The sequence below is a fragment of the Oryzomicrobium sp. genome (genome assembly GCF_021287045.1).
Taxonomy (GTDB): Bacteria; Pseudomonadota; Gammaproteobacteria; order Burkholderiales; family Rhodocyclaceae; genus Oryzomicrobium.
In genome coordinates this window covers 1-56,608 of sequence record NZ_JAJTBG010000006.1, presented here as the reverse complement: position 1 = coordinate 56,608, position 56,608 = coordinate 1, and the positions used below count along the sequence as shown (strand labels likewise).

The following is a 56,608-nucleotide window of genomic DNA, read 5'->3' as shown; positions in this document are numbered from 1 at the left end:
GGAAAACACCGCCCGAGTGTTCATGATGCGGGAGTACCTGGGCTTCGATACGCGGGAAATCTGCGGCGAATTGTCGATTACAGCGGCCAACTGCTGGGTAGTTCTGCACCGGGCGCGCATGAGCCTGCGCCTCTGCCTACAGGAGCGCTGGTTTGCCGGCGAGGGGGGAATGTCATGCTGAACTGCAAGGAGGCGACCCGGCTGCTGTCCGATGCCCAGGAGCGGGAACTGGGCGTGCCCGCCCGGCTGGCCCTGCGCCTGCATCTGGCGATCTGCTCCGGCTGCCGCAACTTCGAACGCCAGATCGACGTCCTGCGTACCGCCACCCGGCGTCTGGGGGCGTGGCGGGACGAGGCGGGGCCGCGGGACGACGGCGAAACGTGAAACGTGGAGGGGCGACGGCGGGAGTGGCATGGCGCCGCCATGTTGCACCGTGGAAAGCCGCGCCAGTCCTCGATCCTGGCGAGGGTATGCCGAAGGTCCGCGCCAGTGGCGGTGTTTGTCCAAGGCTGCCCGGAAACGCCCGTCCTGCCTTGGGTTTGGGCGCGCGGCGTGAATGTCGCGCCCCCGGCGGCCGGCGCGAAACGGGCCCCGCGGGCGGGGCCGGGGTGAATCCCCCGGCGCTTTCCTCCATAATTCCCGCCTTTCGCACCAACCGGAAACCCGCAATGGCCCAATACGTGATGTCGATGCTCCGCGTGAGCAAGGTCGTGCCGCCCAAGCGGCAAATCATCAAGGACATTTCCCTGTCGTTCTTCCCCGGCGCCAAGATCGGCCTGCTCGGCCTGAACGGCGCGGGCAAATCCACGGTGCTGCGCATCATGGCCGGCGCCGACAAGGAATACGAAGGCGAGGTGCAGCACCTGGCTGGCGTGCGTATCGGCTACCTGCCCCAGGAACCTCAGCTCGACCCGGCCAAGACGGTCAAGGAAGAGGTCGAATCCGGCCTGGGCGAGCTGCTCGAAGCGCGCCAGAAGCTCGAAGAAATCTATGCCGCCTACGCCGAGCCCGACGCCGACTTCGACAAGCTGGCCGAGGAGCAGGCCCGCTACGAGGCGATCATCGCCACCGCCGGCAGCGACGTGGAAACCCAGATGGAGATCGCCGCCGACGCCCTGCGTCTGCCGCCCTGGGACGCCACCATCGAGCACCTGTCCGGCGGCGAGAAGCGCCGCGTCGCCCTGTGCAAGCTGCTGCTGTCCAAGCCCGACATGCTGCTGCTCGACGAACCGACCAACCACCTGGACGCCGAGTCGGTGGAATGGCTGGAACAGTTCCTCACCCGCTTCCCCGGCACCGTGGTGGCGGTGACCCACGACCGCTACTTCCTCGACAACGCCGCCGAGTGGATTCTGGAACTGGACCGGGGCCACGGCATCCCCTGGAAGGGCAACTACTCCAGCTGGCTGGAGCAGAAGGAAGCCCGCCTGGAGCAGGAGCAGAAGCAGGTGGACGCCCACATGAAGGCGATGAAGCAGGAGCTGGAGTGGGTACGCTCCAACCCCAAGGCCCGCCAGGCCAAGAGCAAGGCCCGCCTGTCGCGCTTCGAGGAACTGTCCTCGGTGGAGCACCAGAAGCGCAACGAGACCCAGGAAATCTTCATCCCCGTGGCCGAGCGCCTGGGCGACAAGGTGATCGAGTTCAACGGCGTCACCAAGGCTTTCGGCGACAAGCTGCTGATGGACAACCTGAGCTTCGCCATCCCGCCCGGGGCCATCGTCGGCATCATCGGCCCCAACGGCGCCGGTAAATCGACCCTGTTCAAGATGATCACCGGCCAGCAGCAGCCCGATTCCGGCGAAGTGGTGGTGGGCCCCACCGTGCAGATGGCCTACGTGGACCAGAGCCGGGATTGCCTGGACGGCAGCAAGACCGTCTTCGACGAGCTGGCCGAAGGCCGCGACATCCTGCAGATCGGCAAGTTCGAGATGCCCAGCCGGGCCTACATCGGCCGCTTCAACTTCAAGGGCGGCGACCAGCAGAAGCTGGTGGGCAACCTCTCCGGCGGCGAGCGGGGCCGACTGCACCTGGCCAAGACCCTGATGGCCGGCGGCAACGTGCTGCTGCTCGACGAACCCTCCAACGACCTGGACGTGGAAACCCTGCGCGCCTTGGAGGACGCCCTGCTCGAATTCGCCGGCTGCGCCCTGGTGATCTCCCACGACCGCTGGTTCCTCGACCGCATCTGCACCCATATCCTGGCCGCCGAGGGCGACTCGCAATGGACCTTCTTCCCGGGCAACTACCAGGAATACGAAGAGGACAAGCGCAAGCGCCTGGGCGAGGAAGGGGCCAAGCCGAAGCGCATCCGCTACAAGCCGATCAGCCGCTGATCGCGCCAGTACGCAGACGTTGCGACAAAAAACCCGCCAGTTGGCGGGTTTTTTTGTTTGAGTCGGAACAACAGCTACGGCCGGTAGCGGGCCAGCCGGTCGGCACAGGCACGCAGCGACAGCAGGCCGGCCACGCCGCCCAGGGCGATACCGGCCACCATGTCCACCGCCACGTGCTGCTTGGTCGCCAAGGTCGAATAGGCGATGCCTAGGCACCACAGCCAGTTGGCCTGGTTGAGCCAGGCCGGGGCCTCGATGCGGTGCAGCAGGGCTTGCAGCCAGCAGGCGGAAAACACGGCGGTGGCCACGTGCAGGGACGGGCAGGCGTTTCCTGCCGCGTCGATGCCTTTCATGAAGGCGAAGCCCGGGTACTGGCCCCAGTCGATGTTGGCCGGCGGTACGGCGGTGGGCCAGAAATAGAAGCAGGTCAGGCCGAACAGGCAGAGCAGGGCTGCGGCCAGGCCGAAGGCGGCCAGTTCGGCAAAGGTGAACAGCAGCAGGGTGGGCAGGGAAACATAGACCCACAGCGACAGGTACAGCGGCAGGGCCAGGGTCTGCACCCCCACGGCCTCATCCAGCCACAGTACCGGCATTTCGGTGACGACGCCGCTCGGGTTCTTGAGCAGGTGCACGTAGGCGACGAAGAACAGGGTGATGAACACCGTGGTGCCCGCGGCCTTCAGCCACCACAGGCGGAACATGGCCGCCAGCAGGGGGCGGCCGCGCAGGGAGCCGGAGGCGGCGAGAAGGCTGCTGGCGGCCATCACGCGCCCTGGCCGCTGCCCAGGGCGGCGCGCAGCCGGGCGGCGTAATCGTCCAGGGCGGCCCGGGGCGGGTCCTTGCGCGGCCAGCTGAGTTCGATGCCGTCGTCGGCGTGGCGGGGCAGGACGTGGATGTGGAAGTGGAACACGGTCTGGTTGCCTTCCACCCCGTTGGCCTGGAACAGGCTCAGGCCGGGCGGATCGAAGGCGGCTTGGATGGCGTGGGCGATGCGCTGGGCGGTGCGCATGGCGGCGGCCGCCTCGTCCGGGGTCAGGTCGAACAGGGTGGCGGCGTGGCGCTTGATCGCCACCAGCACGTGGCCGGGATTGACCTGGCCGATGTCGAGGAAAGCGATGGTCTGGTCGTCCTCATACACCGTGGAGGCGGGGATCTCGCCAGCCACCAGACGGCAGAAGATGCATTCGCCCGGGGGCGAGGTGTCGACGAACATCGGCATGGAAACTCTCCTGTGCGTAAGGTGGGCCGTGGGCCGAAGACGCGAGCATAAAGGAGAGTGACCACTTACGGCTATCGCCGCCCGCCATGCGGAGCGGCGGCCGAAAACGCCAAGGCCCGCTCCAGGAGGGGCGGGCCTTGGGCAGACGCGCCGCCTGGCTATCGAGGACGGCCAGGCGGCGGGAAGAGGGGTTGGCGCGGTTTAGTGTTCGGCCTTGAGGCTGGCGGCGAACAGGGCTTCGGAGCGCTCGGGGAACTGGAAGGCGGTGAAGGTGCGGTGGATTTCGGCTTCGTTCACGCCCTGGCCCTGGTCTTCGAAGCGGATGCCGATCTGACGGCCGTTGGAAGCAAGGGTGGTGAAAGCGTAGCGCCAGCGTTGGGCCTCGGCCAGCCGCTCGCGCAGCTCGCGTTCGTTGCTGATGACGACCCCGGCGCGCTTCAGGGAATCCAGAAAGTCGTCGAAGGATTCGTTGCTAAGGCTACCCATTGCTATCTCCGTTGGATGTGCGGTGATTGCTCACCATGGGGCGAATAACGCGGCACGAGCCGGGAAGTTGACGCGATATTTACGCGGAGCGTGAAATATTTCCGCCCCGGTGTGGGGGAGTTGCTGCTGCATTGCGGCAATTTCCCGGCGAAATCCCTGGATTTCGCCGCCAGTTGGCGGCATAATCCTGCGCCAAAACAATGTGTTGCAAAACGTAAAGAGAACTTCCGGGCCTTTCGGGGGGCGCCGGGAGGGCGCATCATTCGTCCTGACCGATCCACGGCGCCCCAGGCCCGGGATCGCGCCGCGCAAGCAACACGTCCGATTCCTCCGATTTTCTGAACCGAATCCCCGCCCTGCCGCACGCCGGCCGGGCCGTTGCCGTTTACGCCATGTCCGCCGTACCCGCCGTCATCCCCAGCCAACTGCCGGAAAGCGCCCCGCGCCGCGCCGAGCGGCGCATGCCCTTGATCGACGCCTTCAAGGCCATCGCCTCCCAGTTGATCGTGCTCCACCACCTCTCCAGCTACGGGCCCCTGTCCGAATCGGCCCGGGAGCTGGCCCCCCAGTTGCTCGACTGGATGTACGACTACGCCCGGGTGGCGGTCCAGGTCTTCCTCGTCATCGGCGGCTTCCTCGCCGCCAAGGGGCTGGCCCCCACCGGGGAGCCCACGGTGGAGCGCCCCCTGCTCCTGATCTGGAAGCGCTACCGGCGCCTGGTGCTGCCCTACCTGGCGGCCCTGGGGGTCGGCATCACCTGTGCCGCCCTGGCCCGGCTGTGGCTGTGGGACGGCTGGGTGCCCAACGCCCCGACCCTGCCCCAACTGGCCGCCCACGCCCTGCTGCTGAACGGCCTGCTTAACCAGGAGGCCCTGTCCGCCGGCGTCTGGTACGTGGCCATCGATTTCCAGCTGTTCGCCCTGATGGTTCTCACCCTGTGGCTGTCGCGCAAGGCCGGCGCCGTGGCCGGCCAGGTGCGCCGCCTGACCCCGGTGCTGGTGGGCGTGCTGGCGGTGGTGTCCCTGTTCCACTTCAACCGCAACGAGGTGTGGGACGAGTGGGCCATCTACTTCTTCGGCTCCTACGCCATGGGCGCCCTGGCCTACTGGGCCGCCGACGAACGGCGCTCCTATGTATGGCTGACGCTGCTGGCGGCCATCGTGGTGGCCGCCCTGGCGGTGGATTTCCGCCTGCGCATCGCCGTGGCCCTGGCGGTGGCCCTGGCCCTGGGCGTGGGCCGGCGTACCGGCGCCCTGGAAGCCTGGCTGGACGTGAAGCCCCTGGCCTACCTGGGCAAGATTTCCTACTCGGTGTTCCTCTTCCACTTTCCGGTGCTGATGGTGATGAACGCGGTGATTCCCCACCTGGCGCCGCGCAACCCCACCGCCAGCGCCATCGGCCTGATGCTCGCCTGGGCCATCAGCGTGGCCGTCGGCGCCTTCTTCTTCCGCCTGGTGGAAAGCCGAGTGCGCTGAGGCGCCGCCCCGCCGCCGGATTCCGGTGGCCGCGTGCGGCGCCCGCCCCAGGCTGGTACCCTGTCGGCCGGTCCCCTACGGACCGGCCGTTTCGTTTTTCAGGCGGTTGCCGTCCGCTTCTTTCCGCTTTCCATCCTTTCCACCGTCTCCCCCGCCCGGCCCCGGCCGGGCGTTGCCACGATGTCCGCCATGTCCGCTGCTTCCCCCGCCCCGGCCGCCCAGGCTGCCGCCCGCCCCCTCGAACTGCTCGCCCCGGCCAAGAACGCCGATTTCGGCATCGAGGCCATCAACCACGGGGCCGACGCGGTGTACATCGGCGGCCCGGCCTTCGGCGCCCGCTCCAACGCCGGCAACACGGTGGCCGACATCGCCCGGCTGTCCGCCCACGCCCACCGTTACAACGCCCGGGTGCTGGTGGCGCTCAACACCATCCTGCGCGACGACGAGGTGGAGCCGGCCCGACGCCTGGCCTGGCAGCTCTACGAGGCCGGCGCCGACGCCCTCATCCTCCAGGACATGGGGCTGCTGGAAGTGGACCTGCCGCCGATCCAGCTGCATGCCAGCACCCAGACCGACATCCGCGGGGTCGAGAAAGCCCGCTTCCTCCAGGACGTGGGCTTTTCCCAGATCGTCCTGGCCCGGGAGCTGACCCTCCAGCAGATCGGCAAGATCGCCGCCGGCACCGACGTGGCCCTGGAATTCTTCGTGCACGGCGCCCTGTGCGTCGCCTACAGCGGCCAGTGCTACATCAGCCACGCCCACACCGGCCGCTCCGCCAACCGGGGCGACTGCTCCCAGGCCTGCCGCCTGCCCTACGACCTGGAAGGGGCCGACGGCCAGTTGCTCGCCCAGGACAAGCACCTGCTGTCGATGAAGGACAACGACCAGTCGGCCAACCTGCGCGCCCTGGCCGATGCCGGCATCTCCTCGTTCAAGATCGAGGGGCGGCTCAAGGACCTGTCCTACGTCAAGAACATCACCGCCCACTACCGCACCCTGCTCGACGACATCCTGGCGGCGGCGCCGGACCGCTACCGGCGCGCCTCCGCCGGGCGCTGCACCTACACCTTCACCCCCCAGCCGGAAAAGACCTTCAACCGGGGCTCCACCGACTACTTCGTGAACGGCCGCCAGCACGACATCGGCGCCTTCGATACGCCCAAGTTCTCGGGCACCCGCATCGGCGCCGTCGGCGAGGTCGGCCTGGGCTGGTTCGAGGCCGAGATCGACGCCGGCATCGACCCCTTGCACAACGGCGACGGCCTGTCCTTCTTCGACAAGGAAGGCGAACTGGTGGGGCTGCGGATCAATCGCGCCGAGCCCCTGGCGGGCGGACAGCACGATTCCCGATCGTACCGGCTGTTCGTCAGCGAAGTGCCCGAGGCCCTGGAAGCGGGCCGGGAGCTTTACCGCAACCGGGACCAGGCCTTCGAGCGGGCTTTGGAGAAGAAATCCGCCGAGCGCCGGGTGGACGTGCGCCTGGCCTTTGCCGAGACTCCGGACGGTTTTTCCCTGACCCTGACCGACGAGGACGGGGTGAGCGCTTCGGCCGCCGTGGTCCATCCCCACGAGCCGGCCCAGAACGGCGAGCGGGCCCTGGCCACCATCCGCGAGAACCTGGGCAAGCTGGGGACGACCCTCTACGCCGCCGCCCCCGAGGCCATCGCGGTGGCCCTGTCCCAGCCCTGGTTTCTCCCCGCCGGGGTGCTCAACGGCCTGCGCCGCGAGGCGGTGGAGGCCCTGGACGCGGCCCGCGCCGCCGCCTACGCGCGCCCGCCCCGGGCCGTGCCGGTGGAGCCGCCGGTGCCCTATCCGGATGACGAGCTCACCTACCTGGGCAACGTGTACAACGACCAGGCCCGGGCCTTCTACGCCAAGCACGGGGTGCGGCTGATCGAATCGGCCTTTGAAGCCAACGAGGAAACCGGCGCGGTGTCGCTGATGATCACCAAGCACTGCCTGCGCCACGACTTCAACCTGTGCCCGAAGGAAGTGAAGGGCATCAAGGCCGACCCCCTGACCCTGGTGAACAACAACGAGCGCCTGACCCTGCGCTTCGACTGCGTCAAATGCGAGATGCACGTGGTCGGCAAGCTGCGCAAGAACCGGGTGATCTCCCTGGTCGCCCGCTGAGGGGCGCTGCGCCGGGGCGGCTGGGGCGGGGCTTCCCGCCGTGTGCCTTCTGACTGGCCGATCTGACCGATGCGGCCAATGCTGTGCAAGCCGGCCGGGAGCGCCGTGCTTTGGAACGGGCAAGGCCCGGACCGGGGCCAACAGCGCGTGGCTGAAGCCTTCGGTTTTTCCGAAGGCTTAGAGTGGGTGCATCGGCAAACTCAGCGACTGTCGCGGACTTTGGCGCTGGACGCTTGTTCAGCCTTCGGTTTTATTTGAGTGACGGTCGGGCCGGCGCACGGGGAAATGTGAAAATCCCGGCAAGGGAAAACCCCGGCAATACCGGGGCGGCGGCCGATGGCGGCAAGCGCTGCGCATGGTGCAGGGGGGGGCGGCTCCGCTGCGGCCGGCGGTCCGCCGCCGGCGCCATCAATAGTGGGGCGGAATCTCGTCGCGCAGGTTGCGCGCTTCGCCGGGGGAGGCGCTGTGCATCTGCTGGTGCAGTTCCCGCAGCTGGCGTTGCAGCTGCTCGATCTGCTCCTGCTGGCGGAACACCGTCAGGTTGAGGGTTTCCAGCAGGTCTTCGGCGTAGGCGAGCTTGATTTCCAGCTCGGTGAGGCGGGCGTCCATGGCGGCTCCGGGGCGGGGGAGGGGGCGATTGTAGCCGCGCCGCCGCCGGGCCGGTACGGGTGTGGCGGCAAAATTTGCCGCCCGCTCTCATCCAGGCCGGTCAGGCCAGGCCGGTGGCGACCCGGTAGTCGTTGGACAGGCTGGCGTTGAAGGCCTGGAGCTTGTCGTAGATCTGCGCCGCCGGGGTGCCCTTGGCCCGCTCGTTTTCGTACAGGGCGATGCGCTGCTGCTGGGCGGCGGAAATCTGGCTGTTCATGGACGACTGGTAGTTGCCGTCGGTCACCGGGGTGCCGTTGGCGTAGCGGCTGTTGGCCCAGTCATTCTGGTCGTTGCGCACCGACAGCCGGTCCGGCGTGTAGGCCATGGCGCGGGCCAGCTGCTCCGCCAGCTGCGGGTCGTTCTGGACGGCGTCGCGCAGTTCCTGCTGGGTCTTGTCCCGGGCGCTGGCGCTTTGCAGCGCGGCCTTGGCCTCGCTGCTGATGGTGATTTTCGCCGAAGAGGGCGTTTCGGCGCTGTCGCCGGAAGCTCCCACCGCCGAAGCGATGGAGGAGGCCACCGAGGCCACGGCGCGCACGCCGATACCGGCGAGGATGCTCGCGGTGCTGAACATGGGCGGTTCCTGAAAAAAGTCCGGAACGTTTCAGCAACCTTCATGCCAAAGTGCCTGCACTGCCGCGATCGATCATGCGATCGGCATTGTTTTGGCCCGTGCCGCTGCGTGAGGCGGCGCTGCCGCTGGCTCGCGGGGCCTGGTTCGGGAACGGAGTCCGGGGCCGCTGCTGCGGGGAGGCGACGGGATGCAGGGGAGGGGGCCGGCGGCCGGTGGCAAAAAATGCCGCCTGGGCGTCAGGGACGGTTCAGGACAATGAGATGCAATTTGCCGGGAAAAAAGTGAAGATGCACCGACAACAACAAGCGGCGGCGCCCAGCGCAGCCGCCGTACCAACCCGAGTCGCCCCGACATGCCGCTCCCGCACCTGATTTGCCGCCCCGCCGCCCGGGGCTTCCGTTTGATCCAGCTGGGGCTGGCCGTCCTGGGACTGGCCCTGTTTTCCACCTGGGCGGCCGCCCAGGGCCGAGAAACCCTGCGCATCCTGGCCTGGCCCGGTTATGCCGACGCCGATCTGGTGCGGGCTTTCGAAAAGCGCCATGACGTGCGCGTCGAAGTGACCCTGGTGGAATCCGACGATGCCCTGTGGAGCCGCCTGCGCGCCAACCGGGGCGGCGATTTCGACGTGCTGGCGGCCAATACCGCCGAACTGCGCCGCATTATCGACGACGGCCTAGTCCAGCCCCTCGACCTGGCCAACATCCCCAACACCCGCCAGCAGCTGCCGCGCTTCCGCGACCTGGCCTCCCTGCCCGGGGTGGTGCGCCGCGGCCAGGTCTATGCGATCCCCTACACCTATTCCGAAATGGGGCTGATCTACGACCGCAAGCAGGTGCCGGAGCCCCCCGCCACGGTGGGCGCCCTGTGGGACCCGCGCTTCCAGGGCCGGGTGCTGGCCTACAACGGCAGCAGCCACAACTTCTCTCTGGCGGCCCAGTCTCTCGGCAGCAAGACGCCGTTCCGCATTCCCGAGGCCGATTTCCGCAAGGTGGTGGACCGGCTGGTGGCCCTGCGCCGCAACGTGCGCACCTTCTACACCTCGCCGGAAGAGGCGGTGGAACTGTTCCGCGACAACCGCATCGCCCTGATGTTCGCCAATTACGGCACCCAGCAGCTGGCCATGCTGAAAAAGGCCGGCCTCGACGTGGGCTACGCCATTCCCCGGGAAGGCGCCCTGGCCTGGCTCGACTGCTGGGCCGTGTCCCGGGGGGCGCACAACCCGCGCCTGGCCGAGGCCTGGATCAACTACACCCTGGAAGAGCCGGTGAGCTCCGCCCTGACCGCCCGCCAGGGCCTGGCCAACACCCTGCGCGAGCCGTCCCACCTGCCCCCCGGCGCCGGCCTGGTCTGGCTCGAACCGGTGGAGGACGCCGGCCGGCGGGCCGCCCTGTGGCGGCGCATCATCGCCGGCGACACCCCGGAGCGCTTCTGATGCGCCCCCTGCCCGACCTTCTGGGCCGCCTGGGTATCGGCGCCAAGCTCGGCCTGCTGCTGGCGGCCTTCGCCATCCTGGCGACGGGCCTGACCGGCTACTACTCCTACAGCCAGAGCCGCAACCTGCTGGTGAACGCCGCCGAGCGGGAACTGCTGACCGCCACCCAGGTGCTCGGCCGCCGCCTGGTGGTGGCCCTGGCCGGGGTGGCCGACGATGTGCGCCTGCTCGCCCAGGCCCCGGCCACCCGCCGGGTCGTCCAGGGCGACCGGAACGGCGGGGCCCGGGACGATCTGGCGGAAACCTTCTCCGCCCTGCTGCGCGTCCATCCCGAGTACTTCCAGGTGCGCCTGATCGGCGCTGCCCACCACGGCCGGGAAGTGGTCCGGGTGGACCGGGACGACGGCCGCCTGGTGCGCCTGGACGGCCCGCTGCTCCAGGAAAAGGGCTACTACCCCTACGTCTTCCACACCCTGGAGCTGACCCCGGGCCAGGTCTATCTCTCGCCCATCGTCATCAACCACGAGCAGGGCGCCCACGCCGGGCTGAACAAGCCCTCCCTCCAGGTCGCCACCCCGGTAGCCGGGGCGGACGGCCAGGTGTGGGGCGTGGCGGTGGTCAACATCGACGTCAACGGCCTGTTCGACCTGCTCAAGGCCGATCTGCCGGAAGATTTCTGGCTCTACCTGACCAACGAGCGGGGCGACTTCCTGATGCACCCCGAGGCCGACCTGACCTTCGGCTTCGACCGGGGCCGCCGGGTGCTGGTCCAGGACACCTACCCGGCGGTCCAGGACCTGCTCGACCACAAGGCCAAGACCGTGGTCACCCGGGGCGAGCAGAGCGTCGGTCCGGTGCCCGCCGACGCCGTGGCCGCCTTCATGCGCCTGCCCATCGGCGTGCCGAGCGAAGGGCGCTTCGTCATTCTGGGCCTGTCCCAGCCGATCCAGACCGTCCTGGCCGAATCCCGCCTGCTGGGGCAGACCACCTGGCAGCTGGTGCTGGCCTTCAGCCTGCTGGCCGTGGCGGTGGCCGCCCTGGTCTCCCGGGCGGTGCTCCGGCCGTTGAACATGCTGGTGGCGGCGGCCCAGCGCTTCTCCCGGGAGCACGTCATGGGCGAGCTGCCCCTGGCGCGGCGCGACGAGTTCGGCACCCTGGCCCGCAGCTTCGGCGAGATGCAGACCCAGATCGGTGCCCACCTGGCCGAGTTGTACGAGAGCCGCAGCCGGCTCGACCACCTGGCCCGCCACGACCCCCTCACCGGCCTGCCCAACCGGCGCTTCTTCACCGATCGCCTGGAGCACGCGGTGGCCACCGCCCGGCGCAAGGGCGGCACCCTGGCGGTACTGTTCATCGACCTGGACTGCTTCAAGGAAATCAACGACAGCCTGGGCCACGGGGTGGGCGACGAGGTGCTGCGCGAGACGGCCCGCCTGCTGTGCGCCTCGGTGCGGGAGACGGACACGGTGGCGCGGCTGGGGGGCGAAGAGTTCGTCATCCTGTTCGACACGGTGGCGGACCCCAGGGACGTGGCCCTGGTGGCCGAGAAACTGTTGCAGCGCTTCCAGTTGCCCCTGCAAGTGGCGGACCGGAGCCTGGTGGTCCAGGCCAGCATGGGGATCAGCCGCTATCCCGAGGACGGCGCCGACGCCGCCTCCCTGCTCCATTCGGCTGACATCGCCATGTACCGGGCCAAGCACCAGGGGCGCAACACCTACCGCTTCCACGACACCCCGGCCTGGCCGGCGGGAGAGGTCCCGGTGGCCGCACCCCCTGCCGTAGAATAGCGTTCCGCCGGCATCCACCTGTCGCCTTCCCCTGCCGGCCCCGCCTTTTACCGTTTCGCCGTCGTGACCGCCTCCATCCCCCCCGTCCGCCATTCCCTCGCCGAGGACATCCAGGCCCTCCTGGTCGGCCCTCTGTTCGTTGCCCTGTCCGTCGTCTTCTTCCGCCACGCCGGGCTGCTCACCGGCGGCACCGCCGGCCTGGCCTTCCTCGCCCACTACGCCAGCGACTGGTCCTTCGGCGTCCTGTTCTTCGTCATCAACCTGCCCTTCTACTTCTTCGCCGTGCGCACCCTGGGCTGGGTGTTCACGGTCAAGACCTTCGCCGCCGTGGCGCTGCTGTCGCTGTACAGCGAGCTGCTGCCCCACCTGATCCACTTCGACCGGCTCGACCCGCTCTTCGCCGGGATCATGGGCGGCTTCCTCACCGGCATCGGCCTGCTCATCCTGGTGCGGCACAAGGCCAGCCTGGGCGGCCTGGGGGTGCTCGCCATCTACCTGCAGGAAACCCGGGGCTGGCGGGCCGGCAAGGTGCAGATGGCGGCGGACCTGGCCATCGTCGGCGCGGCCCTGCTGATCCGGCCCGTCGGCCTGGTGGGCATTTCGGTCATCGGCGCGATGGCCCTCAACCTGGTCATCGCGGTCAATCACAAGCCCGGGCGCTACGTGGGCATGTAGCCGCCGGGTTGCCCGCGCATGATCATTGCGCCGGCAGGGGCTTTGTTTATGATGATCGGGTTGTGGCCGTCTGTCGGCGCAAGGCGTGCCGGCGCGGCCGAACCGCATCGAGGATGGGGCCATGCAGCAGACCGAGCAAACTCTGCTTGAGCAGATGCACATCAGCGAACTCGACATCGAGTACCGCAAGCAACTGCTCAATTTCACCCCGGAGCACGCCAGCGCCCTGGCGGCCTGTCTGCCGGTGATCGCCGAGCGCATCGACGACCTGGTGGACGCCTTCTACCGGGCCCAGACCAGCGTGGACGAGATCGCTCTGCTGATCGGCGACGCCGACACCCTGGGGCGCCTGCGCACCGCCCAGCGGCGCTACATCCTCGACCTGTTCAGCGGCTTCTACGACGTGGAGTACGTCAACAACCGCCTGCGCATCGGCATGGTGCACAAGCGCATCGGCGTCGAGCCGCGCCTCTACCTTTCCGGCATCCACGAGCTGAAGGGGCTGCTCATCCGGACCCTGGTGGACGCCCTGGGCGCCGGGGCGGGCAGCCGGGGGGCGCTGGAGGCCCTGGACAAGCTGGTGATCTTCGACGTCACCCTGGTGTTCGAAACCTACATCCGCAGCCTGGTGGCCGAGATCGAGACGGCCAAGAACAAGTCGGACCGTTACGCCCGCAGCCTGGAGGAAAAGGTCAGCCAGCGCACCCAGGAGCTGGAGGCCCTGACCCGCACCGACTCCCTCACCGGCATCTACAACCGGCGTTATCTGAGCGAGACGCTGCCCGGCGTCCTGCGTGCCGCCCAGCGTCGCAACGAGGCGGTGACCCTGGTCTACCTGGACGTGAACGACTTCAAGATGATCAACGATCACTTCGGCCACCTGCGCGGCGACGAGGTGCTGCGCAACGTGGGCGAGGTGCTGCGCAGCGTCGGCCGGGGCGAGGACATGTACTTCCGCTACGGCGGCGACGAGTTCTGCGCCATCCTGCCCAACTGCACCGAGGCCGAGGCAGAAGCCGGCTTCTGCCGCCGTCTGGCCAACGCCATTGCCGACCGGCTGCCGGGGATCACCCTGAGCGTCGGCTCGGTTCAGACCGGCCCGGGGGAATACGACCTGGCCGACGCCCTGATCAGCCAGGCCGACGCCCGCATGTACGAGGCCAAGCAGTCGGCCAAGCGGGCCGCTGCGAGCGCAGCCGAGGGCAACGGGGCCGCCTAGACACCGGCGCGGGCCGGCGCTCCGTCAGGCCAGGAAGCGGCCGCGCAGGTCGGTGAGGTTCAGCTCGTCGAGGATTTGTTCCAACCGCTCCCGGGCGTTGCGCCGGGGGGCGCCGGTGCGCCGGGCGATGATCAGCTCGTTCTTCATCGAGTGCTCCCAGCCCACCAGCTCGGTCACCGTCACCTGGTAGCCGTGGGCTTCCAGTTGCAGGCAGCGCAGGGCATTGGTCAGCTGGCTGCCGAATTCCCGGGTGTGGATGGGGTGACGCCACAGCTCGGACAGGGGCGTCCGGGCGAAGGACTCGTTCTTGTGCCGGCGCAGCACGCTGGCCACTTCCGCCTGGCAGCAGGGCACCAGCACCATGAAGCGGGCTTCCTTGGCCAGGCCGAAACGGATCGCGTCGTCGGTGGCGGTGTCGCAGGCGTGCAGCGCCGTCACCACGTCCACCGTGCCGGGCAGCAGGGGCGAATCGATGGATTCCTCCACCGTCAGGGCGTGGAAGGCCATGCGGGCAAACTCCAGGCGCTGCGCCAGGGCCCGGGATTTTTCCACCAGCTCGGCCCGGGTCTCGATGCCGACGATGCGGCCGACCTCCCGGGACTTGAAGAACAGGTCGTAGAGGATGAAGCCCAGGTAGGACTTGCCGGCGCCGTGATCCACCAGGGTGAAGTCCCGGGCGGGGGCGTCGTCCGCGTCTGCGGGGTTTGCTGGGGCCGCCGTCACCTCGTCGAGCAGGGGCTCGATGAAGTGGTAGAGGTGGTACACCTGCTTCAGCTTGCGCCGGGTGTCCTGGTTGAGCTTGCCGTCCCGGGTCAGGATGTGCAGCTCCTTGAGCAGCTCGATGGACTGGCCGGGCTTGATTTCGGGGATCGGGGCAGCGGTCACGGCGGGGCGGGGCACGGGGTGCCGGAAAAAACGCAGAGGGCCGCATTCTACGCTGCCGGTAGAATGGCGCCCTTGCGGCGCAAGCGCTCCGGGTCCACCGAAGCGCCCCGCCCACTCTTTTTCCGAGCGCCCATGTCCGATTCCCTTTTCGACGCCCCCCTGTCCGACCGCCTGCAACTGGCGCTTACCGCCCGTGCCGAACTGATGGCCCGGCTCCACGCCGAAGGCACCGATACCTACCGGGTGTTCCACGGCAGCGTCGAGGGCGTGCCGGGCCTGACCGTGGACCGCTACGGCGACCTGCTGCTGGTGCAGACCTTCCACCGCCCCCTGGGCGAGGCCGACCTGGCCGAGCTGGAAGCCTTCTACGCCACGGCCCTGCCCGGCCTGACGGTGATCTGGAACGACCGCAGCCAGGGCAACTCGCGCATCGCCAACCCCCTGCCGGCGGAGCGCCAGGCGGCGGCGGAACTGCCCCGGGAAGCCCACGAGCTGGGCATCACCTACCTGATCCAGGCCCGCCATTCCGGCCAGGACCCCTGGCTGTTCCTCGACCTGCGCGCCGGCCGGCGCCGGGTGATGGCCGAGGCTGCGGGCAAATCGGTGCTCAACCTGTTCGCCTACACCGGCGGGGTCGGCCTGGCCGCCGCCAAGGCCGGGGCCCGTTTCGTGGTGAACGTTGATTTCGCCGAGGCCAACCTCAAGGTCGCCAAGGAAAACGCCAAGCGCAACGAGCTGGCCACCCGGCCCCGCCTGATCAAGAGCGACGTCTTCGCCGCCGCCCGCCAGCTGTCCGGCATCGGCCAGCCCAAGATGGTGCGCGGCAAGCGCCTACCGCCCTTCCCCGAGCTGGAGCCCCAGACCTTCGACCTGGTCTTTCTCGATCCGCCGCGCTATGCCAAGAGCCCCTTCGGCGTGGTGGACCTGGTCAACGACTATTCCGCCGTGTTCAAGCCGGCCCTGCTGTGCACCGCCCCCGGCGGCACCCTGATCTGCTGCAACAACGTGGCCCAGGTGGACCGGGACGCCTGGCTCGACCAGCTGCAACGCAGCGCGCGCAAGGCCGGCCGGGAAATCCGCGAGTTCGAGTGGATCGCCCCGGAAGCCGACTTCCCCAGCTACGACGGTCAGCCGCCGCTGAAGATGCTGCTGCTGCGGGTCTGAGCCGGCAGCGCCCGCGGCCCCTTCCCGCGCGCCCGGATCATCGGGCGCTCCAAAGCACACAGGCCCCGGAAACGGGGCCTGTGTGCTTGTGGGCGCGGCCGGATCAGCCGGATCAGCCGGATCAGCCGTTGCCGCCGTTGCCCGCGTCCGGGCGCTCCTCGCCGTCCTCGTCCGTGGCTTCTGGCTCCGGTGCCGGGGCGGCGGCGATCATGGCGGCGCGGGATTCCGGGGTTTCCAGGGTGATGCGGCCGATGGCGCCGCTGCGGTAGTCGGTGAGCAGGATCACCGCCGCCTTCTCCAGGTCCCAGTCGCCGCCTCCCTTGCCCATCTTGCGGCAGGCGCGCTTGCGCGCCACCAGCTCGATCAGGCCGGGGCCGTCCAGGCCGGCCAGGTCCGCCGGCGCGAGCTTGTAGCGGGCCGCCACCAGGGCCGGGTAGCGGTCGAGCAGGAAGTCGCCGAGGAAGGTCGCCACCTCCTCGTCGATGTAGGCGTTGGTGCCCACGGCGTGGCTGGCGGCCAGCATCAGGCCGTCGCTGGCGTAGGGGATGCGCGGCCAGAGCATGCCCGGGGTGTCGGTGATGCTCATGCCCTTGCCCAGGTCGAGGCGCTGCTGCATCTTGGTCACCGCCGGCTGGTCGCCGACGGCCGCCACCTTGCGCTTCAACAGGGCGTTCATCAGGGTCGATTTGCCCACGTTGGGGATGCCCATGATCATCATGCGCAGGGGCTTGGTCGGGTCGTTGCGGTGGGGTGCCAGTTGCTGGCACAGGCCGGTGATGCGGGCCACGTCGGCGGGCTTCTTGGCCGACATGGCGAAGGCCTTCACCCCGTCCTGGGCGTTGTAGTAGGCGATCCAGGCGCGGGTCGCCTCCGGGTCGGCCAGGTCCACCTTGTTGAGCAGCTTCAGGCAGGGCCGGTTACGGAAGGTGCGCAGCTCGTGGATCATGGGGTTGCTGCTGGCCTCGGGCAGGCGGGCGTCCACCACCTCGATGACGACGTCGGTGTTGGCCATGGTCTCGGCGGCTTTCTTGCGCGCCGAGGTCATGTGGCCGGGGAACCACTGGATGGACATGAATTTGGACTAGGAAATTTTCGGGATTTGCTTATTATCCCCCATCCTGCCCCGCGACCCGCCGCACAACGCGTTCCGACCTTTTCGACTCTTGCTCCGACCCTTGTTACCTATGGCCCTGCAGAAGCCCACCCTCCCGCAGCAAAAGCTCTTCGCCAAGATCCGCATCGCCGGCGGTCTGTTCGCCACGGTGATCTTGGGCGGCTCGTGCATCTCGGCCCTGGCCAACGGCACCGCCTTCGACGGCCCCCTGGTGGTCCAGGCCATCGTCGCCGCCGGCGCCTTCACCTACACCAGCTACAACCTGCGCCAGCTGGCCAAGCTCAACCAGCGCAAGGAATAGGTCCGCGCCTGGCCTAGGCGCTACCGCCGGGTGCGGTGGCTCAGGACAGCACCACCACGGTCTGCCGGCCCCACCATTCCTCCCCCGGGGCCACGGTCACCGGTTGGCGGGCCACCGCCGCCTCGACGCACAGGAAGCGGCGGAAATCCTTGGCCGCCAGGTCGGGGAAGCGCTCCTCGGCGCCCTCCCAGGGATTCCACACCACTACGTCGCTAAAGCCCTCGGCGTTGATGCCCAGGGTGTGCTGCTCGTCGCGCAGCAGCAGGGGGCGGGCGCAGTCGTAATAGATGCGGTCCACCTCCCGGTCCACCACCAGGCTGGGGGCCGTCTCCCGGGTGGGGGCGGCATCCTTGAGCTTGTCCAGGTAGTCCAGGCCGTACAGGCCTTCCAGGGACACCTCCTCCACCTCGGCCACCTTCAGGTAGGTGTGCAGCGCGCCGGTGAAGGCGAAGGGCGCCTCCCCCGGGTTGGTCAGCGACAGTTCCAGGTCGAGGCGTTCGCCCTCGATCGCCACCGTCAGCTCGGCGCGGAAGGCGTGGGGCCACTGGGCCCGGCTGGCGGCGTCGTCGCCGCAGACCAGGGACACCAGGGTGCAGCCGTTGTGCTGGGATTGGTCGCTCACCTCCCAGCGGCGGGTGCGCAGCAGGCCGTGCTTGGGCAGCCCGCCCAGGTCGGCGAACTGGGGAAAGCACACCGGCACGCCGCCGCGGATCGGCTTGGAGCCGTCGAAGACGGCCCGTTCGCCGACGAACAGCTGTTCCTTTTCCCCCGGTGGCACCCAGGACAGCAGCTGGCCGCCGAGCAGGGACACCACCGCCGTGGCGCCGTCGCCGCTGGTCAGGCGCAGGGCCGGGGTGCCGTGGAAATCGCAGGGGGTGATCGAAGCAGGCGTGGTCATGGCAAGGCTCTGGGAGGATGGGGCGCTGATGTGGAACGGGCGCGCCGCCGGATGCCAGGGGCTGGTCGGGCGGCGCGCGGGTCGGGCAGGAGCGGCAGTGTACCGCCGTCGCGGTATCCTAGGCAGCTGACAACGAGACCTTGACCATGACTCCATGACCCCTCCCGCCGACCACCTTCCCGCCGCCTCCGCCGCCGGCACTCCCTACGCCGACCTGGGGCCGGACCTGATCCTGGACGCCCTCGAATCCGTCGGCCTGGTGCCCGACGGGCGCCTGCTGGCACTCAACAGCTACGAGAACCGGGTCTACCAGGTGGGCATCGACGAGCCTCCCGGCGCCCCGCCCCTGATCGCCAAGTTCTACCGGCCCCAGCGCTGGAGCGACGCCGCCATCCTGGAAGAGCACGCCTTCGCCAGCGAGCTGGCGGCCCGGGAAATCCCGGTGGTGGCCGCCCTGGAATTGAATGGCGCCACCCTGCACCACCACGCCGGCCACCGCTTCGCCCTGTTTCCCCGGCGCGGCGGCCGGGCGCCGGAACTGGGCGATGCGGCCACCCTGGAATGGATCGGCCGCTTTCTCGGCCGCATCCACGCCGTCGGCCGGGTGGCCGACTACCAGCACCGGCCGGCCCTGGACATCGGCAGCTTCGGCTACGACTCCCGGGACTGGCTGCTCGGCCACGACTTCCTCCCCGCCGACCTGCTCGCCCCCTGGCGCGATGCGGCCGATGCCGCCCTGGACGGGGTGGCCCAGGCCTTCGAGCGGGCCGGCGAAGTGCGCCGGCTGCGCCTGCACGGCGACTGCCACGGCGGCAACATTTTGTGGAACGACGAGGGTGACGCCCCCGGGCCCCATTTCGTGGATTTCGACGACAGCCGCATGGGCCCGGCGGTGCAGGACCTGTGGATGCTGCTTTCCGGCGACCGCCAGGAAATGTCCCGGCAATTGGCCGACGTGCTGGCCGGCTACGAGGACTTCTGCGACTTCGACCCCCGGGAGCTGCGCCTGGTGGAAGCCCTGCGCACCCTGCGCCTGCTGCACTACAGCGCCTGGCTGGCGCGGCGCTGGAACGACCCGGCCTTTCCCGCCGCCTTCCCCTGGTTCAACACCCACGCCTACTGGCAGGCGCGCATCGGCGAGCTGCAACAGCAGGTCCTGGCCATGGCCGAACCGGCCCTGTGGGGGGTGTAACTGCGGGCGTGGCACCAGGGGGGAAGGGAATTATCGACGCGACGTGCCAAGCACTGAAAAGCGCACCTCCAAAGCATCCAGGAAACCAAGGGAGCACCAAGAAAACCGGCTGAACCGCTTTCAACGCTGAGTTTGCAGAGGCGCAGAGAACGCAGCAGGATGGTCGGCGCGTATGCAGCGCAAAATTTTTGCGTAAGGCCTGGAAACCCCCGCCAATACTCGCGCTACAAGGTATATGCCAGGAAAGCTAATACTGGCGCTGTTATCCGAAGGCATACCTTCAAACACCCCGCCAGCCGTGGCTTTCCGGGAAGTGCCAAAACCGTGCGCCCCCTGTGCCCTTCTCCCCCGCCGAGCAACGCAGGCCGGGACGGGAAAGGGCGAGGACTGTCTGAGGCCGTAGGCCGAGTTCCGCAGCCCCCGTCCCGGGCGAGTAGCGCAGGGTACCGGTAGGCCAGTTTCATCGGCCTGCCGGCGGGGGAGCGCACTGTACAGTTCGGGCGTTCTTTGGCTACTTCCTGTCGCCGGACAGAAAGTGGCTCGCCGTCCAGGCGAAATACAACGCTTCCGGTTGCTGAGGCGCCCAGTGAGGGCAGCACTGAGCAGTGCCCCACTAAGGCTCCAGGCTAGGGAGGCTGAAGACCCGCTCCAATACTTGTTCTCCATGATCGTGCCTTCAATCTCGGCTACTGGCGCGGGGTTCGGCGATGCCTGCCTGGAGATCGTTTATTGGCGCGGGGTTTGACGGGGCCTAGGGCTCCATCGGCAATCCCCCGGGCCGTGCTCAGTCCGCCAGTCCTTCCCGTTCCCGCCACTGGCGGGCGAACTCCAGGGCATCGGCGAAGAAGGCGCGGAAGTCCGCTGCGAACCCGTCATAGTCCATCAGCAGTTCGGCCCCTCCACCGGCCAGGGGCGTGGGGTGGGAAAAACGCCGCGCCGCCATGCGGTCCAGAGCCAAGGCGATGGTCGCCGCCTCGGCGTAGGAGCCGAGCCAGTCGTGGGCCGCCATCAGGGGCGCCACCTCCGCCAGCCGGGGCGGCAGCAAGGCCGCGTGGGCGTCGAACAGGGCGTAGGTGGCGGCGCAGTAGGCCGCCAGGCCGCTGCCGGCCGGTGCCACGTCGATGTTGTGGCCGAAGGCGGCGAAGCCGGGGGCGGTGGGCCACGCCGCCCAGTCCCGGGCGAGGAAGTGGTCGTAGAACAGATCCACCATGATTCCGGCCACCCGGCGCCGTTCCGCACTGACCCGGGCGCGGCTGGCGCGAAAGGCCGGGTGGGTCTCGGCATAGGCGTCGATGGCCCGGTGCAGGCGCAGGCCGAGGACGAGCCGCTCCGGCAGGGGCGCGGCGCCTGCAATCCCCGCCGTGCCGGGCGGCAGGGGCCCTTTGACGAAATCCCCCATCAGCCCGCCCAGGCGCAGCAGCGGGTCCGGGCCGGCGAGGACGGCGTGGGCGAGGTAGTTCATGGCGGTGGTGCTGGCCTATGGGGTGGGCATGAACCCGGCGAGTTCCGCGCCCGCAAATCCCGTGAATTCAATGAATCCCACGAATCCCGCCCTCACGCCTGGCTGCGCGCCAGGCATTGCTGATAGCGGCCGTCCACCCGGCGGGCGAACCATTCGGTGGTGAGCTTGCGCTGGATCTTCGGGCTCTTCAGGTCGATGCGCGGCAGGGCCTCCCGGGGCTGGGGGCGGCCGGCGGCCTGGTCGGCCAGGGCGTAGACCCGCTGGTAGAGAGGGGTCTGGGCGAAGCCGTAGGTCTTTTCCAGGGCCAGGTCCCGGTCGATGGCGGCGGCATTCATGCCCAGGCGCCGGGCCTGGCCGACCAGGGCGTTGCGGGTGGCGCTGGGGGTGGCGGACGGCTGGCCCTTGTCGTAGCGCAGCAAGTCTCCGTCCAGGTCCAGGGGCTTGCCGGCCAGTTTGGCCACGGCGGCCTGGAAGGCGGCGTTGCGGCTGGCGTAGCGCCCGGCGTTGAAATCGGCGAAGCGGTAGACCGCCTGGGTGTAGGACGCGGGGTAGTCGAGCAGGATGGCCATGCCGAAATACACCCCGCCGCGCCGGGTGAACACCTCGCGGCGCACGTCCATGCCTGGGCGGGCGTAGGGGTAGGGCTTCTCGCGCACCTGGGTTTTGGCGAACTCGACGCTGACCTGCATCGGCCCGCCGGTGCGCACCGGGTTGTAGTCGGCCAGCAGGGTCCGGCCGGCGGGCAGCTCGGCGATCATGTCGGAAAACAGCTCGTTCATCTGCCGCTCGGTCTTCAGGGCGTCGATACGCGCCTTGTAGCTGCGCCCGTCCGGCGAGGTCTTGGCCAGGGCGGCGTCCAGCACCAGCTTGGGAATGCCGTAGCGGCTGCGCCGCACCTCGATTTCCTTCCAGGCGATCCTGTTCAGCCCGGGCACCGCCGGGTCGGCCTGAAAGCTCGATTCCTGCTCGATCACGGCGATGGTGGCGCAGAGGTTGGCCGGGTTGGCCGGCAGGCGCAGGGCCACCAGGGCGGCGGCGATGTCGCCGGCCCAGCCGGGCCGGTCGGCGATGCCCGCCGGCAGCAGGCGCAGCGCCTGGGCCCGGGCTTCCCGTTCCAGGGTCGCCGGGTCCGGCGGCGGTACGGCGGGCACGGCCGGCACGGAGGTGGCGGGGGGCGGCGGCAGGGGCACGGCGCTCACTGCCGGCGGCGGCTGCACCGGGGTAACGCTGGCGCCCGATACCGGAGCGGGGGTGGGGGCGCTGGCAGCCGGCGGCGTGGCAGGGCGGCCCGGCGTCACCACCGGCGCCGGGGGCGACGAGGCACAGGCGGCCAGGCCCAGGGCCAGCAGCAGGGGCAGGCGGCGCAGCAGGGGCGCGGGGGCAACGAGGGAAAGGCAGGAGTTGCGGGAGTTGCGGCAGGCGGCGGCCGGACGGCCGAAAGCGGAGTGGGGCACGGTGCGGACAGGCGGGGGGCGGACGGCAGGCCCGGGCCGGGCCCGGGGGATGGGCGCCAGTGTACTCCTGTGCCGGGGCGCCGGCGCTGGCGGGGGAGGGCTCAAAGGCCCGGGTTGGAACCCCGCGCCAGTCGGGCGTTTCCAGCCAGGTGGTCCGGAACTCCACGCCCCGCGCGGCGCTCCGGGCAGGGGGGCTGAAGGTCCGCGCCCCGCTTGGGTTTCCGGTCAGGCCTTGGCGGCCTTGGGGCGGCGCGGCGGCTTGGCCTTGGCGACCGCCGGGGCCGTGCCGCCGGGGGCGGCCAGGGTCCGGTTGAGGCGCAGGATGGTGTCGATCAGGGCCTGGGTGAAGCTGGGCAGGGCGGCGCCCTGGCGGGTCAGCACGTAGCGCTCGCGCAGGGCCCAGGGCTCGTCCAGCTCCTTGAGCACCAGCTTCATCGTCCGGCTGTGGCGGATGCCCGCCGATTCGGGCACCACGCCGATGCCCACCCCGGCCTCCACCATGCGGCACAGGGATTCGAAGTTGCTGACCTGGACGCGGATGTGCAGTTGGCGCTTCACGTCGCGCATCAGCTGGTTGAGGAAGGTCTGCAAGGTGCTGCCCTCGTGCAGGCCGATGAAATCGTCCTCCAGGGTGTCGGCAAAATGCACCTTGCCGGCGCCGGCCAGGCGGTGGCCCAGGGGCAACGCCAGCACCAGCCGGTCGGTGGAGAAGTGGTGCTTTTCCAGCCCGGCGTCGTCGATCGGGCCGGAGACGATGCCCAGGTCGGTGGTGCCGTCGAGCACGCCGCGGATGATCTCGCCGGTGAGGCGCTCTTGCAGGTCCACGTCCACCTGGGGGTGGTCGTTGAGGAAGGTGGCCAGCACCTCGGGCATGAATTCGGTGACCGCGGTGGTGTTGGCGAACACCCGGATGTGGCCGGTGACCCCTTCGCCGAAGCGTTGCAGGTCGCCCTTCAGGTATTCGATCTGGGCGAGCAGGATGCGGGCGTGCTGGAGCAGGCTCTGCCCCGCCGGGGTCAGGGCCACGCCCCGGGGCGCCCGGTAGAGCAGGCGCACCCCGGCCTGGTTTTCCAGTTCCTTGACCCGGGCGCTGGCGGCGGGCAGGGACAGGTGGCTGCGCTCGGCGCCCCGCGTCAGGCTCTTGCTCTCGGCGACGTGGATGAACAGGCGCAGGTCGGTCAGGTCGAAGTGCATGGCGAATCCGGAAAGCAGCGGGCGATGTTGCACTGCGATTCGGCAATGCCGAAGGCAGGCTCTCGAAATGGTGAATTGTAGCGGCAGGGGGCCGCGGCGATGATGCGTCCCACACCGCGCCCCGGACCGGGGCCAGCAGGACCGAGGAGACAAGATGAGCACCGCCGCCACCGACACGTTGGCCGACTGGATCGGCCGTAGCGAAACCCGCGAGGATCGCATCGACCCGCGCCAGGTGATCGCCCTGGCCGCCACCCTGGACTGGCCCGCCGCGCCGGAGCGGGAGCTGCCGCCCCTGTGGCACTGGGTCTATTTCACCCCCGCCGCCCGCCAGTCCGAACTGGGCACCGACGGCCACCCGCGCCGCGGCGCCGCCGGCGGCATCCTGCCTCCGGTGGAGCTGCCCAACCGCATGTGGGCCGGCGGCCGCCTGACCTTCCACCAGCCCCTCATGGTCGGCGAGGCCGTCACCCGCGTCTCCCGCCTGATCCGCGCCGAGCGCAAGAGCGGCAAGGCCGGCGACCTGGTGTTCGTCACCGTGCACCACGCCATTTCCGGCGCCAACGGCCTGGCGGTGGAAGAAGAGCACGACATCGTCTACCGCAACCCGGCCCCCAAGGGCACGCCCCCGGGCGGCGAGGTGGCCCCGGCCGCCGCCCCCGGCCAGTTCCGCCAGCTGTGCAAGCCTGACAGCGTGCTGCTGTTCCGCTACTCGGCCCTGACCTTCAACGGCCACCGCATCCACTACGACTACCCCTACGTCACCCAGGAAGAGGGCTATCCCGGCCTGGTGGTGCATGGTCCCCTCACCGCCACCCTGCTGTTGCAGGGCTTTCAGCAGGCCAACCCGGGCAAGCGCGTCACCGGTTTTGCCTTCCGCGCCGTGGGGCCGATCTACGACAACCAGACCTTCGACGTCTGCGGCGAGATCACCGGCCCGGGCCAGGCCAAGCTGTGGACCGACTGCGCCGGCCGGCTGACGATGAAGGCCGACGTGACGTTTGCCGAGTAAGCGAAGACTTGCCGGCCAGAACGACGAGTAACGACGCATAACAACGCATAACGACGACACCCCAACCCCAACAGATCCCGACCGCCCAGAGGCGGCAGCCGACATGACCGAAATGAGCGCCCCGATGACCCCCTTCCTCAACTTCAACCTCAACGAAACCCACATGGAAATCCGCGAAGCGGTGCGCGACCTGTGCAGCCACTATCCGGACGAGTACTGGCGCAAGGTGGACGAGGCCCGCGGCTTCCCCGAGGAATTCGTCAACGCCCTGACCGAAGCCGGCTGGCTGGCCGCCATGATCCCCGAGGAGTACGGCGGTTCCGGCCTGGGCCTGACCGAGGCCTCGGTGGTGCTCGAAGAGGTGAACCGTTGCGGCGGCAACTCGGGCACGGTGCACGGCCAGATGTACAACATGGGCACCCTGCTGCGCCACGGTTCCGATGCCCAGAAGCAGATGCTGCTGCCCAAGATCGCCAGCGGCGAGCTGCGCCTCCAGTCCATGGGCGTGACCGAGCCCACCACCGGCACCGACACCACCCAGCTCAAGACCACCGCCGTGAAGCAGGGCGACCGCTACGTGGTGAACGGCCAGAAGGTGTGGATCAGCCGCATCCAGCACTCCGACTACATGATCCTCTTGGCCCGCACCACGCCCCGGGACCAGTGCGCCAAGAAGACCGAGGGCATGTCGATCTTCCTCGTCGATCTGCGCGAGGCCATCGGCCACGGCCTGACCGTGCGTCCCATCCCCAACATGGTGAACCACGAGACCAACGAGCTGTTCTTCGACAACCTGGAGATCCCGGAAGAGAACCTGATCGGCGAAGAGGGCAAGGGCTTCAAGTACATCCTCGACGGGCTCAACGCCGAGCGCACCCTGATCGCCGCCGAGTGCATCGGCGACGGCTACTGGTTCGTGGACCGGGCGGTGAAGTACGCCAACGAGCGGGTGGTGTTCGGTCGCCCCATCGGCAAGAACCAGGGCGTCCAGTTCCCCCTGGCCGAGGCCCACATGGAGATCGAGGCCGCCAACCTGATGCGCTACCGGGCCTGTGCCCAGTTCGACGCCGGCCTGGCCTGCGGCCCCGCCGCCAACATGGCCAAGCACCTGGCCGCCAAGGCCTCCTGGGAAGCGGCCAACGCCTGCCTGCAAACCCACGGCGGCTTCGGCTTCGCCTGCGAATACGACATCGAGCGCAAGTTCCGCGAGACCCGCCTGTACCAGGTGGCGCCGATCTCCACCAACCTGATCCTGTCCTACGTGGCCGAGCACCTGCTGGGTCTGCCGCGCTCGTTCTGACGGCTTCGCCCTCGAAGCGATGACAGCTTTGCCTTGCCGCGTTAACCCACTGTTTGCGGTTTCGCGCCTCGTCTTAGCTTCCTCGCTCCGAGTGCAAACCCGTATGCCACACCCCTAAGATCCCGAGGACACGCCATGACCGCTCCCCGCGCCTACACGCAAGAACTGGCCGAATTCGTCGCCGGCCTGCGCTACGACCAGCTGCCCCCGGCGGTGGTCGCCCGCACCGAGGAACTGTTCCTCGACTGGGCCGCCTCGGCCCTGGCCGCCAAGGGCCTGCATCCGATTCCCCAGTTCGAGGGCTTCGCCCGGGCCATGGGCCCGGCCACTGGGTCGGCCGAAATTCTGGTTAGCCGCGCGCGCAGTTCGGCCTTCTTCGCCGCTTGGGTGAATGCCGCCTCGTCCCACCTGGTGGAGCAGGACGACCTGCACAACAGCTCGGTGCTGCACCCGGCCACCGTGGTCTTTCCCGCCGCCCTGGCGGTGGCCCAGGACCTGGGCAAGAGCGGCGCCGAGCTGATCGCCGCGTCGGTGGCCGGCTACGAGGCCGGCATCCGCATCGGCGAGTTCCTCGGTCGCTCCCACTACCGCATCTTCCACACCACGGCCACCGTCGGCACCCTGGCCGCCGCCGTGGCCGTGGGCCGCCTGCTCGACCTGACCCCGGCCCAAATGGTGAACGCTCTGGGCTCCGCCGGCACCCAGGCCGCCGGCCTGTGGGAATTCCTGCGCGACGCCGCCGATTCCAAGCAACTGCACACCGCCCACGCTGCCGCCAACGGCCTGGCCGCCGCCTACCTGGCCAAGTCCGGCGTCACCGGCGCCCGGCGCATTCTCGAAGGCGCCCAGGGCCTGGCCGCCGGCATGTCCTCGGACGCCGACCCGGCCCGCCTGGTGGATCGCCTGGGCAGCCGCTGGGCCCTGCTGGAAACCTCGTTCAAGTTCCACTCGTCGTGCCGCCACACCCACCCGGCCGCCGACGCCCTGCTCGACCTGATGCAGCGCGAGGGGCTGGCCGCCGCCGACATCGCCGCCGTCACCGCCCGGGTGCACCAGGGCGCCATCGACGTGCTCGGCGCGGTGGACGTGCCGGTGACGGTGCACCAGGCCAAGTTTTCCATGGGCACCGTGCTCGGCCTGATCGCCGTCCATGGCAAGGCCGGCCTGGAGGAATTCCGCGACCACGCCCTGACCGACCCTCGCGTCGCCGAGTTCCGCGCCAAGGTGCGCATGGCGCTGGACCCGGAAGTGGACGGGGCCTACCCGCGCCGCTGGCTGGGCCGGGTTGAGGTCACCACCGTGGATGGCCGCACCTTGCGCGGCGCCCTGGACGAGCCCAAGGGCGACCCGGGCAATCCCTTGTCCCGCGCCGAGCTGGAGGACAAGGCCCGCCGCCTGGCGCGTTTCTCCGGCGCCGCCAGCGAGGCCGAAGCTAACGCCCTGATCGCCCGGGTGTGGGGCCTGCACGACGCCTCTTCCCTCGCTTCCCTGTTCTGATCCGCTCCACCGTATTTCTGGATTGACCATGACCGCCGCAACCAATCTGCCCCTCGAGGGCGTCACCGTCGTCTCCCTGGAGCACGCCATCGCCGCGCCCCTGGCCACCCGCCACCTGGCCGACCAGGGCGCCCGGGTGATCAAGATCGAGCGTCCCGGCGTGGGCGATTTCGCCCGGGCCTACGACCGCCGCGTCGATGGCCTGGCCTCCCACTTCGTCTGGGTGAACCGCTCCAAGGAAAGCCTCTGCCTCGACCTCAAGCAGCCCGAGGCCCGGGACATCCTCGAAGCCATCCTGGCCAAGGCCGACGTGCTGGTGCAGAACCTGGCGCCGGGCGCCGCCGCCCGCCTGGGGCTGTCCTACGAGGCCCTGTCGCCCAAGTACCCGGGCCTGATCGTCTGCGATATCTCCGGTTACGGCGACGGTGGCCCCTACACTGAGAAGAAGGCCTACGACCTGCTGATCCAGAGCGAGGGCGGTTTCCTCTCGGTGACCGGCACTCCGGAAGAAGAAGTGAAGTCTGGCATCTCGGTGGCCGACATCGCCGCCGGCATGTACGCCTATTCGGGCATCCTCGCCGCCCTGCTGGAGCGGGCCCGCACCGGCCGGGGACGGCGCGTCGAGGTGGCGATGATCGACACCATGATGGAGTGGATGAGCTTTCCCCTCTACTACGCCTACAAGGGCCAGCAGCCGCCGCGCCGCTCCGGCGCCGCCCACGCCACCATCTACCCCTACGGCCCGTTCAAGGCCGGCGACGGCCGTACCGTCATGCTCGGCCTGCAGAACGAGCGCGAATGGGCCACCTTCTGCGACAAGGTGCTGGAGCGCCCCGACCTCAAGACCGATCCGCGCTTCGTGGACAACGCCGCCCGCACCGCCCACCGCACCGAGCTGCACGACCTGATCGTGGCCGAGTTCGCCGGCAGCAGCGCCGAGGCGGTGATCGCCAAGCTCGACGCGGCGGACATCGCCAACGCCCACGTCAACACCATGGCCGACCTGTGGGAGCACCCCCAGCTCAAGGCCCGGGGCCGCTGGACCACGGTGGACTCGCCGGTGGGCCCGCTGCCCGCCCTCTACCCACCGGGCACCGGCCCGGACCGTCCGGCGCGCATGGACCCGATCCCCGCCCTGGGCGCCCACACCGACGCCATCCTGGCCGAGCTGGGCTTTGCCGGGCGGGCCGCAGACCTGCACGCCAAGGGCGTGGTCTAACCCCCTGGATACCCGGAGAACCCCATGCTCAAGACTTCCCTGGCCGACGCCCGCACCTTCCTGTTCGTCCCCGCCTCGCGCCCCGAGCGCATCGCCAAGGCCCTGGCCAGCGGCACCGACGTGGTGATCGTCGATCTGGAGGACGCGGTGGCCCCCGCCGACAAGGATACCGCCCGGGGCCTGCTCACCGTCTGGCTCGACGCCAATCCCCAGGCTGCCGTGGTGGTGCGCATCAACGGCACCGGCACCGCCTGGATGGAGGCCGACCTGGCCGCCTGCCGCCACCCGGGGGTGGCCGGTCTGCTCCTGCCCAAGGCCGAGACCGCCGACGCGGTGAGCCACTGCCACCGGGTCAGCGGCAAGCCGGTGCTGCCCATCGTCGAGACCGGCCGCGGCATGGACGCCCTGGCCGAGATCGCCGCCGCCCCGGGCACGACCCGCCTGGTGTTCGGCAAGCTCGACCTGGCGGTGGATTTGAGCCTGACCCCGGACGAGAGCGACCGGGAAGAGCTGGTCTTTCTGCCCTACCGGGCCATGATTGTTCTGGCCAGCCGCCGCGCCGGCCTGCCCCTGCCGGTGGATGGCGTGTTCACCGCCATCGGCGACGGCGAGGCTCTGTCCTATTACGCCAACCGGGCGCGCAACCACGGTTACGGCGCCCTACTGCTGATTCACCCCAACCAGGTGGGCACGGTCACCGAGGCCTTCACCCCCAGCGCCGACGAGGTGGCCTGGGCCAAGGCGGTGATCGCCGCGGCCGAGGCCGCCGGCGGCGGCGCCGCGGTGGTGGACGGCCGCATGATCGACGCCCCGGTGATCGCCCGGGCCGAACGCCTGCTCGTCGCCGCCGCCCTGGCGTCCTGAGTTTTTCGCAGTACCAGTAGCACCTGTAGCACCTGTTGTTCCCGCAGCACCCTCAACCCCAACCCAGCCTAAAACAACCGTGCATAAACGGAGGAGACCATGAAGATACTGAACACCATCCGCAAGACCGCCGTCACCCTGGCCCTGGCCGCGGCGCTGCCCGCCGTGGCCCTGGCTCAGACCGCCGCTAACCCGATCGTCATCAAGTTCAGCCACGTGGTGGCGCCCGACACCCCCAAGGGCAAGGGCGCCGAGCGCTTCAAGCAACTGGCCGAAGAGCGTACCGGCGGCCGGGTCAAGGTCGAGGTGTACCCCAACAGCCAGCTGTACAAGGACAAGGAAGAGGTCGAGGCCCTACAACTTGGCTCGGTGCAGATGCTCGCCCCGTCCCTGTCCAAGTTCGGCCCCTTGGGCGTGAAGGAATTCGAGGTCTTCGACCTGCCCTTCATCTTCCCCAGCGCCGCGGTGCTCGACCGGGTGACCAACGGCCCGGTGGGCCAGGCCATGCTCAAGAAGCTCGAACCCAAGGGCATCGTCGGCTTGGCCTACTGGGATAACGGCTTCAAGGAAATGAGCGCCAACCGGCCCCTGCGCGAAGTGAAGGACTTCAAGGGCCTGAAGATGCGCATCCAGTCCTCGAAAATCCTCGAGGCCCAGATGCGCGCCCTGGGCGCCCTGCCCCAGGTGATGGCCTTCTCCGAGGTGTACCAGGCCTTGCAGACCGGCGTGGTGGACGGCACCGAGAACACCCCGTCCAACTATTGGACCCAGAAGACCCACGAGGTGCAGAAGGACATGACCGTGTCCAACCACGGCTACATCGGTTACGCGGTGATCACCAACAAGAAGTTCTGGGACGGCCTGCCGCCCGACATCCGCACCATCCTCGAAGGCGCGATGAAGGACGCCACCAAGTACACCAACGCCATCGCCCAGCAGGAGAACGACGAGGCCCTGCGCAAAATCCAGGCATCCGGCCGGGTCAAGGTGATCACCCTGACCGACAAGGAGCGGGAAGCCTGGCGCCAGGCCCTGCTGCCGGTGCACAAGGAAATGGCCGGCCGCGTCGGCAAGGACACCATCGAGGCGATCTATAAGGAATCTGCCGCCCTGGGCTTCAAACAGTAGTTTCCTCCGGTAGAACGGTGTGGCGGCGGCGGGCCGGGTTTTCTGGCGCGCCGCGCCGACGACCTACCCCTCCGCGCCTCGCTGGCGCCCGGCCCCCCTGGGGCCGTTTTTTTTATCGCTGGGCCGCCCCAAGACAAAAACGCCCCCTCGGGGGGCTGCGAGTGAAGCGCAGTGAGCGAGTGTGGGGGCTCTTTTTTGTCAGGGGAGCGCAGTGGTTTTCAGGGAGAATGGCGCCCGAAATTAGACAGATGCACCTAGCCAAAGAAGAGCCCACAGGGCCAAGACCACCCGGGGAGGTGGATACCGGAATCGGATTCGCAATGCTCAGCCGCAAGCTTCGCCTGGGAGCCGCGGTGATCGTGCTCGGGGCGCTGACGCTGGCCGCCCAGGTCGTATCACCCTCGTTCCAGGATTACCGCCGCAACGCCCGCAGCCTCGAACGCCTCCAGGTGTTCCACGCCGCCCTGCGGGTCGCCAACCTGATCTCCGCCGAGCGGGGACCGTCCAACAGCGTCATGGGCGACGGCAACGATCCCGACAGCGCCTACCTGGCGCGCCTGCATACTTACCGGGAAAGCGCCGACCTGGCCCTGAACGAACTGACGCGGGATCTGGCCGAGAACATCGACGGCCGCGACGAGGCCGGCCGCGCCGCCCTGGAGGCACTGCCCCGGCTGCGCGAGCAGCTGACGGAGGCCCGCCGCGAGGTGGACCGGGTGGCCGCTCTGTCGCGCCGCGAGCGCAGTGCCGAGCAAATCCGCCAGGCCATCGGCGGCATGTTCGCCGTGGTGGATGCCCTGGCCCCCGTGGTCAACGCCACCGGCGCCCGGGTCATCGACAACGACAGCCGCATGGCCGGCTCGGTGATCATCGCCCGCCTGATGGGCGACCTGCGCGAGAACGCCGGGCGCATCGGCTCCGAGCTGGTGCCGGCCCTGATCACCGCCCAGCCCCTCAACCCCGTGCAGCGCCATGCGGTGAGCCGCCTGCGCGGCCGGGTCGAGCAGATCGGCACGACCCTCGATCAGCACGTGGACGTGCTGCTTCACGACGCCGGCGCGGTGCGCCTCCTGGATCAGGTGCGGCGTCGCCTGGGCACGGCCCTGGGGCTGGTGGACGAGGTGCTCCAGGCGAGCATGGCGGGGCGGCCCTATCCGCTCAGCGCCGGCCAGTTCACCGAGCGCATCGTGCCCGACTTCCGCCCCCTGGAAACCCTGCGCGACCGGGTCATCGTTCTCACCATGGCCCGGGCCGTGGAGGCCCGGGACGCGGCGCGCAACGAGATGCTGCTGTCCCTGCTGGTGGCCCTGGCCAGCCTGACGGTGCTGCTGGTGATCCTGCTCGGTGCTGACCGCCAGGTGTTCCGCCCGCTGCTGCGCGCCCGGGAGGAGATCATTGCCCTGGCCGCCGGCGATACCCGGGAAGTGCCGGCGCCGCCGGCGCCCGGGCGGGAAATGTCGGCCCTGTTCGAGGCTATCGCCGTGCTGCGCCTGCGCCAGCGCGAGGCCCTGGCCCGGGACCGGGAACGGCAGGTGCTGAGCGAGCGGCTGCGCCGTCAGGCCGAGACCGACGCCTTGACCGGCCTCTTCAACCGCCGCGCTCTGGAGCAGTTCGGCGAGGACCTGTCCCTGCCCGAGGCCGAAGGGCCGCCGGCCGGGCTGATCCTGTTCGACATCGACTACTTCAAGCGCATCAACGACACCCACGGCCACCTGGCCGGGGACCGGGTGTTGCAGGAGGTGGCGCGGCGCATCCAGGCCCTGACCCGGGATTCGGACATCCTGGTGCGCTACGGCGGCGAGGAATTCGCCTTCCTCGCCCAGCCCAGCCCCGGGCTGCCCACCCTGCGGGCCAAGGCCGAAAAGCTGCGCCAGGCAGTGGAGTCCCGCCCGGTGGCGGTGGAGGAGGGGCTGGCGGTGCCGGTCACCTGCAGTTTCGGCGTGGCCGAATGCCCGCCCGGGGAAGGGGCCTGGCGGCGCCTCTTCCAGGCCGCCGACGAGGCCCTCTATGCCGCCAAGGCGGAAGGCCGCAACCGGGTCCAGGTGGCCGGCCCGGCCGGCTGACCCGGGGGCTTCAGAGCCCAAAGCGGCGCAGGCCGTCCACGTCGAGGACGGTGACCTTGCCGTAGTTGAGGGAGAGCAGGCCCGCGTCCTCCAGGACCTTCAGCCCCTGGTTCACCCGCTGGCGCGAGACGCCGGCCAGGTAGCCGATTTCTTCCTGGGAAATCCCCAGCTCGGCGCCGGTGCCCGGGTACAGGACCGGGTTGAACAGGGCGGCGATGCAGCGAGCGATGCGCGCATCGGTGTCGAGCATGCGCTCGTACTCCACCATGCCGATGAACTGGCCGAGGCGCTCGTTGAGCTGGGTGAGCAGAAAGCGGTTGAAGGGAATGCTGTGGTCGAGCAGCCAGTAGAAGGTGCCCGCCCCCATGTAGGCCACCCGGGATTCGCGCAGGGCCAGCACGTCGTACTTGCGGATTTCGCGCTTGAGCAGGGAGCCCTCGCCGAACCAGCCGCCGGTGGGCACGCCGGTGAAGGTCATGGTCTTGCCGGTGATCCAGTGGCTGCTCATCTTGGCCAGCCCCTCCACCACGCCGATCCAGTGCTCGGTGGGTTCGCCGCGATGGCAGACGAAACCGCCGGCGGGAATCTTGCGTTCGACGGTGCCCGCCTCGACGCGGGCCAGGGCTTCCTCGTCCAGTTCCCTCGCCCAGACGGCACCTCGGATTGCTTCTTTGAGCGTTTGCATTTTTTTTCGCAAATGTCAGCCAGACGACAATTATAGGCGCCACTTGTCACTAGACTGCGTTCCCAGAAGCTGTTTCGGTAAATGGTTTTACTATGCCGTAAGTGCCGTGTCAGGCCCCGCGCCTAACATGGCCCAAGGCAGGACCGGCACGGATACAGGCTTCCGGCAGCAACGACACCGGCGGGTGAGACCGAAAACGGCCGGCGCGGCAGACAAGCCGCCCCACCCGCCCCCGAATTGTTCCAACCGCCCGGCGAGGTCTGGCGCGGTGAGGTGGCAACGGAGGAGACGACCATGCCTGACAAGGCGAGCAAGGCAGTGGAAGGGCTCGACACCTTTCCCCGACTGTTGATGCACCATGCCCGGGTCCGGGGCAACCAGCCCGCCATGCGGGAAAAGGACCTGGGCATCTGGCAGACCTGGACCTGGGAGGATGCCCGGGAACAGGTGGTGGCCCTGGCCGGCGGCCTGGCCAAGCTGGGCCTGCAACGCGGCGACAACGTCGCCATCATCGGCGACAACCGGCCGCGCCTGTACCAGGCCATGCTGGCCGTGCAGTGCCTGGGCGCGGTGCCCGTGCCCCTTTATCAGGACGCGGTGGCCACCGAGATGCAGTTCGCCCTGCTGGACGCGGGCGTGACCTTCGCCTTCGCCGAGAACCAGGAGCAGGTGGACAAGCTGCTGGAAATCCGCGACAGCCTGCCGGCCCTGGCCCACATCGTCTATGACGACCCCCGGGGCATGCGCCACTATGACCAGCCCTACCTGCACTTCGTCGAAGCGGCGATGGACCTGGGCCGCGAGTACAACGCCGCCCACGCCGGGGTGGTCGCCGCCGAGATCGACAAGGGGCGGAGCGACGACACGGCGGTGATGCTGTACACCTCGGGCACCACCGGCAAGCCCAAGGGCGTCTGCCAGACCCACCACGCCTTCATCAGCGCCGCCAAGGGCGCCTGCCAGTTCGACGCGCTGACCGCCGACGAGGAAGTGCTCTCCTACCTGCCCATGGCCTGGGTCGGCGACCACCTGTTCTCCTATGCCCAGGCGCTGGTGGCGGGCTTCACCATCAACTGTCCCGAATCGTCCGACACGGTCATGTCCGACCTGCGCGAGATCGGGCCCACCTACTACTTCGCCCCGCCGCGCATCTTCGAGAACCTGCTCACCCAGGTGATGATCCGCATGGAGGACGCCGGAGCGATCAAGCGCCGCATGTTCCATTTCTTCATGGACGTGGCCAAGCGCTGCGGCGCCGACATCCTGGACGGCAAGCCGGTGGGCGGCGGCGACCGCCTGCTCTACGCCTTGGGCAACGTGCTGGTCTACGGCCCGCTCAAGAACGTGCTCGGCCTGAGCCGCATCCGGGTCGGCTACACCGCTGGCGCGGCGATCGGCCCCGACCTGTTCCGCTTCTACCGCTCCATCGGCATCAACCTCAAGCAGTTCTACGGCCAGACCGAAACCTGCGCCTACGTCTGCCTCCAGCCCAGCGGCGAGATCAAGCTCGATTCGGTGGGCAAGCCCGGGCCTTTCGTCGAGGTGAAGATCTCCGACAAGGGCGAGATCCTGGTCAAGGGGCCGATGTTGCTCAAGGAGTACTACAAGCGGCCCGATTCCACCGCCGAGTCGATCGACGCCGACGGCTACTTCCTCACCGGCGACGCCGGCTTCTTCGACGAGGACGGCCACCTGAAGATCATCGACCGGGCCAAGGACGTGGGCAAGCTGGCCAACGGCGCGATGTTCGCCCCCAACTACATCGAGAACAAGCTCAAGTTCTTCCCCTACATCAAGGAAGCGGTGTGCTTCGGCCACAACCGGGGCCAGGTGTGCGCCTTCATCAACATCGACATGGAGGCGGTGGGCAACTGGGCCGAGAAGCGCGGCATCGCCTACGCCGGCTACACCGACCTGGCGGCCAAGCCCGAGGTGTACACCCTGATCCAGGAGTGCATCGAGAAGGTGAACGCGGAGTTGATCCACGACCCGATGCTGGCCGATTCCCAGGTGGCCCGCTTCCTCGTGCTGCACAAGGAGCTGGACCCGGACGACGACGAGCTGACCCGCACCCGCAAGGTGCGCCGCGGCTTCATCGCCGAAAAGTACGGGGTGCTGGTGGAGGCCTTCTACGCCGGCCGCGCCAGCCAGTACATCGAAACCCAGGTCAAGTTCGAGGACGGGCGCACCGGCATGGTGGCCGCCGACCTGCGCATCGGCGACGCCAAGGTGTTCGCGGTGCCGCAGCGCCAGGCCGCCTGAGCGCCCCTTCCGATCCTTTCCCGATCCGCACATCCGAGTTCATCACGGCGGACCGGCCGGCCCAAAGGGGACGGCCGCCACCGCCGCCACGGAGGAGACACCACAGTGGCTCGACAAATCGGCGAGGTCATTGTTGACCTGCAGAACATCTCGCTACGCTTCGGCGGCGTGAAGGCGCTGACCGACATCAGCTTCAACATCCGCGAGCACGAAATCCGCTCGATCATCGGCCCCAACGGCGCGGGCAAGAGCTCCATGCTCAACGTCATCAACGGCGTGTACCACCCCCAGGAGGGCAAGATCATTTACCGGGGCGAGGAGCGTCGCAAGATGGAACCCTACGAGGCCGCCGGCCAGGGCTTCGCCCGCACCTTCCAGAACATCGCCCTGTTCAAGGGCATGAGCGTGCTCGACAACCTGATGACCGGGCGCAACCTGAAGATGAAGGCCACCCTTGTGGAGCAGGCCTTCTTCTGGGGCCGGGCGCGCAACGAGGAGCTGGAGCACCGCAAGAAGGTGGAAGAGGTGATCGACTTCCTCGAAATCCAGCACATCCGCAAGACCCCGGTGGGCCGCCTGCCCTACGGCCTGCAAAAGCGGGTCGAACTGGGCCGGGCATTGGCCGCCGAGCCCAACCTGCTGCTCCTCGACGAGCCCATGGCCGGCATGAACGTGGAAGAGAAACAGGACATGTGCCGTTTCATCCTCGACGTGAACGACCAGTTCGGCACCACCATCGTCCTGATCGAGCACGACATGGGCGTGGTGATGGACATCTCCGATCGGGTGGTGGTCCTCGACTACGGCAAGAAGATCGGCGACGGCGTGCCCGACGAGGTGAAGAACAATCCCGAGGTGATCGCCGCCTACCTGGGCACCCAGCACTGAGACATAGGAAAGAGGACGGACACCATGCAGTTCTTTTTTGAAATCCTCATCGGCGGCCTGCTCTCCGGGGTGATGTACTCCCTGGTGGCCCTGGGCTTCGTGCTGATCTACAAGGCATCCGGCGTGTTCAACTTCGCCCAGGGGGCGATGGTGTACTTCGCCGCCCTGTCGGTGGTCGGCTGCATGGAGAAGGGCGCCCCCCTGTGGCTGGCCCTGATCCTGGCCTTCTTCATCATGCTGCTGTTCGGCATGGCCACCGAGAAGTTCGTGCTGCGCAAGATGGTCAACCAGACGCCCATCTCCCTGTTCATGGCCACCATCGGCCTGACCTTTTTCGTCGAGGGCTTCGCGCCCCTGGTGTGGGGGCACTCGGTGCGCGGCCTGGACATCGGCATCGTGGACGAGCCGATCGAGAGCGTGCTCGACAGCCTGGGCATCGTGGTCTCCCGCTTCGACCTGGTGGCGGCGCTGATCGCCGGCCTGCTGGTCACCGGCCTGGCCCTGTTCTTCCAATACACCCGGGTCGGCCGCGCCCTGCGCGCCGTGGCCGACGACCACCAGGCCGCCCTGTCCATCGGCATCCCGCTGGAACGCATCTGGGCCATCGTCTGGGGCGTGGCCGGTTTCGTCGCCCTGGTGGCGGGGATGCTCTGGGGTGCCCGCAACGGTGTCCAGTTCGCCCTCACCTTCACTGCCCTGAAGGCCCTGCCGGTGCTGATCCTGGGGGGCTTCACCTCGGTGCCCGGCGCCATCGTCGGCGGCCTGATCATCGGCGCCAGCGAGAAGCTCGCCGAGGTGTACATCCCTCCGGTGATGCAGGCCATGTTCGGCGGCAACTTCGGCGGCATCGAAGGCTGGTTCCCCTACGTGCTGGCCCTGCTCTTCCTGCTGGTGCGGCCCGAGGGCCTGTTCGGCGAGAAGCACATCGACCGCGTGTGATCGACCCCCAGAACAAGACGGAGACAACCCATGTTTTATCGTGAAGCCGGTCAGTTCAAGACGAGCTACGGGGCCGACCAGCAGATTCTGCCCATCCGCCAGGACCGCATCGGCATGGTCGTGCTGCTGGCCGTGGCCTTCCTCGGGGTGCCGATGTTCGCCAGCGAATACTGGTTCTCGGCCATCCTCATCCCCTTCCTGATCTTCGCCCTGGCGGCCCTGGGGCTGAACATCCTGACCGGCTACGCCGGCCAGCTGTCCCTGGGCTCCGCCGCCTTCATGGCGGTGGGCGCCTACGCCGCCTACAACTTCCAGCTGCGCATCGAGGGCATTCCGATCCTGGTGTCCTTCCTGCTCGGCGGCGTCGTCGCCGCCGGGGTGGGCATCCTGTTCGGCCTGCCGTCCCTGCGCATCAAGGGCTTCTACCTGGCGGTGGCGACCCTGGCGGCCCAGTTCTTCATCGTCTGGTGCCTGACCAAGTTCCCCTGGTTGTCCAACAACTCCTCCTCCGGTGTGATCTCGGCGCAGAAGATCATCATCTTCGGCCACGAATTCAACTCGCCCCAGGACAAGTACCTGCTGGTGCTGGGCATCGTCGTGGTACTGGCCCTGGCCGCCAAGAACCTGGTGCGCGGCAACGTCGGCCGCTCCTGGATGGCGGTGCGCGACATGGACGTGGCCGCCGAGGTGATCGGTTTTCGCATCATGCGCACCAAGCTCACCGCCTTCGCCGTCAGTTCCTTCTACTGCGGCGTGGCCGGTGCCCTATACGCCTTCTGCTACCTGGGCTCGGTGGAGCCGGACGGCTTCTCCCTGGAGCTGTCGTTCAAGATCCTGTTCATGATCATCATCGGCGGGGTGGGCAGCATCCTCGGCAGCTTCGTCGGCGCAGCCTTCATCCTGCTGCTGCCGGTGCTGCTCGACGTGCTGCTGCCGGCCCTGTCCGAAACCCTGAGCCTGCCGGTGGATGGGGCGTCCATCTCCCACATCCAGACGATGATCTTCGGCGCGCTCATCATGTTCTTCCTGATCGTCGAGCCGCACGGGCTGGCCCGTCTGTGGCAGATCGCCAAGGAGAAACTGCGGCTGTGGCCTTTCCCCCACTGATACGGCTTCGCTTCAACCGGCCGGCGTCGCACCGCCGCGTTGGCCGGCCGAAAGCGAATCCGTATCGAAGGGGCGGCCCCTCCGCCGTGTAGTTCCATACCAACGAAGAGGAGACACATCATGTTCAAGCAATTCAAATCCGTTGCCTGCGCCGCTGCCGTGGCCGCCGTGTTTGCTGCTCCCGGCGCTGCTATGGCCGACGACCAGTTCTTCCCCATCCCCTCCTACCGCGTCGGCCCCTACGGCGCCAACGGCGAGGCTTTCTACGGCGGGTTCATCGACTACCTGAACTACGTCAACATGAAGAACGGCGGGATCAACGGGGTGAAGATCACCTGGGAAGAGTGCGAAACCGAGTACAACAACGCCAAGGGCGTCGAGTGCTACGAGCGCCTCAAGTCCAAGGCCAAGGTTTCTGCCGGTCCGATCCACACCATGTCCACCGGCATCTCCTACGCCCTGGTGGACAAGTCCGCCCAGGACAAGCTGCCCCTGGCGATGATGGGCTACGGCCGTACCGATGCGGTGGACGGCTCGGTCTTTCCCTACGCCTTCCCCCTGATCACCACCTACCAGATGCAGGCTTCGGCCATCGTCAAGTTCCTCAAGGACAAGGAAAAGGGCAGCCTGGACGGCAAGAAGATCGTCTTCCTGTACCACGACTCCGCCTACGGCAAGGAGCCGATCGTCGCCCTGGAGGCCGAGAGCCGCCTGAACAAGTTCAACCTGGTGCAGATTCCCGTGGCCCACCCGGGTAACGAGCAGGGCGCCCAGTGGCTCAAGATCCGCCAGGAAAAGCCCGACTACGTGATCTTCTGGGGCTGGGGGGTGATGAACCAGACCGCCCTGAAGGCCGCCCAGAAGGTGGGCTACCCCCGCGACAAGATCGTCGGCTCCTGGTGGGCCGGCTCCGAGGAGGACACCGTGCCCGCCGGCGACGCCGCCAAGGGCTACATGTCCGCCACCTGGAACGTGGCCGGCAAGAGCGTGCCCCTCATCGCCGACATCGAGAAGGTGGTCTATGCCGGCGGCCACGGCAACCTGAAGGACAAGTCCAAGCTCGGCACCATCCTCTACAACCGCGGCGTATCCGCCGCCGTGGTGTCGGTGGAGGCCATCTACAAGGCCCAGGAAAAGTACGGCAAGGGCAAGTCCATGACCGGCGAGCAGGTGCGCTGGGGTCTTGAGAACCTCAACGTCACCGACGCCCGCATCAAGACCCTGGGCGCCACCGGCCTGCTGCCCGAGGTGAAGACCTCCTGCAGCAACCACGAGGGTTCCGGCAAGGTGAAGATCCAGCAGTGGGACGGCGCCAAGTGGGTGCCCGTGTCCGACTGGATCGAGGGCAACAAGTCCCTGATCCACCCGCTGTTCGAAGCCTCGGCCAAGCAGTACGCCAAGGAAAAGGGCATCACCCCGCGCGACTGCTCCAAGGAAAAGTAAGCCGCGAGGAAAGCGGCGCGGCGCCCCTGGGCGCCGCGCCCGCCCCGCCACCTGTGAAACGGGACGACACATGACCGCACACATTGCCGCAGTACCCGGTGCCGACTACCTGAGCATCAACAACATCGAGGTCATCTACGACCACGTGATCCTGGTGCTGAAGGGGGTTTCCCTGACCGTGCCCAAGGGCAAGATCGTCGCCCTGCTCGGCGCCAACGGCGCGGGCAAGACCACCACCCTGAAGGCCATCTCCAACCTGCTGCGCGCCGAACGGGGCGACGTCACCAAGGGCAGCGTCGAATTCAAGGGTTCCCGGGTGGACCAGCTGACGCCTTCCGACCTGGTGCGCCAGGGCGTCATCCAGGTGATGGAAGGGCGCCACTGCTTCGGCCACCTGACCATCGAGGAGAACCTCCTCACCGGGGCCTACACCCAGTCCATCTCCCGGGGCCAGCTCAACGAGAGCCTGGAGAAGGTCTACCACTACTTCCCGCGCCTCAAGACCCGGCGCAAGTCCCAGGCTGGCTACACCTCCGGCGGCGAGCAGCAGATGTGCGCCATCGGCCGGGCGCTGATGGCCAGCCCGGAAATGATCCTGCTCGACGAGCCCTCCATGGGCCTGGCGCCCCAGATCGTCGAGGAGATCTTCGAGATCGTGAAGGACCTCAACGCCCGGGAAAACGTCAGCTTCCTGCTCGCCGAGCAGAACACCATGGTGGCCCTGCGCTACGCCGACTTCGGCTACATCCTCGAATCGGGGCGCATCGTCATGGAAGGCGCCGCCGAAGAGCTGCGCAGCAACGAGGACGTCAAGGAGTTCTACCTGGGCCTGTCCTCCGCCGGGCGCAAGAGCTTCCGCGACGTCAAGCACTACCGCCGGCGCAAGCGCTGGCTTTCCTGATCCCCTCCCGCGGCACGGCGCAGCGCCCCGGGTCCGGCAGCGGCCGGCCCGCGGCTCCCCTGTTGCCGCCGGAGCGGACCCGGTTCGCCGCGAAAGCCGTCGCCAGACCCCGCATCCCCCAACCAGCACCGGCCCAACCCTTTCGTTTCGCGAGGCTGCCATGCCCCACTACGACTCTCTCGAAACCCGCGACCCCGCCGAGCGGGAGCGTTCCCTGTTCGACCGCCTGCCACGCCAGGCGGCCCATGCCAAGGCCCACGCCCCCTATTTCGCCGAGATCCTGGCCGACATCGACCCGGCCGACATCCACAACCGGGCGGCCCTGGCCGCCCTGCCGGTGATCCACAAGTCCGACCTGATCGAGCGACAGAAGGCGGCCCCGCCCTTCGGCGGCCTGGCCGCCACGCCGCTTGGCAACCTGCGCCACGTCTATTGCTCCCCCGGGCCGATCCTGGAGCCGGAAGGCAAGGGCCAGGACCCCTGGCGCATGGCCCGGGCCCTCTACGCCGCCGGCTTTCGCCCCGGCGACCTGGTGCACAACTGCTTTTCCTTTCACTTCACCCCGGGGGCCTTCATCTTCGCCGGCGGCATCGCCCGCCTGGGCTGCCCGATGTTCCCCGCCGGGGTGGGGCAGACCGACCAGCAGGTTGAGGCCATCACCCTGATGCGCCCGGCTGGCTACGTCGGCACCCCGTCCTTCCTCAAGATCATTGCCGACAAGGCCGACGAGCAGGGCGCCGACATCTCCAGCCTGAAGACGGCCCTGGTGTCCGGCGAGGCCCTGCTGCCGGTGGTACGCAAGAGCTTCCAGGAGCGGGGATTGCAGGTGTTGCAGTGCTACGCCACCGCCGACCTGGGGCTGATCGCCTACGAGACCCCGGCCATGGAAGGCATGGTCATCGACGAAGACATCATCGTCGAGATCGTCCGCCCCGGCACCGGCGACCCGGTGGCCGAAGGGGAGGTGGGCGAGGTGGTGGTGACCACCTTCAACCCGGACTACCCGCTGATCCGCTTCGCCACCGGCGACATGTCGGCGGTGCTGCCCGGCATCTCCCCCTGCGGCCGCACCAACACCCGCATCAAGGGCTGGATGGGCCGGGCCGACCAGACCACCAAGATCAAGGGCATGTTCGTCCATCCCTCCCAGGTGGCGGCCCTGGTCAAGCGCCATCCCGAGGTGCGCCGCGCCCGCATCGTGGTGGACAACGCTTCCGGCCAGGACAACATGGTGGTGCATTGCGAGGTCGACAGCCGGCCCGACGGCCTGGCCGAAGCCCTGGTGGGCAGCGTGCGCGACATCACCAAGCTGCGCGGCGAGGTCGTCCTGGCCGCCCCCGGCGCCTTGCCCAACGACGGCAAGGTGATCGAGGACGCCCGCAAGTACGACTGATCCCGCTCCGCCCTTCCATGCCTTTCCGCAACCCCGGGCCCGTCATCGCTGCGGTCCCGGGGTTTTTCATCCGGCCCTGCCTGGAGTCGCTGCCGTGACCCGCCCTTCCTCCCCCACATCATCCGCCGCCGCCCCGCTGCACGGTGTGCGCGTCCTCGACCTGACCCGGCTGCTGCCCGGCCCCCTGGCCACCCGCCACCTGGCCGACCTGGGGGCCGAGATCATCAAGATCGAGGACACCGGCGCCGGCGACTACGCCCGGGAAATGGGCCCGCCGCCTCCCGGCTTGCGCGATTCCGACAGCCGCTTCTTCCGCGCCCTCAACCGGGGCAAGCGCGCCCTGCGCCTGGACCTCAAGCATCCCCTGGGCAAGGCCGTGCTGCGCCGCCTGGCCGAATCCGCCGACGTGCTGGTGGAAAGCTTCCGCCCCGGGGTGATGGACCGCCTCGGCCTGGGCTACGAGGCGCTCAAGGCCGTCAATCCGCGCCTGGTCTATTGCGCCATCACCGGCTACGGCCAGGACGGCCCCTGGCGCGACCTGGCCGGCCACGACCTCAACTACCTGGCGGTCAGCGGCGTGTTGGAGCGCACCGCCAGCACCGGCGCCGTCCAGCCCGCCATTCCCAGCCTGCAAATCGGCGACCTGCTCGGTGGCGCCCTGCCGGCCGCCCTGTCCATCGTCGCCGCCCTCTACGGCGCCCGGCAGAGCGGCCAGGGGCGGATGCTCGACGTGGCCATGGCCGAGGTGGTGCTCACCCACCACATGACCCCCCTGCTCGCCGAGGCCGGCGCCGCCGCGCCCCGGGGCGAGGAAATGCTCACCGGCGGGCTGCCCTGGTACGGCGTCTACGCCACCCAGGACGGCCGCCACCTGGCGGTGGGCGCCCTGGAGGCCAAGTTCTGGGCGGCCTTCTGCGCCACCGTGGAGCGGCCGGAGTGGGCCGGCCAGCAGCACCTGGACGGGGCCGAGCGCGACGCCCTGCGCGCCGCGGTGGCCGACCTGATCGCCAGCCGTCCCCTGGCCCACTGGGCCGAACGCTTTGCCACGGTGGACGCCTGCGTCACCCCGGTGCTGACCCCGGAGGAAGCCCTGCACCTGCCCCAGTTCCAGGCCCGGGGGCTGGCCGGAGATGAGCTGCGCAGCGGCGCCGCCGCCTCCCCCTTCGTCATGGACGGGGTGCGCCTGACCGCCGGAGGGGAACCGCCGGCCCCAGGCCAGGACAGCCGGGCCATCCTGCTCGACGCGGGCTTCGCCATGGACGAGGTGGACGGCCTGCTGGCCCAGGGCATCCTTTAGGACGCCGGTCGGCGGCAGGCCGCCAGAGGGTGGCGGTCGGAGGTTGGCCGTCGCTCGGCGCCGGATTGCCCGCCCGGCCGGGCGATATATTAAAAATATTCAAGTATCCGACCGGGGGGAAATCAAAGGTCCGCGCCAGTCGTTGGGTTTGGCGGCTGGCGCTTCCAAATACTTGAAGAAAATTAATGGATCGACGCGGCGCCACGCCTGCATGGCGCCGCCGGACCGGCTGCCACCGCTTGCCACCGCCTCCACAGGCCCGCACCACCAGCCGTGCGGATGCCCCCCGCGGTGCGCCGACCTGGCCGAACGCCGCGCCCATGGCCGATCTCCGTCCATCGGCCGGTGTGTCCCCGGGACGCGCATTGCGTAGAATCGCCCCATGTCCGCCGCTCTCCTGCTCCTTCCCGATTTCGCCCTGATCCTGCTCGGCTACGGCCTTCGCCGCCACTTGCACCTGGGCGACCACTTCTGGACCGGCCTGGAAAAGGTCGTCTACTACGTCCTCTTCCCCGCCCTGCTGGTCAACGCGGTGATGAAGACCCCCCTGGACCTGGGGGCCGCCGCGCCCCTGGTGCTCACCGCCTACCTGGCGATGGGGGTGGGGATGGTGCTGGGCGCCCTGGTGCGGCCGGTGTTCCGCCCGACGCCGATGGTGTTCGCCTCGGTCTTCCAGTGCAGCTTCCGCTTCAACACTTACGTGGCCCTGGCCAGCGCCGGGCTGCTGTTCGGCGCCCCGGGCATCGCCACCATGGCCCTGGTCACCGGCTGCGCCGTGCCCCTGGCCAACACCGTGGCGGTGTGGATGCTGGCCCGCCACGCCGAGGCCAACGTGTGGCGCGAGATCGCCCGTAACCCCCTGATCTGGGCCACCCTGGCCGGCCTGGCCCTCAACCTGCTGGGCTTCGTCCCGCCCAAGCCCTTGCAGGTCTTCCTCGGCCGCCTGGGGGACGCCTCAGTGGCCCTGGGCCTGATGGCGGTGGGGGCGGCGCTGCGCTTTCGCGGCGGCACGCCCCTGCGCGGCGCTGGCGTCTACCTGGTGGCGGTCAAGCTGTTCGCCCTGCCTGTGGCCGCCCTGCTGCTCGGCCGGGCCCTGGGCCTGGACGGCCTCAACCTGCAAGTGGCGGTGCTGTTCGCCGCCCTGCCCACCGCCTCGTCGGCCTACATCCTGGCCATGCGCATGGGCGGTGACGGCCAGAGCGTGGCCTGGCTGATTTCCGCCACCACCGTGGCCTCCATGTTCACCATGCCCCTGTGGGCCGGCTGGCTGGCGGGGGGCTGAGGGGAGTACGCCGGACGCCGCCGTTGTCGACCTCCGCCGTGTCATGTGCCATGCCCGGCTCCGGCCTGAGGTGTTGGCCTGGGCGCCGGCGGGTATCGGTTCCGCCAAAGCAAAAGCCCGGGCACGCCCGGGCTTTCGTCATTGCGCAGGTGCCGCCGTGGCGGTGGATTCAGCCGGCCTTGCCGCCTCCGGACTTGCTGCCCGCCTTGGCGGCAGGCTTGCGCGGCGCCGCCTTCTTGGCGCTGGCGGCCTGGGCCGGTTTGGCGGCGGCGGGCTCGGCCGGGGCCGGCTCGTTGGCGAAGTGCTGTTCCAGGTGGTCCTGGACCTGGGCTTGCATCTGGCTCATCAGGTTGAGGGGCCACAGGGCGGCCTGGGTCGCGGCGGCGGTGAAGGCCTGGGCGGCCTCGCCGCCGGCGCCGTTCTCGCCGGTGGACTGGGGGGTGTTGGCCTTGGCCATGGTGCCCATGGCGCGCACCGCGCCCAGGGTGGAGTGCTGCATTTCCAGGCCCTGGATGGTCAGTTGCAGCATCGACAGGTTCATGCGCAGCCAGCCTTCGACCGCCTTGAGGTCCTTGATGCGTTTTTCCAGTTCGTCCACATCCAGGGTCGGCGCGACCATGCCGGGCAGGGAGAAGCCGAGCTGCCCCCACATGTTGCGCATGAACTCCATGGGATCCGAAGCGGAGATGGGGTCTGACATGATGACGGGCCTCCTCTGTGATGGGAATTGTCATATTAACCCAACCATTACGGGGCCGAGCATGGGGTGTGCGAGGTGATACAATCGCGGCCAGCCGAACGTCATGAATAGGCCGTCCCGGGGGAACCATGCTCAAGTTGCTCGTCATCGAAGACCACGCTCTCGTCCGTGAAGGACTGGCCAATGTGGTGCGCCAGCTCGACGACGAAGTGAAGGTTTTGGAGGCCGGCGAATGCGTGCTCGGCATGTCCCTGGTCGAGTCCAACCCTGACCTGGACTTGGTGCTGCTCGACCTGGCCCTGCCCGGGGTCGAGGGCCTGAGCTGCCTGACCATGTTCCGCGACCGCTTCCCGGCCCTGCCGGTGGTGATCGTCTCGGCCTACGACGACACCCACACCGTCACACGGGCGCTCAAGGTCGGCGCTTCCGGCTTCGTGCCCAAGTCCTATTCTTCCGAGGCCCTGCTGGCCGCCCTGCGCCTGGTGCTCGAAGGCCAGATCTTCACCCCCAGCCGCCCGCCGGTGCAGCGCGGCCAGGTGGATGTGCCCCCCGGCCAGGTGGGCAAGGATGCCTCGCCGGCCGACTACGGTCTCACCGAACGCCAGGCCGAGGTCCTCGGCCTGATGGCCCGGGGCAAGTCGAACCGTGACATCGCCCAGATCCTCGGCCTCTCCGAGGGCACGGTGAAGATTCACATCACCGCCATCTTCAAGGCCCTGGGAGTCTCCAGCCGCACCCAGGCCCTGGTCACCGCCAGCCGCTACGGCATCCGCCTGTAGGCCAGACCGTCGCTGCACAATGAAAAAGGGGGCCTAGGCCCCCTTTTCTTATTGCATGCCGCCGGCCCGCTCAGGCGGGGGCCACCCGGTACACGAACAGCTGCCGGCTGCCGTCGGCCACCACGATCTCTTCGTCCGGAGCCACGTCCGGTACGGCAAAACTGTTCGATACCAGGAGCCCGCCCGGGGGCAGCTCCGCCCGCGCCTTGTCCCACAGGGCCGGCATGGGGGCCGGGGAGAGAAAGGCGTACACCGCGTCGTAGTCGCCTAGGGCGGCATCCCACAGGCTGCCATAGCGCCAGTCCACCCGGGTGCGGGGCGACAGGGCGCGGCGCAGGCGGCCGGCGAACCAGGTCAGGGGCGCGTTCTCGATGCCGGTCAGGCGCAGGTCCGGGCGTAGCCGGGCCAGGGGAAAGACCACGCTGCCGATGCCGGCTCCCAGGTCCACCACCCGGGCGCCTTGCGGCAGACGCTCGGCCAGGGCGTGCACCGTCGCCCGGTTGGACAGGAACAGGGGCACTTGGCCGGTGAGGGCGCCGCGATAGACGAGCAGCAGCAGGATGGCGGCGAGCAGGAACCAGCCCGGGTCGATGCCCAGGTGGGCCACGCTCCAGGCCAGGGGAAAGAACACGGCGTGGATGGCTTTCCACCACCAGGGCTGGCGGGTCAGCACCGCCAGGACGAAGGCGGTGGCGCCAATGGCCAGGGCGATGCCGCCCCAGGGCCAGGGCGTGCTCCCCAGGCCGAAGGCGGGCACGGCGATGCACAGCACGAGGAAGATGGCGCCGCCCTGGAGCGCCAGCTGGCGGCGCGGCGTCGGGTAGGGGGCGGCCTCGGCGGAGGCGCCGTCGGCGATTTCGGCAGTTTCGACAGCGCCGGGGGCGTCAGGCGACGCAGAGGCGTCGGACGTAGCGGGCGCGTCGGCGGGGGGCAGGGGAGGGGCGGACATGGGGGGCGATTGTACCCGGGCCGCTTGGCGGACCGTGCGTGCCCCGTCGGCGGAGAAGGCGGAAGCCGGGCGGCGCTACCCGGTGTGCTCTGCCGATGGGCGATCCCGCATCCGCAGGGCCGGTCACGGCACCGCCCGACGCTTTCGCTTGGCAATCCGGCGGACGATGCGGGCCCGGGCTCCCCAGCGTTGGCCGGGGAGCCCGTTGCGGCGGGATCAGGCCGCCACCACCCGCACCGGCACCGGCCGGCCGGTCCGGGATTGGGGCTGGGCCGGCGCCGTCAGGGCGGCCCGCAGCCGGACCCGCTCCTCGGCCACCGGCCTGGCGCTGGCGGCGCCCACCGCGCCGTAGCCGCGGATTTTTTCCGGCAGGCGCGCCAGGGCCAGAGCCGCGGCCCGGGCGCTTTCTCGGGTGCTTTCCTGGGACGATTCCCGCGCCTCCGCCGCGCCGTCGCCCCGTGCACCGGCCAGCCGCTCCAGGATCAGTTCCACGTCGGCCTCGTAGTCGGCCAGCTGCTGCCGTTCCTGGCGCCGGTCCTCGCTGCGGGCGAAGACGTCGAAGGCGGTGCCGCGCAGGAAGCGCAGCCGGGCCAGGACGTGCAGCGCCGGCCAGATCCACGGGCCGTAGCGGTGCTTGCGGGTCTTGCCGGTGATTGGGTCGGGCTTGGTCCACAGGGGCGGGGCCAGGTAGGCATGCACCTGGTAGTCCTTGCCCGGTACCCCCTCGAACACTGCCTGGAGGCGCTCGGTGAAGGTGCCGTCGGTGTACAGCCGGGCCACTTCGTACTCGTCCTTGATCGCCAGCACCTTGAAGTAGTAGCGGGCCACCGCCTCGCTCAGGGCGCTGCCGCCCAGGGGCGCTTCGAGGGCGCGCACCCGTTCCACCAGGCGGCGGTAGCGCTCGGCGTAGGCGGCGTTCTGGTAGGCGGTGAGGAAGGCGGCGCGGCTTTGCACCAAGTCGTCGAGAGACTGGGACGGATGCAGGTGCACCACCTCCGGCGGCTCGGCGATGCGCTGCACCGCCGCCAGGTCGGTGGCGGCGCGGCGGCCCCACAGGAAGGCGGACAGGTTCTTGTCCACCGTAGTGGCGTTCAACTCGATGGCCCGGCGCAGGGACGGCAGGGTCAGGGGGATCAGGCCCTTCTGCCAGGCGTAGCCGAGCAGGAACATGTTGGTGTAAAGGGCGTCCCCCATCAGGGCCGTGGCCAGCTTCTGGGCGTCGAGGAACCAGACGTTGTCCTCGCCCACCGTGTCTTCCAGGCGCCGGTCGAGCTTTTCCGTGGGGGGCTGCCAGTCCGGGTCGAGCAGGAAGTCGGACGTGGGCGTCTCGGCCACGTTGGCCACCACCCGGGTGGTGCCCTTGAGCATCTTGGCCAGGGCCTCGCTGCCGGCGGTGACGATCAGGTCGCCGCCCAGCACCGCATCCGCCTCGCCGGTGGCGATGCGGGTGGCGTGGATGTCCTCGGGCCGGTCGGCGATGCGGATGTGGGAGAAGACGGCGCCGAACTTTTGCGCCAGCCCGGTCATGTCGAGCACCGAGATGCCCTTGCCGTCCAGGTGGGCGGCGATGCCGATCAGGGCGCCCAGGGTCACCACCCCGGTGCCGCCGACGCCGGTCACCAGCAGGTTGAAGGGCCGGGCGGTGTCCGGCAGCGTCGGCTGGGGCGGCTCGGGGAAGGGGGCTTCGGTGCCGGCCACGGCGCGGCCCTTCTTCAAGGTGCCGCCTTCCACGGTGACGAACGAGGGGCAGAAGCCGCGCAGGCAGGAAAAGTCCTTGTTGCAGGCGGACTGGTCGATGGCCCGCTTGCGGCCGAAGTCGGTGTCCACCGGCACCACCGCCATGCAGTTCGATTCCCGGGAGCAGTCGCCGCAACCTTCGCACACCAGCTCGTTGATGAAGGCGCGCTTGGGCGGGTCGATCATCTTGCCCCGCTTGCGCCGGCGGCGCTTCTCGGTGGCGCAGGTCTGGTCGTAGATGAGAATCGAGGGGGCCGGATACTCGCGCAGTTCGCGCTGGATCGCATCCAGCTCGTCCCGGTGGCGCACCGGGATCGGTTGCCCGCCCGGGGTGGCCAGGTCGGTGACACCGTCGTACTTCTCCGGCTCGTCGGTGACGATGACCATCTTGGCGATGCCCTCGGCCTCCAGCTGGCGGGTCAGCTGGGGCACGGTCAGGGTGCCGTCGAGGGGCTGGCCGCCGGTCATGGCCACCGCGTCGTTGTAGAGGATCTTGTAGGTGATCGGCACCTTGGCTGCCACCGCCTGGCGGATCGCCAGAATCCCGGAGTGGAAGTAGGTGCCGTCGCCCAGGTTGGCGAAGATGTGCTTCTCGTTGGTGAAGGGCGCCTGGCCGACCCAGGGCACGCCCTCGCCGCCCATGTGGGTGAAGGTGGTGGTGGGCCGGTCGGTCATCCAGGTGGCCATGTAGTGGCAGCCGATGCCGGCCACGGCACGGGAGCCCTCGGGCACCTTGGTCGAGGTGTTGTGCGGGCAGCCGGAGCAGAAGGTGGGCTTGCGCTCGGCCAGCACCAGGGGCGTTTCCAGGGATTTCTGCTTGGCCTCGATCAGCTTCAGCCGCGCCTCGATCACCGGCGAGGTGAAGAAGCGCTCGATGCGCTGGGCGATCACCTGGGCGATGCGCGCCACCGACAGCTCGCCGGCTGCCGGCAGCAGCCATTCGCCGTGGTCCACGATGCCGTTGGCCTTGGGAATCTGGGCCCATTCGCCCTTTTCGTCGAACTTGCCGACGATGCGCGGGCGCACGTCTTCGCGCCAGTTGTACAGCTCCTCCTTGAGCTGGTATTCGAGCATCTGGCGCTTTTCTTCCACCACCAGAATCTCTTCCAGCCCTTCGGCGAAGCGCCGCACCCCGTCGGACTCCAGGGGCCAGACCATGGCCACCTTGAACACGCGCAGGCCGATCTGGGCCGCCAGTTCGGCGTCGATGCCCAGTTCGTCGAGAGCCTGCATCACGTCCAGGTAGGACTTGCCGGCCGTGAGGATGCCCAGGCGCGGCGCCGGGGAGTCGAGCACCACCCGGTTGAGCTTGTTGGCGCGCACGTAGGCCAGGGCGGCGTAGAGCTTCTGCTGGGTGAGGCGGGCTTCCTGGAGCAGGGGCGGGTCGGGCCAGCGGATGTTGAGGCCGCCCTCGGGCAGGGCGAAGTCGGTGGGCAGGCGGATGTCCACGCCGAGCGGGTCCACGTTCACCGAGGCCGAGGTCTCCACCGTGTCGGCCAGGGCCTTGAAGGCCACCCAGCAGCCCGAGTAGCGGCTCATGGCCCAGCCGTGCAGGCCCAGCTCCAGGTACTCCTGGACGTTGGCCGGGTAGAGCACCGGCATCATCACCGCCTTGAACAGGTGTTCGGTCTGGTGCGGCAGGGTCGATGACTTGGCGGCGTGGTCGTCGCCGGCCACCACCAGCACCCCGCCGTAGCGGGAGCTGCCGGCGGCGTTGGCGTGGCGGAACACGTCGCCGCAGCGGTCCACCCCGGGCCCCTTGCCGTACCACATGCCGAACACCCCGTCGTAGCGGGCCCCCGGGCTCAGGCCGACCTGCTGGCTGCCCCACACCGCGGTGGCGGCCAGGTCCTCGTTGATGCCGGGTTGAAAGACGACGTGGTGCCGTTCCAGGTGGGGGCGGGCCTTCCACAGGGTCAGGTCGAGGGCGCCCAGGGGGCTGCCCCGGTAGCCGGAGATGAAACCGGCGGTGTTGAGCCCGGCGGCCTCGTCGCGCAGCCGCTGCAACATGGGCAGGCGGACCAGGGCCTGGATGCCGGTCAAGTAGATCCGGCCGGACGTGGCGGTGTATTTGTCCTCGAGGGTGAAGGACGAGAGATCGCTCATGGGTGTCTCCTCCGGTGATCCGTCCCGTGAGCGACGGGCGGCGGGGGTTAGCGATTCGGTCGGGGCCTTGTGGGCCCCGCCGGCCATTGTGTGGATGCCGCGGGTGTGCGGCGGGGATCACTTTATTGGACTTCGCCGGCGCCGTAACGTTGCGTCGCAGCAGGGGTAGACGGGGAGGGGACTTATGGGTAGAACTTCGCGCCGGTCGCGGCCCGGGATGGGGGGGGCGGCAGGAGCCGCTGGAAACGCCCCGGCGGGGTCAGGGCGCGGTGGTGCGGGCGGCCGGTCGGTGGGCAGCGAGCAGGGTGGCGAAGTCGGCCGACGGCATGGGGCGCCCGTACAGGTAGCCCTGCACCTCGTCGCAGCCGTGCAGGCGCAGGAAATCGCCCTGGGCGGGGGTCTCCACCCCCTCGGCGATCACCGCCAGGCCCAGAGCCTTGGCCAGCTGGATGATGGCGATGACGATCACGTCGCTGCCGCCGGGATTGGCCAGGTCGCGGACGAAGGACTGGTCGATCTTCAGCTTGTCGAGGGGGAAGCGGCGCAGGTAGGCCAGGCTCGAATAGCCGGTGCCGAAATCGTCGATGGAGAGGCGGATGCCCTGGGCGGCGAGGCGACGCATGGTGGCCTCGGCCCGGGCCGCGTCCTCGGCGACGATGCTCTCGGTCAGCTCCAGTTCCAGGTTGGCGGCGGCCATGCCGGCGTCGGCCAGGATGCCGCCCACTTCCTCGGGCAGTCCCTGGGACTGGAACTGGGCGGCGGAGAGGTTCACCGCCAGGGGCGGCGGCATCAGGTCGGCGTCGCTCCAGGTGCGCCATTGGCGGCAGGCCTGGCGCAGCACCCAGTTGCCCAGGGGCAGGATCAGGCCGGTTTCCTCGGCCAGGGGAATGAAGCGGGCCGGCGAGATCGGGCCGTGGTCCGGGTGGGTCCAGCGCGCCAGCACCTCGGCCCCCACCAGGCGGCCGTCGTCCAGGTCGAACTGGGGCTGGAAGTGCAGGTGCAGGGCGTCGTGCTCCAGGGCGTCGCGCAGGTCCATCTCCAGGGCCAGCTGCTCGGCGATGCGGGCGTTCATGGCCGCCTCGTAGAAGCGGTAGCCGTTGCGGCCGGCGTTCTTGGCGGCGAGCAGGGCGGCGTCGGCGTTGCGCACCAGGTCGCTGTAGGCGTCGGCGTCCAGGGGGTAGAGGCTGATGCCCTGGCTGATCGACACCCGCAGGGTGTGGCCGTCCAGGGCGATGGGGGTGCGCAGGGCCTGTTGCAGCTTGCCGGCGATGTGAGCGGCGTCGTCGGCGTCGGTGTCGGGCAGGAGCAGGGCGAACTCGTCGCCTCCCAGGCGGGCCAGGGTGTCCGCCGAGCGGATCTGGGCTTCCAGGCGCTGGGCCACTTCCTGGAGCAGCCGGTCGCCCAGGTTGTGGCCCAGGGTGTCGTTGATTGCCTGGAAACGGTCCAGGTCCAGGTAGACGAGGGCCACCTGGCTGCCGGAACGGTGGGCCAGGTCCAGCACCAGGCTGGCCCGGTCCGCCAGCAGGCTGCGGTTGGGCAGGCCGGTGAGGGGGTCGTGGCCCGCCAGGTAGTCGATGCGCGCCTCGGCCGCCTTGCGCTCGCTGATGTCGCGCACCACGGCGTGGAGGAAGGTCTCGCCCTCGATGGCCAGGGCCCGGGCGCTGACCTCCACCGGGAAGGGCGTGCCGTCACGGCGCTGGTGCACCGTTTCGTAGAGCAGGTGGTGCTCGCGCCACAGCCGGTCGAGCACCCCGGTCAGTTCCGGGCGAGTCTGCTCGGTGCGCAGGTCGCTCAGGTTGAGGGTGAGGAACTCTTCGCGGCTGCGGCCGTAGGCGGCCAGGGCCCGGTCGTTGCATTCCACCAGGTGGCCCTGGCTGTCGGCCAGGTAAATGATGTCGTTGGCGTGTTTGGAAAGCAGGTCGTAGTGCTTGCGCAGGGCTTCCTGTTGCAGGCGCTGGCGCTCCTGCGCGGTATGGTGGCGGGCCAGCAGGCTGCGCCAGGAGGCGATGCCGACCAGGGCGGCGGCGAGCAGCAGGGAGGCCAGCACCAGCCCGGTGATGCGCCCGACCAGGGTGAGGTGGGCGAACGCCTCGCCGATGTCGATCTTGGTGATGAGCAGCCAGGGGGTGTCGGGGATCAGGCTGCCGACGCCGATCACCGGCACGCGGCGGTAGTCGAGGGCCCGCTGGGGGCCGGTGGCGCCCAGGAGCAGCCGGACGGCGAGCAGCCAGTCGTCCTTGAGCGAGTGGCGCAAGCGCAGGGCGGTGTCGTGGCTGAGGCGGGTGTCGCCCAGATAGACCATGTCGTCGCCGTCGTCGCGCCGCACCAGCAAGGTCTCCGCCGAGCGGCTGGGGGTGGGCCATTGGCGCAGCACCGGGTACAGATCCCGTTCGGGATTGATTTCCAGCTGGAGAATGGCCAGGGGCCGGCCGTCGGTGGTGGCGATGGGCAGCGACAGGTCCAGGGCGATGCGCCGGGTCGTGCCACTGCCGCGGTAGTGAAAGTCGGTCAGCGCCGCACGGTGCCGGTTCAGGCCGGGAAGGCCGGCCGGCAGATCGTCGGGGCCTGGGGGTTCGCTGCCGGTGCTGGCCAGCAGGGTTCGGCCGTCTGGAGCGAACAGGTGGATTTCCTGGTAGCCCAGGGTGTCGCGCAGCATTCGCAGGGTGTCGTCCACCGCCTGGCGGGAGCCGCCAGGGGTGTGGCGCCAGCGCTCCAGGGCGGCGACGAACAAAGGGTTGAGGGCGATGCTCTGGGCGTCGCGCTGCCGCTCGTCGAGCCAGCGGACGAGCTGGTTGGTCTTGAGCTGGGCCACCGCCTCCAGGTCCCGGGCCACGGTATCGTCGATGGCCTGCTCGGCGGTGCGGTAGACGCTGAAGGCCAGCCCGCCCAGGGCGGCGGCGAACACCAGGTAGTAGAGCACCGGGCGCCACAGTTGCTGGGGCGGCAGGGGCGCCCCCTCGTCGCGCCGGACCAACTGGTGGCGGACCAGCCGGTAGAGGAGCAGGGAGGTGAGCAGGACGAAGGCGCCGCCCTTGAGGCTTTGCCAGCCGCCGCTGGCGGTCGGGGGGGCGAAGAGGTCCACCACGTAGTCCGACAATGCGATCCAGGCCAGGGCCGCCAACGCATAACCCACCGCGACCTGGAGGGCGGCCGGGTGGAGGATCGGCTGGAGGCGGGTGGGCTTCACGGCGGTGGTGGCGTGTCGGCGCGTTGGAGTGTCGAAGTATGGAGCGGACGGCAGCCGTTCAGGCAGCGGGCAGGATCTTGCCCGGGTTCATCAGGTCGGCCGGGTCGATGGCGCGCTTGAGCACGCGCATCAGGTCCACGGCGCCCTGGCCGTGCTCCCGCACCATGAACTGCTGCTTGCCCAGGCCGATGCCATGCTCGCCGGTGCAGGTGCCTTCCATGTCGATGGCGCGGCCGACCACCCGCTCGTTGAGCCATTCGGCGGCGGCCATGTCCTTTTCGCTGTCCGGATCGACCAGTACCACTAGATGGAAGTTGCCGTCGCCGACGTGGCCGAACAGGGCGACCTTGAGGCCGACCTGGGCGATATCCTCGTTGGTGGCGTGGATGCACTCGGCCAGGCGGGAGATCGGCACGCACACATCGGTGGGGAAGGCGCGGCAGCCCGGCTGCATCTGCAGGCAGGCGAAGTAGGCGTCGTGGCGGGCCTGCCACAGGCGGGTGCGGTCCTCGGGGCGAGCCGCCCACTGGAAGTTCTGCCCGCCGTGCTCGGCGGCCAGGGCCTGCACCGTCTCGGCCTGTTCGGCCACCCCGGCCTCGGAACCGTGGAACTCGAAGAACAGGGTGGGGGATTCCGGGTAGTCGGTCTTGGAGAAGCGGTTGATGGCGCCCATGGTCACCGCGTCGAGCAGTTCGACCCGGGCCACTGGCACCCCCAACTGGATGGTCTCGATCACCGTGTTGACCGCCTCATCCACGCTGGGGAAGGCACACACCGCGGCGGAAATGGCCTCGGGCACCGGGTACAGACGCACCGTCAGCTCGGTGACGATGCCCAGGGTGCCTTCGGCGCCGACGAACAGGCGGGTCAGGTCGTAGCCCGCCGACGACTTGCGCGCCCGGCTGCCGGTCTTGATGACCTGGCCGTCGGGCAGCACCACGGTGAGTTGCAGCACGTTTTCCTTCATGGTCCCGTAGCGCACGGCGTTGGTGCCGGAGGCGCGGGTGGAGGCCATGCCGCCCAGGGAGGCGTCGGCCCCCGGGTCGATGGGGAAGAACAGGCCGGTGCCCTTGAGGGCAGCGTTCAACTGGGTGCGGGTGACCCCGGCTTCCACCGTGGCGGTCAGGTCTTCGGCGTGGATGTGCTTGACCTGGCCCAGGCCGGCCAGGTCGATGGTGATACCGCCGCGGGGGGCGAGGACGTGGCCTTCCACCGAACTGCCGGTGCCGTAGGGGATCACCGGAACGCCATGGGCGTGGCACAGGGCCACGGCGTCGGCCACCTCGGCGGTGCTTTGGGCGAAGACGACGCCGTCGGGCAGCATCGGCGTGTGCACCGACTCGTCGCGGCCGTGCTGGAGGCGGACCGATTCGCCCTGGGAAAAGCGTTCGCCGAAGCGGGCGCGCAGGGCGGCGATGAGGGCTTCCGGGGGCGGAGAAGCGGGATTCTGCTGATGCGAGGTCATAATCGAAGCGTTTCAACTTGTTGGGGGGCTGCGGCGTCGCCGGGAAGGTGTACTTTCGGCCACCCGTCCGCGCCGCGTTGGCTATGGGCGCCATTCTACGAGGATTGAAAAGGACGTGTCCGAAAGGTGGTTGCAACGGGTGTCCGACGTCTTCCGCATGGGGAAAAGCGACAAAAAGGGGAGCGCCGCCCCGGGAAGGAAAGAAAAGCCAAAAAAGAGTAGACGTCGGAGGAATTGTTGCTATACTTCTGCCTCTCGGCTCGAACGACTACTTGGCTGCAAGGCTAGGTAGATGCAATTAGCCGTTTCGATCCGGAGGAGTTCCCGAGCGGTCAAAGGGATCAGACTGTAAATCTGACGGCACTGCCTTCGAAGGTTCGAATCCTTCCTCCTCCACCAAACCGCTTGCGGCGCGATCGGTGTCGATCGTGTTGCAGGGTGAAGACCGAAAAGCCCGTTGTCAGGCTCTCTCGGAACCAAGCTGGAAATTGGGCGGGTGTAGCTCAATGGTAGAGCAGAAGCCTTCCAAGCTTATGACGAGGGTTCGATTCCCTTCACCCGCTCCAGCGCGCGGTAACAAGGTTTTGTTGGATCGCCCATGTAGCTCAGTGGCAGAGCACTCCCTTGGTAAGGGAGAGGTCGGCAGTTCAATCCTGCCCATGGGCACCACGGTTTTTCACTCTTTTGTCTCGAAATTTGAGGGGCTGAAATGGCTAAGGAAAAGTTCGAACGTACGAAGCCGCACGTGAACGTTGGCACGATT

46 protein-coding genes and 3 tRNA genes (1 of these 49 cut by a window edge) are annotated in these 56,608 nt (G+C 68.9%); 32 read left to right on the top strand and 17 right to left on the bottom strand.

All coding sequences use genetic code 11. The features are described from left to right. From LWW89_RS08055 to ettA, 3 genes are all read left to right on the top strand, one after another. Positions 1–181, top strand: the 3' end of a protein-coding gene (locus LWW89_RS08055) for a sigma-70 family RNA polymerase sigma factor (protein ID WP_293263554.1). It extends 407 nt beyond the left edge of the window; the window shows 181 of its 588 coding nt (coding positions 408–588); its start codon lies off the left edge, out of view; the stop codon is at positions 179–181. Then, entirely contained in the window at positions 175–384 is a 210-nt protein-coding gene (locus LWW89_RS08050; protein WP_293263552.1) for a zf-HC2 domain-containing protein, read from the top strand. The genes LWW89_RS08055 and LWW89_RS08050 overlap by 7 nt, the downstream gene beginning before the upstream one ends. A 284-nt stretch (positions 385–668) precedes the next feature. After that, positions 669–2,333, top strand: coding sequence for an energy-dependent translational throttle protein EttA (gene ettA, locus LWW89_RS08045; protein ID WP_293263550.1), 1,665 nt, complete (start codon positions 669–671; stop codon positions 2,331–2,333). A gap of 74 nt (positions 2,334–2,407) precedes the next feature. Here ettA and LWW89_RS08040 read toward each other — a convergent pair whose 3' ends face one another. The 3 genes from LWW89_RS08040 to LWW89_RS08030 all read right to left on the bottom strand — a co-directional run bounded on the left by LWW89_RS08040 (position 2,408) and on the right by LWW89_RS08030 (position 4,038). Then, positions 2,408–3,097, bottom strand: a complete 690-nt coding sequence (locus LWW89_RS08040; RefSeq protein WP_293263548.1) for a phosphatase PAP2 family protein — start codon at positions 3,095–3,097, stop codon at positions 2,408–2,410. Further along, positions 3,097–3,552, bottom strand: coding sequence for an HIT family protein (locus LWW89_RS08035; protein WP_293263546.1), 456 nt, complete (start codon positions 3,550–3,552; stop codon positions 3,097–3,099). Before LWW89_RS08035 ends, LWW89_RS08040 begins: the two co-directional genes overlap by 1 nt. Before the next feature lie 201 nt (positions 3,553–3,753). Then, on the bottom strand, positions 3,754–4,038 hold the full coding sequence (locus tag LWW89_RS08030) for a hypothetical protein (RefSeq protein ID WP_293263544.1): 285 nt from the start codon (positions 4,036–4,038) through the stop codon (positions 3,754–3,756). A 392-nt stretch (positions 4,039–4,430) separates the two neighbouring features. On the opposite strand from LWW89_RS08030, the gene LWW89_RS08025 reads away from it, so the two are divergent. Next, on the top strand, positions 4,431–5,513 hold the full coding sequence (locus tag LWW89_RS08025) for an acyltransferase (protein ID WP_293263542.1): 1,083 nt from the start codon (positions 4,431–4,433) through the stop codon (positions 5,511–5,513). A gap of 189 nt (positions 5,514–5,702) precedes the next feature. Then, on the top strand, positions 5,703–7,646 hold the full coding sequence (locus LWW89_RS08020; RefSeq protein ID WP_293263540.1) for a U32 family peptidase: 1,944 nt from the start codon (positions 5,703–5,705) through the stop codon (positions 7,644–7,646). Positions 7,647–8,054: 408 nt separating this feature from the next. On the opposite strand, the gene LWW89_RS08015 is transcribed toward LWW89_RS08020, so the two are convergent. Both LWW89_RS08015 and LWW89_RS08010 read right to left on the bottom strand, forming a co-directional pair. Then, entirely contained in the window at positions 8,055–8,255 is a 201-nt protein-coding gene (locus LWW89_RS08015; protein WP_293263538.1) for a SlyX family protein, read from the bottom strand. Between the two features lie 100 nt (positions 8,256–8,355). Next, entirely contained in the window at positions 8,356–8,865 is a 510-nt protein-coding gene (locus LWW89_RS08010; protein ID WP_293263536.1) for a hypothetical protein, read from the bottom strand. 352 nt (positions 8,866–9,217) lie between these two features. Here LWW89_RS08010 and LWW89_RS08005 point away from each other — a divergent pair, with 352 nt between their 5' ends. From LWW89_RS08005 to LWW89_RS07990, 4 genes are all read left to right on the top strand, one after another. Next, positions 9,218–10,297, top strand: a complete 1,080-nt coding sequence (locus tag LWW89_RS08005; RefSeq protein WP_293263534.1) for an extracellular solute-binding protein — start codon at positions 9,218–9,220, stop codon at positions 10,295–10,297. Beyond that, the gene (locus tag LWW89_RS08000; RefSeq protein WP_293263532.1) at positions 10,297–12,084 is read left to right on the top strand and encodes a GGDEF domain-containing protein; all 1,788 of its coding nucleotides are present in this window, start codon (positions 10,297–10,299) and stop codon (positions 12,082–12,084) included. Before LWW89_RS08005 ends, LWW89_RS08000 begins: the two co-directional genes overlap by 1 nt. A 63-nt stretch (positions 12,085–12,147) precedes the next feature. Continuing rightward, positions 12,148–12,759: a YitT family protein gene (locus LWW89_RS07995; protein ID WP_293263530.1), complete on the top strand. Its 612-nt coding sequence runs from the start codon at positions 12,148–12,150 to the stop codon at positions 12,757–12,759. A gap of 121 nt (positions 12,760–12,880) precedes the next feature. Next, positions 12,881–13,978, top strand: coding sequence for a GGDEF domain-containing protein (locus tag LWW89_RS07990; RefSeq protein ID WP_293263528.1), 1,098 nt, complete (start codon positions 12,881–12,883; stop codon positions 13,976–13,978). Between the two features lie 24 nt (positions 13,979–14,002). Here LWW89_RS07990 and LWW89_RS07985 read toward each other — a convergent pair whose 3' ends face one another. Continuing rightward, positions 14,003–14,863 carry an SAM-dependent methyltransferase gene (locus LWW89_RS07985; protein ID WP_293263526.1) on the bottom strand — a complete coding sequence of 287 codons (861 nt, stop codon included), beginning with the start codon at positions 14,861–14,863 and terminating at the stop codon, positions 14,003–14,005. A gap of 132 nt (positions 14,864–14,995) precedes the next feature. Between LWW89_RS07985 and LWW89_RS07980 the strand changes: the two genes are divergently transcribed. Beyond that, positions 14,996–16,027, top strand: a complete 1,032-nt coding sequence (locus LWW89_RS07980) for a class I SAM-dependent methyltransferase (protein ID WP_293263524.1) — start codon at positions 14,996–14,998, stop codon at positions 16,025–16,027. A 121-nt stretch (positions 16,028–16,148) separates the two neighbouring features. Here LWW89_RS07980 and ylqF read toward each other — a convergent pair whose 3' ends face one another. Then, a complete protein-coding gene (gene ylqF, locus LWW89_RS07975) occupies positions 16,149–17,099 on the bottom strand; it encodes a ribosome biogenesis GTPase YlqF (RefSeq protein ID WP_293263522.1) in 951 nt (316 codons plus the stop codon). A gap of 112 nt (positions 17,100–17,211) precedes the next feature. Between ylqF and LWW89_RS07970 the strand changes: the two genes are divergently transcribed. After that, entirely contained in the window at positions 17,212–17,442 is a 231-nt protein-coding gene (locus LWW89_RS07970) for a hypothetical protein (protein WP_293263520.1), read from the top strand. A 40-nt stretch (positions 17,443–17,482) separates the two neighbouring features. On the opposite strand, the gene LWW89_RS07965 is transcribed toward LWW89_RS07970, so the two are convergent. Next, positions 17,483–18,340, bottom strand: coding sequence for a D-hexose-6-phosphate mutarotase (locus LWW89_RS07965; RefSeq protein WP_293263518.1), 858 nt, complete (start codon positions 18,338–18,340; stop codon positions 17,483–17,485). A gap of 154 nt (positions 18,341–18,494) precedes the next feature. Between LWW89_RS07965 and LWW89_RS07960 the strand changes: the two genes are divergently transcribed. Continuing rightward, a complete protein-coding gene (locus tag LWW89_RS07960; protein WP_293263516.1) occupies positions 18,495–19,532 on the top strand; it encodes a serine/threonine protein kinase in 1,038 nt (345 codons plus the stop codon). A 784-nt stretch (positions 19,533–20,316) separates the two neighbouring features. Here the strand turns inward: LWW89_RS07960 and LWW89_RS07955 are convergent. From LWW89_RS07955 to LWW89_RS07945, 3 genes are all read right to left on the bottom strand, one after another. Further along, a complete protein-coding gene (locus tag LWW89_RS07955; RefSeq protein WP_293263514.1) occupies positions 20,317–20,994 on the bottom strand; it encodes an ACP phosphodiesterase in 678 nt (225 codons plus the stop codon). 92 nt (positions 20,995–21,086) lie between these two features. Then, positions 21,087–22,448, bottom strand: a complete 1,362-nt coding sequence (locus LWW89_RS07950) for a DUF1615 domain-containing protein (RefSeq protein ID WP_293263512.1) — start codon at positions 22,446–22,448, stop codon at positions 21,087–21,089. A gap of 225 nt (positions 22,449–22,673) precedes the next feature. Then, entirely contained in the window at positions 22,674–23,642 is a 969-nt protein-coding gene (locus tag LWW89_RS07945) for a LysR family transcriptional regulator (RefSeq protein ID WP_293263510.1), read from the bottom strand. Between the two features lie 154 nt (positions 23,643–23,796). Between LWW89_RS07945 and LWW89_RS07940 the strand changes: the two genes are divergently transcribed. The 7 genes from LWW89_RS07940 to LWW89_RS07910 all read left to right on the top strand — a co-directional run bounded on the left by LWW89_RS07940 (position 23,797) and on the right by LWW89_RS07910 (position 32,725). Beyond that, positions 23,797–24,654, top strand: coding sequence for a MaoC family dehydratase N-terminal domain-containing protein (locus tag LWW89_RS07940; protein WP_293263508.1), 858 nt, complete (start codon positions 23,797–23,799; stop codon positions 24,652–24,654). A 103-nt stretch (positions 24,655–24,757) separates the two neighbouring features. Beyond that, complete coding sequence (locus tag LWW89_RS07935; protein WP_293263506.1) at positions 24,758–25,954, top strand: acyl-CoA dehydrogenase family protein; 1,197 nt, start codon at positions 24,758–24,760, stop codon at positions 25,952–25,954. Positions 25,955–26,089: 135 nt separating this feature from the next. After that, positions 26,090–27,451, top strand: a complete 1,362-nt coding sequence (locus LWW89_RS07930; protein WP_293263504.1) for an MmgE/PrpD family protein — start codon at positions 26,090–26,092, stop codon at positions 27,449–27,451. A gap of 28 nt (positions 27,452–27,479) precedes the next feature. Further along, the gene (locus tag LWW89_RS07925; RefSeq protein WP_293263502.1) at positions 27,480–28,670 is read left to right on the top strand and encodes a CaiB/BaiF CoA-transferase family protein; all 1,191 of its coding nucleotides are present in this window, start codon (positions 27,480–27,482) and stop codon (positions 28,668–28,670) included. Between the two features lie 24 nt (positions 28,671–28,694). Continuing rightward, a complete protein-coding gene (locus LWW89_RS07920; RefSeq protein WP_293263501.1) occupies positions 28,695–29,534 on the top strand; it encodes a CoA ester lyase in 840 nt (279 codons plus the stop codon). A gap of 99 nt (positions 29,535–29,633) precedes the next feature. After that, complete coding sequence (locus LWW89_RS07915; protein ID WP_293263500.1) at positions 29,634–30,662, top strand: TRAP transporter substrate-binding protein; 1,029 nt, start codon at positions 29,634–29,636, stop codon at positions 30,660–30,662. A gap of 320 nt (positions 30,663–30,982) precedes the next feature. Beyond that, entirely contained in the window at positions 30,983–32,725 is a 1,743-nt protein-coding gene (locus LWW89_RS07910) for a GGDEF domain-containing protein (protein ID WP_293263499.1), read from the top strand. 10 nt (positions 32,726–32,735) lie between these two features. Here the strand turns inward: LWW89_RS07910 and LWW89_RS07905 are convergent, their stop codons facing one another. Then, entirely contained in the window at positions 32,736–33,410 is a 675-nt protein-coding gene (locus LWW89_RS07905) for a Crp/Fnr family transcriptional regulator (protein WP_293263498.1), read from the bottom strand. 294 nt (positions 33,411–33,704) lie between these two features. Between LWW89_RS07905 and LWW89_RS07900 the strand changes: the two genes are divergently transcribed. From LWW89_RS07900 to LWW89_RS07860, 9 genes are all read left to right on the top strand, one after another. Next, entirely contained in the window at positions 33,705–35,672 is a 1,968-nt protein-coding gene (locus tag LWW89_RS07900; RefSeq protein ID WP_293263497.1) for an AMP-binding protein, read from the top strand. A gap of 105 nt (positions 35,673–35,777) precedes the next feature. Continuing rightward, a complete protein-coding gene (locus LWW89_RS07895; RefSeq protein ID WP_293263496.1) occupies positions 35,778–36,560 on the top strand; it encodes an ABC transporter ATP-binding protein in 783 nt (260 codons plus the stop codon). Positions 36,561–36,584: 24 nt separating this feature from the next. Beyond that, entirely contained in the window at positions 36,585–37,499 is a 915-nt protein-coding gene (locus tag LWW89_RS07890) for a branched-chain amino acid ABC transporter permease (RefSeq protein ID WP_293263495.1), read from the top strand. Positions 37,500–37,529: 30 nt separating this feature from the next. Continuing rightward, positions 37,530–38,606, top strand: coding sequence for a branched-chain amino acid ABC transporter permease (locus tag LWW89_RS07885; protein WP_293263494.1), 1,077 nt, complete (start codon positions 37,530–37,532; stop codon positions 38,604–38,606). Between the two features lie 120 nt (positions 38,607–38,726). Next, positions 38,727–40,049 carry an ABC transporter substrate-binding protein gene (locus tag LWW89_RS07880; protein WP_293263493.1) on the top strand — a complete coding sequence of 441 codons (1,323 nt, stop codon included), beginning with the start codon at positions 38,727–38,729 and terminating at the stop codon, positions 40,047–40,049. Between the two features lie 70 nt (positions 40,050–40,119). Continuing rightward, positions 40,120–40,950 (top strand): ABC transporter ATP-binding protein, encoded by an 831-nt coding sequence (locus LWW89_RS07875; protein WP_293263492.1) that lies wholly within the window; start codon positions 40,120–40,122, stop codon positions 40,948–40,950. A gap of 160 nt (positions 40,951–41,110) precedes the next feature. Next, entirely contained in the window at positions 41,111–42,343 is a 1,233-nt protein-coding gene (locus LWW89_RS07870) for an AMP-binding protein (protein ID WP_293263491.1), read from the top strand. 94 nt (positions 42,344–42,437) lie between these two features. Then, positions 42,438–43,640, top strand: coding sequence for a CaiB/BaiF CoA-transferase family protein (locus LWW89_RS07865; RefSeq protein ID WP_293263490.1), 1,203 nt, complete (start codon positions 42,438–42,440; stop codon positions 43,638–43,640). Between the two features lie 382 nt (positions 43,641–44,022). Then, a complete protein-coding gene (locus LWW89_RS07860) occupies positions 44,023–44,922 on the top strand; it encodes an AEC family transporter (protein ID WP_293263489.1) in 900 nt (299 codons plus the stop codon). 169 nt (positions 44,923–45,091) lie between these two features. On the opposite strand, the gene LWW89_RS07855 is transcribed toward LWW89_RS07860, so the two are convergent. Next, complete coding sequence (locus LWW89_RS07855) at positions 45,092–45,622, bottom strand: PhaM family polyhydroxyalkanoate granule multifunctional regulatory protein (RefSeq protein ID WP_293263488.1); 531 nt, start codon at positions 45,620–45,622, stop codon at positions 45,092–45,094. Between the two features lie 128 nt (positions 45,623–45,750). Between LWW89_RS07855 and LWW89_RS07850 the strand changes: the two genes are divergently transcribed. Next, complete coding sequence (locus tag LWW89_RS07850; RefSeq protein ID WP_293263487.1) at positions 45,751–46,401, top strand: response regulator transcription factor; 651 nt, start codon at positions 45,751–45,753, stop codon at positions 46,399–46,401. Between the two features lie 70 nt (positions 46,402–46,471). Here the strand turns inward: LWW89_RS07850 and LWW89_RS07845 are convergent, their stop codons facing one another. From LWW89_RS07845 to LWW89_RS07830, 4 genes are all read right to left on the bottom strand, one after another. Then, on the bottom strand, positions 46,472–47,350 hold the full coding sequence (locus LWW89_RS07845) for a class I SAM-dependent methyltransferase (protein WP_293263486.1): 879 nt from the start codon (positions 47,348–47,350) through the stop codon (positions 46,472–46,474). 216 nt (positions 47,351–47,566) lie between these two features. Further along, positions 47,567–51,193, bottom strand: coding sequence for an indolepyruvate ferredoxin oxidoreductase family protein (locus LWW89_RS07840; protein WP_293263485.1), 3,627 nt, complete (start codon positions 51,191–51,193; stop codon positions 47,567–47,569). Between the two features lie 259 nt (positions 51,194–51,452). After that, the gene (locus LWW89_RS07835) at positions 51,453–54,380 is read right to left on the bottom strand and encodes an EAL domain-containing protein (protein ID WP_293263484.1); all 2,928 of its coding nucleotides are present in this window, start codon (positions 54,378–54,380) and stop codon (positions 51,453–51,455) included. Between the two features lie 58 nt (positions 54,381–54,438). Then, positions 54,439–55,845: an FAD-linked oxidase C-terminal domain-containing protein gene (locus tag LWW89_RS07830; RefSeq protein WP_293263483.1), complete on the bottom strand. Its 1,407-nt coding sequence runs from the start codon at positions 55,843–55,845 to the stop codon at positions 54,439–54,441. Positions 55,846–56,159: 314 nt separating this feature from the next. On the opposite strand from LWW89_RS07830, the gene LWW89_RS07825 reads away from it, so the two are divergent. From LWW89_RS07825 to LWW89_RS07815, 3 genes are all read left to right on the top strand, one after another. Beyond that, a tRNA-Tyr gene (locus LWW89_RS07825) sits at positions 56,160–56,244 on the top strand. Between the two features lie 93 nt (positions 56,245–56,337). Beyond that, positions 56,338–56,411 (top strand) — tRNA-Gly (locus tag LWW89_RS07820). 28 nt (positions 56,412–56,439) lie between these two features. Next, a tRNA-Thr gene (locus LWW89_RS07815) sits at positions 56,440–56,514 on the top strand. Positions 56,515–56,608 lie beyond the last annotated feature (94 nt).

Excerpts from the sequence above, each read along its gene's own strand:
- LWW89_RS08050 (WP_293263552.1), top strand. The coding sequence starts at position 175 with ATGCTGAACTGCAAGGAGGCGACCCGGCTGCTGTCCGATGCCCAGGAG.
- ettA (WP_293263550.1), top strand. The coding sequence starts at position 669 with ATGGCCCAATACGTGATGTCGATGCTCCGCGTGAGCAAGGTCGTGCCG.
- LWW89_RS08040 (WP_293263548.1), bottom strand. The coding sequence starts at position 3,097 with ATGGCCGCCAGCAGCCTTCTCGCCGCCTCCGGCTCCCTGCGCGGCCGC.
- LWW89_RS08035 (WP_293263546.1), bottom strand. The coding sequence starts at position 3,552 with ATGCCGATGTTCGTCGACACCTCGCCCCCGGGCGAATGCATCTTCTGC.
- LWW89_RS08030 (WP_293263544.1), bottom strand. The coding sequence starts at position 4,038 with ATGGGTAGCCTTAGCAACGAATCCTTCGACGACTTTCTGGATTCCCTG.
- LWW89_RS08025 (WP_293263542.1), top strand. The coding sequence starts at position 4,431 with ATGTCCGCCGTACCCGCCGTCATCCCCAGCCAACTGCCGGAAAGCGCC.
- LWW89_RS08020 (WP_293263540.1), top strand. The coding sequence starts at position 5,703 with ATGTCCGCTGCTTCCCCCGCCCCGGCCGCCCAGGCTGCCGCCCGCCCC.
- LWW89_RS08015 (WP_293263538.1), bottom strand. The coding sequence starts at position 8,255 with ATGGACGCCCGCCTCACCGAGCTGGAAATCAAGCTCGCCTACGCCGAA.
- LWW89_RS08010 (WP_293263536.1), bottom strand. The coding sequence starts at position 8,865 with ATGTTCAGCACCGCGAGCATCCTCGCCGGTATCGGCGTGCGCGCCGTG.
- LWW89_RS08005 (WP_293263534.1), top strand. The coding sequence starts at position 9,218 with ATGCCGCTCCCGCACCTGATTTGCCGCCCCGCCGCCCGGGGCTTCCGT.
- LWW89_RS08000 (WP_293263532.1), top strand. The coding sequence starts at position 10,297 with ATGCGCCCCCTGCCCGACCTTCTGGGCCGCCTGGGTATCGGCGCCAAG.
- LWW89_RS07990 (WP_293263528.1), top strand. The coding sequence starts at position 12,881 with ATGCAGCAGACCGAGCAAACTCTGCTTGAGCAGATGCACATCAGCGAA.
- LWW89_RS07980 (WP_293263524.1), top strand. The coding sequence starts at position 14,996 with ATGTCCGATTCCCTTTTCGACGCCCCCCTGTCCGACCGCCTGCAACTG.
- ylqF (WP_293263522.1), bottom strand. The coding sequence starts at position 17,099 with ATGTCCATCCAGTGGTTCCCCGGCCACATGACCTCGGCGCGCAAGAAA.
- LWW89_RS07970 (WP_293263520.1), top strand. The coding sequence starts at position 17,212 with ATGGCCCTGCAGAAGCCCACCCTCCCGCAGCAAAAGCTCTTCGCCAAG.
- LWW89_RS07965 (WP_293263518.1), bottom strand. The coding sequence starts at position 18,340 with ATGACCACGCCTGCTTCGATCACCCCCTGCGATTTCCACGGCACCCCG.
- LWW89_RS07960 (WP_293263516.1), top strand. The coding sequence starts at position 18,495 with ATGACCCCTCCCGCCGACCACCTTCCCGCCGCCTCCGCCGCCGGCACT.
- LWW89_RS07955 (WP_293263514.1), bottom strand. The coding sequence starts at position 20,994 with ATGAACTACCTCGCCCACGCCGTCCTCGCCGGCCCGGACCCGCTGCTG.
- LWW89_RS07945 (WP_293263510.1), bottom strand. The coding sequence starts at position 23,642 with ATGCACTTCGACCTGACCGACCTGCGCCTGTTCATCCACGTCGCCGAG.
- LWW89_RS07940 (WP_293263508.1), top strand. The coding sequence starts at position 23,797 with ATGAGCACCGCCGCCACCGACACGTTGGCCGACTGGATCGGCCGTAGC.
- LWW89_RS07935 (WP_293263506.1), top strand. The coding sequence starts at position 24,758 with ATGACCGAAATGAGCGCCCCGATGACCCCCTTCCTCAACTTCAACCTC.
- LWW89_RS07930 (WP_293263504.1), top strand. The coding sequence starts at position 26,090 with ATGACCGCTCCCCGCGCCTACACGCAAGAACTGGCCGAATTCGTCGCC.
- LWW89_RS07925 (WP_293263502.1), top strand. The coding sequence starts at position 27,480 with ATGACCGCCGCAACCAATCTGCCCCTCGAGGGCGTCACCGTCGTCTCC.
- LWW89_RS07920 (WP_293263501.1), top strand. The coding sequence starts at position 28,695 with ATGCTCAAGACTTCCCTGGCCGACGCCCGCACCTTCCTGTTCGTCCCC.
- LWW89_RS07915 (WP_293263500.1), top strand. The coding sequence starts at position 29,634 with ATGAAGATACTGAACACCATCCGCAAGACCGCCGTCACCCTGGCCCTG.
- LWW89_RS07910 (WP_293263499.1), top strand. The coding sequence starts at position 30,983 with ATGCTCAGCCGCAAGCTTCGCCTGGGAGCCGCGGTGATCGTGCTCGGG.
- LWW89_RS07905 (WP_293263498.1), bottom strand. The coding sequence starts at position 33,410 with ATGCAAACGCTCAAAGAAGCAATCCGAGGTGCCGTCTGGGCGAGGGAA.
- LWW89_RS07900 (WP_293263497.1), top strand. The coding sequence starts at position 33,705 with ATGCCTGACAAGGCGAGCAAGGCAGTGGAAGGGCTCGACACCTTTCCC.
- LWW89_RS07890 (WP_293263495.1), top strand. The coding sequence starts at position 36,585 with ATGCAGTTCTTTTTTGAAATCCTCATCGGCGGCCTGCTCTCCGGGGTG.
- LWW89_RS07885 (WP_293263494.1), top strand. The coding sequence starts at position 37,530 with ATGTTTTATCGTGAAGCCGGTCAGTTCAAGACGAGCTACGGGGCCGAC.
- LWW89_RS07880 (WP_293263493.1), top strand. The coding sequence starts at position 38,727 with ATGTTCAAGCAATTCAAATCCGTTGCCTGCGCCGCTGCCGTGGCCGCC.
- LWW89_RS07875 (WP_293263492.1), top strand. The coding sequence starts at position 40,120 with ATGACCGCACACATTGCCGCAGTACCCGGTGCCGACTACCTGAGCATC.
- LWW89_RS07870 (WP_293263491.1), top strand. The coding sequence starts at position 41,111 with ATGCCCCACTACGACTCTCTCGAAACCCGCGACCCCGCCGAGCGGGAG.
- LWW89_RS07860 (WP_293263489.1), top strand. The coding sequence starts at position 44,023 with ATGTCCGCCGCTCTCCTGCTCCTTCCCGATTTCGCCCTGATCCTGCTC.
- LWW89_RS07855 (WP_293263488.1), bottom strand. The coding sequence starts at position 45,622 with ATGTCAGACCCCATCTCCGCTTCGGATCCCATGGAGTTCATGCGCAAC.
- LWW89_RS07850 (WP_293263487.1), top strand. The coding sequence starts at position 45,751 with ATGCTCAAGTTGCTCGTCATCGAAGACCACGCTCTCGTCCGTGAAGGA.
- LWW89_RS07845 (WP_293263486.1), bottom strand. The coding sequence starts at position 47,350 with ATGTCCGCCCCTCCCCTGCCCCCCGCCGACGCGCCCGCTACGTCCGAC.
- LWW89_RS07840 (WP_293263485.1), bottom strand. The coding sequence starts at position 51,193 with ATGAGCGATCTCTCGTCCTTCACCCTCGAGGACAAATACACCGCCACG.
- LWW89_RS07830 (WP_293263483.1), bottom strand. The coding sequence starts at position 55,845 with ATGACCTCGCATCAGCAGAATCCCGCTTCTCCGCCCCCGGAAGCCCTC.